The organism is Desulfosporosinus sp. HMP52 (assembly GCF_000765145.1).
GTDB lineage: Bacteria > Bacillota > Desulfitobacteriia > Desulfitobacteriales > Desulfitobacteriaceae > Desulfosporosinus.
This window is the reverse complement of the sequence record NZ_JMGA01000061.1, coordinates 1-47,854: the sequence shown is the minus strand read 5'-3', so window position 1 is coordinate 47,854 and position 47,854 is coordinate 1. Positions and strand designations below refer to the sequence as shown.

Annotated in this window: 40 protein-coding genes, 1 pseudogene and 1 other annotated feature; of the genes and pseudogenes, 3 read left to right on the top strand and 38 right to left on the bottom strand. The window is 43.8% G+C overall.

Translation table 11 applies throughout. The annotated features are described in order from the left end of the window. Positions 1-132 (top strand): annotated as a pseudogene (locus DP73_RS24065) (CoA ester lyase); the annotation flags it as partial. Between the two features lie 666 nt (positions 133-798). Here DP73_RS24065 and DP73_RS19915 read toward each other — a convergent pair. The 4 genes from DP73_RS19915 to DP73_RS19900 all read right to left on the bottom strand — a co-directional run bounded on the left by DP73_RS19915 (position 799) and on the right by DP73_RS19900 (position 5,349). Then, entirely contained in the window at positions 799-1,242 is a 444-nt protein-coding gene (locus tag DP73_RS19915; protein ID WP_034602005.1) for a HutP family protein, read from the bottom strand. A 277-nt stretch (positions 1,243-1,519) separates the two neighbouring features. Next, positions 1,520-3,094 (bottom strand): murein biosynthesis integral membrane protein MurJ, encoded by a 1,575-nt coding sequence (gene murJ, locus DP73_RS19910; RefSeq protein WP_034602004.1) that lies wholly within the window; start codon positions 3,092-3,094, stop codon positions 1,520-1,522. A 739-nt stretch (positions 3,095-3,833) separates the two neighbouring features. Beyond that, a complete protein-coding gene (locus DP73_RS19905; protein ID WP_034602002.1) occupies positions 3,834-4,922 on the bottom strand; it encodes a stage II sporulation protein P in 1,089 nt (362 codons plus the stop codon). Positions 4,923-5,019: 97 nt separating this feature from the next. Next, positions 5,020-5,349 carry a phage holin family protein gene (locus DP73_RS19900; RefSeq protein ID WP_034602001.1) on the bottom strand — a complete coding sequence of 110 codons (330 nt, stop codon included), beginning with the start codon at positions 5,347-5,349 and terminating at the stop codon, positions 5,020-5,022. A 189-nt stretch (positions 5,350-5,538) separates the two neighbouring features. On the opposite strand from DP73_RS19900, the gene rpsT reads away from it, so the two are divergent. Further along, complete coding sequence (gene rpsT / locus DP73_RS19895) at positions 5,539-5,811, top strand: 30S ribosomal protein S20 (RefSeq protein ID WP_014904765.1); 273 nt, start codon at positions 5,539-5,541, stop codon at positions 5,809-5,811. Positions 5,812-6,189: 378 nt separating this feature from the next. Continuing rightward, positions 6,190-6,474 (top strand): chemotaxis protein CheW, encoded by a 285-nt coding sequence (locus DP73_RS22840; RefSeq protein ID WP_242865807.1) that lies wholly within the window; start codon positions 6,190-6,192, stop codon positions 6,472-6,474. A 172-nt stretch (positions 6,475-6,646) separates the two neighbouring features. Here the strand turns inward: DP73_RS22840 and holA are convergent, their stop codons facing one another. The 34 genes from holA to DP73_RS19720 all read right to left on the bottom strand — a co-directional run bounded on the left by holA (position 6,647) and on the right by DP73_RS19720 (position 47,736). Further along, entirely contained in the window at positions 6,647-7,657 is a 1,011-nt protein-coding gene (gene holA, locus DP73_RS19885) for a DNA polymerase III subunit delta (RefSeq protein WP_034602009.1), read from the bottom strand. Between the two features lie 335 nt (positions 7,658-7,992). After that, positions 7,993-10,464: a ComEC/Rec2 family competence protein gene (locus tag DP73_RS19875; protein ID WP_034601999.1), complete on the bottom strand. Its 2,472-nt coding sequence runs from the start codon at positions 10,462-10,464 to the stop codon at positions 7,993-7,995. Then, positions 10,461-11,117: a helix-hairpin-helix domain-containing protein gene (locus DP73_RS19870; protein ID WP_052090902.1), complete on the bottom strand. Its 657-nt coding sequence runs from the start codon at positions 11,115-11,117 to the stop codon at positions 10,461-10,463. Before DP73_RS19870 ends, DP73_RS19875 begins: the two co-directional genes overlap by 4 nt. Positions 11,118-11,305: 188 nt before the next feature. After that, positions 11,306-12,631, bottom strand: coding sequence for a PhoH family protein (locus DP73_RS19865; protein ID WP_034601997.1), 1,326 nt, complete (start codon positions 12,629-12,631; stop codon positions 11,306-11,308). 484 nt (positions 12,632-13,115) lie between these two features. Beyond that, on the bottom strand, positions 13,116-15,239 hold the full coding sequence (locus DP73_RS19860; protein WP_034601996.1) for a cell wall-binding repeat-containing protein: 2,124 nt from the start codon (positions 15,237-15,239) through the stop codon (positions 13,116-13,118). A 374-nt stretch (positions 15,240-15,613) separates the two neighbouring features. Next, positions 15,614-18,118, bottom strand: a complete 2,505-nt coding sequence (gene leuS, locus DP73_RS19855) for a leucine--tRNA ligase (protein ID WP_034601995.1) — start codon at positions 18,116-18,118, stop codon at positions 15,614-15,616. Between the two features lie 119 nt (positions 18,119-18,237). Next, positions 18,238-18,436, bottom strand: a binding site (T-box leader). Positions 18,437-18,451: 15 nt separating this feature from the next. Further along, complete coding sequence (rsfS, locus tag DP73_RS19850; RefSeq protein ID WP_205623419.1) at positions 18,452-18,811, bottom strand: ribosome silencing factor; 360 nt, start codon at positions 18,809-18,811, stop codon at positions 18,452-18,454. Further along, a complete protein-coding gene (gene yqeK / locus DP73_RS19845) occupies positions 18,786-19,382 on the bottom strand; it encodes a bis(5'-nucleosyl)-tetraphosphatase (symmetrical) YqeK (RefSeq protein WP_128751446.1) in 597 nt (198 codons plus the stop codon). Before yqeK ends, rsfS begins: the two co-directional genes overlap by 26 nt. Before the next feature lie 140 nt (positions 19,383-19,522). Next, positions 19,523-19,774, bottom strand: a complete 252-nt coding sequence (locus tag DP73_RS19840) for an RNA-binding protein (RefSeq protein WP_014904776.1) — start codon at positions 19,772-19,774, stop codon at positions 19,523-19,525. A gap of 164 nt (positions 19,775-19,938) precedes the next feature. Next, entirely contained in the window at positions 19,939-20,571 is a 633-nt protein-coding gene (gene nadD / locus DP73_RS19835) for a nicotinate-nucleotide adenylyltransferase (protein WP_034601994.1), read from the bottom strand. A gap of 383 nt (positions 20,572-20,954) precedes the next feature. After that, positions 20,955-22,511 carry an ABC-F family ATP-binding cassette domain-containing protein gene (locus DP73_RS19830; RefSeq protein ID WP_034601993.1) on the bottom strand — a complete coding sequence of 519 codons (1,557 nt, stop codon included), beginning with the start codon at positions 22,509-22,511 and terminating at the stop codon, positions 20,955-20,957. 99 nt (positions 22,512-22,610) lie between these two features. Next, positions 22,611-22,766, bottom strand: coding sequence for a hypothetical protein (locus DP73_RS23615; protein ID WP_165574440.1), 156 nt, complete (start codon positions 22,764-22,766; stop codon positions 22,611-22,613). 138 nt (positions 22,767-22,904) lie between these two features. Beyond that, a complete protein-coding gene (locus DP73_RS19825) occupies positions 22,905-24,851 on the bottom strand; it encodes an ABC-F family ATP-binding cassette domain-containing protein (protein ID WP_034601992.1) in 1,947 nt (648 codons plus the stop codon). A 201-nt stretch (positions 24,852-25,052) separates the two neighbouring features. Next, positions 25,053-26,351, bottom strand: coding sequence for an L-serine ammonia-lyase, iron-sulfur-dependent, subunit alpha (locus tag DP73_RS19820; protein WP_034601991.1), 1,299 nt, complete (start codon positions 26,349-26,351; stop codon positions 25,053-25,055). 234 nt (positions 26,352-26,585) lie between these two features. Continuing rightward, complete coding sequence (locus tag DP73_RS19815; protein ID WP_034601990.1) at positions 26,586-26,765, bottom strand: aspartyl-phosphate phosphatase Spo0E family protein; 180 nt, start codon at positions 26,763-26,765, stop codon at positions 26,586-26,588. Positions 26,766-26,987: 222 nt separating this feature from the next. Beyond that, entirely contained in the window at positions 26,988-28,262 is a 1,275-nt protein-coding gene (gene hutI, locus DP73_RS19810; RefSeq protein ID WP_034601989.1) for an imidazolonepropionase, read from the bottom strand. Positions 28,263-28,385: 123 nt separating this feature from the next. Further along, entirely contained in the window at positions 28,386-29,102 is a 717-nt protein-coding gene (locus DP73_RS19805; RefSeq protein WP_034601987.1) for a vitamin B12 dependent methionine synthase, read from the bottom strand. A gap of 41 nt (positions 29,103-29,143) precedes the next feature. Beyond that, positions 29,144-31,168, bottom strand: a complete 2,025-nt coding sequence (locus tag DP73_RS19800) for a urocanate hydratase (protein WP_034601985.1) — start codon at positions 31,166-31,168, stop codon at positions 29,144-29,146. 252 nt (positions 31,169-31,420) lie between these two features. Beyond that, a complete protein-coding gene (locus DP73_RS19795; RefSeq protein WP_034601983.1) occupies positions 31,421-32,053 on the bottom strand; it encodes a corrinoid protein in 633 nt (210 codons plus the stop codon). A 199-nt stretch (positions 32,054-32,252) separates the two neighbouring features. Then, positions 32,253-33,710, bottom strand: a complete 1,458-nt coding sequence (locus DP73_RS19790) for a trimethylamine methyltransferase family protein (RefSeq protein ID WP_034601981.1) — start codon at positions 33,708-33,710, stop codon at positions 32,253-32,255. Positions 33,711-33,770: 60 nt separating this feature from the next. Beyond that, positions 33,771-35,255: a trimethylamine methyltransferase family protein gene (locus DP73_RS19785; RefSeq protein WP_034601979.1), complete on the bottom strand. Its 1,485-nt coding sequence runs from the start codon at positions 35,253-35,255 to the stop codon at positions 33,771-33,773. Positions 35,256-35,693: 438 nt separating this feature from the next. Next, positions 35,694-36,029 (bottom strand): DUF5412 family protein, encoded by a 336-nt coding sequence (locus tag DP73_RS19780; RefSeq protein WP_282432712.1) that lies wholly within the window; start codon positions 36,027-36,029, stop codon positions 35,694-35,696. Positions 36,030-36,095: 66 nt separating this feature from the next. After that, positions 36,096-37,085, bottom strand: coding sequence for a 4Fe-4S binding protein (locus DP73_RS19775; RefSeq protein WP_034601977.1), 990 nt, complete (start codon positions 37,083-37,085; stop codon positions 36,096-36,098). 391 nt (positions 37,086-37,476) lie between these two features. Then, positions 37,477-38,424, bottom strand: coding sequence for a glycine betaine ABC transporter substrate-binding protein (locus DP73_RS19770; RefSeq protein WP_242865806.1), 948 nt, complete (start codon positions 38,422-38,424; stop codon positions 37,477-37,479). 69 nt (positions 38,425-38,493) lie between these two features. Next, on the bottom strand, positions 38,494-38,640 hold the full coding sequence (locus DP73_RS23610; RefSeq protein WP_165574439.1) for a hypothetical protein: 147 nt from the start codon (positions 38,638-38,640) through the stop codon (positions 38,494-38,496). A 58-nt stretch (positions 38,641-38,698) separates the two neighbouring features. Then, positions 38,699-39,343: an ABC transporter permease gene (locus DP73_RS19765; protein ID WP_034601974.1), complete on the bottom strand. Its 645-nt coding sequence runs from the start codon at positions 39,341-39,343 to the stop codon at positions 38,699-38,701. Beyond that, positions 39,344-40,459 carry a betaine/proline/choline family ABC transporter ATP-binding protein gene (locus DP73_RS19760; protein WP_034601972.1) on the bottom strand — a complete coding sequence of 372 codons (1,116 nt, stop codon included), beginning with the start codon at positions 40,457-40,459 and terminating at the stop codon, positions 39,344-39,346. It lies immediately after the preceding gene. Between the two features lie 61 nt (positions 40,460-40,520). Continuing rightward, positions 40,521-41,177 (bottom strand): ABC transporter permease, encoded by a 657-nt coding sequence (locus tag DP73_RS19755; protein WP_034601970.1) that lies wholly within the window; start codon positions 41,175-41,177, stop codon positions 40,521-40,523. A gap of 471 nt (positions 41,178-41,648) precedes the next feature. After that, positions 41,649-43,061, bottom strand: coding sequence for a sigma-54-dependent Fis family transcriptional regulator (locus DP73_RS19750; protein ID WP_034601968.1), 1,413 nt, complete (start codon positions 43,059-43,061; stop codon positions 41,649-41,651). Between the two features lie 260 nt (positions 43,062-43,321). After that, on the bottom strand, positions 43,322-44,200 hold the full coding sequence (locus DP73_RS19745) for an FAD binding domain-containing protein (RefSeq protein WP_034601966.1): 879 nt from the start codon (positions 44,198-44,200) through the stop codon (positions 43,322-43,324). 411 nt (positions 44,201-44,611) lie between these two features. After that, a complete protein-coding gene (locus DP73_RS19735) occupies positions 44,612-44,821 on the bottom strand; it encodes a hypothetical protein (RefSeq protein ID WP_128751445.1) in 210 nt (69 codons plus the stop codon). A 182-nt stretch (positions 44,822-45,003) separates the two neighbouring features. Further along, on the bottom strand, positions 45,004-45,297 hold the full coding sequence (yhbY, locus tag DP73_RS19730; RefSeq protein WP_034601962.1) for a ribosome assembly RNA-binding protein YhbY: 294 nt from the start codon (positions 45,295-45,297) through the stop codon (positions 45,004-45,006). A 22-nt stretch (positions 45,298-45,319) separates the two neighbouring features. After that, a complete protein-coding gene (locus DP73_RS19725) occupies positions 45,320-46,519 on the bottom strand; it encodes an ABC transporter permease (RefSeq protein ID WP_034601960.1) in 1,200 nt (399 codons plus the stop codon). Continuing rightward, positions 46,516-47,736 carry an efflux RND transporter periplasmic adaptor subunit gene (locus tag DP73_RS19720; RefSeq protein ID WP_034601958.1) on the bottom strand — a complete coding sequence of 407 codons (1,221 nt, stop codon included), beginning with the start codon at positions 47,734-47,736 and terminating at the stop codon, positions 46,516-46,518. The genes DP73_RS19725 and DP73_RS19720 overlap by 4 nt, the downstream gene beginning before the upstream one ends. Positions 47,737-47,854: the final 118 nt, after the last annotated feature.

Here is a 47,854-nt window from a genome sequence, read left to right as displayed (position 1 = left end):
GCTAAAGGGAAAGCTTCCGTTTCTTATAACGGCAAAGTGGTTGAGACCCCAGTATACGTAAATGCTAAAGATATCTTAGCTTCTCTAGTTGAAATTGATGCTAATAACGCTCAGGAGTCAAGTGATTCTTAGCTTCAGATGGAGTTTGCCTAAGAGGAATACTTACTCCAGCTGAAGCTTAGAAGAACTTATCCAGGGACGTAGCAGCCTTTATCTCATCCTCACCGCTAAAGTTGTTCTGTGTCGTTTGCGGTTCAGCGCGTACTTTATAGAAGGCGGGAGTCTTACGGCTGGTAGTCATCGGATAAAAAGACAAAGAGAGCCCTTAATTGCAATAATTAAGGGCTCTCTTAAACACTCTTCCGCTCCAAATCCTCACCTGATTTGGTGCCCGGTTATGAAATTGTACTACAGGTAATTTTATATCCTAGTCTGTTAAAGACTTCACTCAATCACTTAGTTTAACTCTCACTTAATCACTAAAATCTAACTTACAATCTAACTTTGACAAACTTTTCGCTCTCTGGGTACTCACTAATCTCAAAAAATCTACTCTCTAATGATCTCACTAAGCTGTCTAAGCAAATCAAATCTCTTTATTCTTTATTCTCTAAACCCTGAACTCTGTTCTCTAATACTCTACTAATCTCTGCTCTCTATCTACAGCGTGTCGCTCTACCTCAAAAATACTCTGCAACCTCTAGAAGTCAATTACACATTACACTAATCTTCTAGATTTACCACTATTTCATTTAGCTCTTGCCCGTTTATTAAATACAACATATGGACTTTCCTACATTAAAGATGCATAACCCCTAAGCCAACTCTGGCATGTTCCAGCAGAGGGTGTAAGGAAGAGCGGCCATAGATCGCCACCGCAATCCATTCTGTATCTGTGGTTAACCCGATCTTCAGAGCAAAGCTGGCATTACTATTGGTATGAATAAATATGCTGTTGCTGGCTTCTAAGGTGGCATGGATAAGAGCGTGAATTTTACGATCTTCTTTGGGAATAACTCCGGTATTAAACGCTGTAGCCATCACTGAATTGGTAAGCTTTCCCGTATGTTGAAGATTGGCAACAGTTCCTCCGAGTTCCGTTACTCCACAACGCAGATTAAAGGATTCAAATAATGACCGCTTTAGTTTCTCCTCTTCTTCCCTCGTCTGCGTCATAGCTAACAGCAAAGCCGATCGCTCTAAAGAAGGTTTAGATTTTTCTGTAGGTACTGTTGCTTTCAAGTCTCTCCCCCCCTAAAAAACCAAGTTAGAACAATTTCACTGACCCATTAATGCGATTCCCAATACTTTCGGGGAGCCTGACTTAAAACAGAAAAAGCCGTCAGATATTATTAATATCATGACGGCTCCATTGCCGAATCTCTATAAACTATATTCAATATAGTACTTGAAATAGTCCTTATTGTCACTAAGTAAAAAAACCCGTTTCTGTTCTAATACTATCAAATATATCAATTTTTAGTACTATATCAGGCTATTACGCCGTTTTACTAAATAATTATAGTCTATTGCTGCCAATCTTCCGCTGTACAAGCCCCATTACCTGGGTAAACTCACTCATTTTCAAAAGCTTTGCCATGCCTGCAAAAACTAGCATCCCCACTGCCGTTCCAGTAATTAATATCAGCAGAGACCCAAATGTACTGACCCCCGTCAGTGGAGTAAACCATTCACTCCACCCCCAGATCACCATAGCCATAATAAGCGAAGCCACTAATGCTTTCACACTGGTGCCAAAAATTACCCAACCATCCATTTTCCCTAACCTCTTGCGCAGCAGATAAAACAACAACAGCATATTCACAAAGGCAGCAATGGTTGTGGCAAAAGCTAAACCTCCATGGGCCAGGGGACCAATCAATAAATACATGGCTAAAATGTTAACCGCCATAGAAATAATGCCTAGAATAACCGGAGTCCAAGTATCTTGCAGAGCATAAAAAGCCCGCGGCAAAATCTGAATAACCGCCTGTGAAGATATCCCTATGGAAAAATAAAACAGCGGGATGGCCATGGTTAATGTGTCATCTGCAGTGAACTGTCCATGCTGAAACAGAACTCGAATCAACGGAAATCGCAATACAATCATTCCTACAGAAATCGGCAGAGTAATAAAAATAACCATCCGAATTGCATTGGAAAGCGTCATCCGAAAATCATCCCAACGTTTCAGAGCCGCTTGCTCTGTCATCGTCGGAAAGGTGGCCACAGCAATCGCTAAAGCAAAAATCCCTACCGGCAGCTGGAAAAGACGGTAAGAATACCAGACTGAGGTAATGCTACCGGGGAACAACATAGATCCGAAGTTGTTGTTAACCACCACCTGAATTTGGTTTAGAGAATAACTAAGAATAATCGGCACAGCTAAAGCTCCAATCAAGCGAACACCTGAATGGCTCAAATCAATTACAGGATAATAGCGCACCCCAACCCGACGTAAAGCAGGAATCTGAACTGCAAAACTAACTAAAGCCCCAAAAACCACCCCAAAGGCAAATCCCGAAACACTCTCTGGCTTATCCGGATTTGCCAAAATCGTCCCAAAAAAGATGACAGAGGCATTATAGAGCACCGTCCCCAATGCCGACGGCCAAAAAATCTTATAAGAATTTAAAACCCCCATCGTCAAACCACTTAAAGCCATGAATAAGGGCTGTATTAAGAGAATTCGAGTTAATTTAATGGCTAAAGCCATATTCTCCGGCGCAAACCCCGGTACTACCAAATGAATAAATTGAGGCGTAAAAAATAATCCGAGTAGAACAAGTACTCCCAAAGTAAGGAAGATTATATTAATGACCGAGCTAACTACCCGCCACCCCTCGTCCTCATTACCCTTGGCAATATACTCTGAAAAGACAGGAATAAAGGCGGCACTTAAAACTCCGCCCACTAAAAGCCAATATAATAAATCCGGAAGAACAAAAGCCGTATTATAAGCATCCGTAACCCCACTCTGACCAAAAAAACCCGCCATCAAGGATTCCCTTAAAAAGCCTAAAATACGCGAAACCATTTGAGCAGCCATCAAAAACCCAGCTGCCTTCATAACCGTCCTGTTAGTCGATGACATACAAAATTAACCTCTTCTTCCCATCACTACTCGCCATCCGAATTATAGCATTTTTCTTCCTGCTAAAAAAGGTGGGAAGTAAGAATAGTCCCTTATTGCATGCAAGTGAAAAAACATCCTACTTGCCCCTAATCCAGTTAAAGCTGTAAACATTCCCGCTTGATCCACGCCTTTGCATCAAAGATGCAAACAGCCTCCCCAAAACCTCTTTCCATTCCCCGTCGAACACAAAGCCAGGAGGAAGCTTCTTAGCTGAGGGAGCACTTTAGTGGAATCGCGTCAATGAGCGCAGGCGATAAGGCGTGAAGAAACGCAACGGGACTTGTCCATGGATGGACTGATGTCGCGGTGCCCGAAGACACTGTCTTCGCACGTATTAGCCTTCTTGCAGGATGGCAAGGAGCGACACACAGCGACGGCACAGGACGTGCCTAGTGTCGAATGCGCCAAGGACGGCATGGCATTCGACCAGAAAGCCAAGAGGTTTTGCGTTTTAGCCTTATCGACAAAGGAATAGCGATGGATCACGTAAGTCTCCAGTGACGATAGTGTCCAGTGGACACTATCGCCGAAGGCGCATGCTCCATAGAGTACTCACCGCCTGAGGATGACTTACGCCGAAGGCGCAGTACCAGTGACGAATACATTCGCGCCGTAGGATGTCGCGACTACGATAGTGTCCGGTGGACACTATCGCCGAAGGCGCGCACCACAAACGAAAACTTATCGCCGTAGGATGCTAAGACGCTTCCTCCACCCACTGAGCCAAAACCTCAGCAAAAGCCTCAGCCGCCCTATTCGATTCATCTAAAGTATTATATTGATCCCCAAATTCCAGCAACAACCCGCCCTCCGAAAGATGTTGGTTGTACCTGGCATCTGCCGCATAACTAATCTTGGAAACAAAAAGCCCGGGATATTTTTTCTCGGCAATTGCCATTAATTCCTTAGCCAAAGCCTCATTCTTTTGCCAGTGGGGATTTTTCTTTCCGATAACAACCAAAATCTTGCTAGCTTCTTTCCCATCTACTTTGACCGTTGATTTTTTGAAACCCGGTGGTAAGCCATCCCGGTGAATATCGAGTAATACTTTTATTGAAGGATGATCCTTAAGTAATTGAGTTGCTGTTTTTACCGACTCACTATAGGCTTTCATAAAGTCCACCGCATCATGAATGGTTAGATCATGAACGGCACCAACTCCCTTTTTCTCAAGGGCATTTTTTAAGGTTTCTCCAACAGTGACAATATCTCCGTTTTTCCCAGGTAAGCGATCAGGACCGCCATTCCCCCCATAGCTTTCACTATTATGTGTATTATAAATACCGACAACGACTCCGAACTCCCCAGGTTTTACTGGCAATGACGGAGCGGGCAGCTCATTCTGATTAGGAGTCAGGCTTTCTATTGGTTCTAATATCGGACCCTCAAACTCAGGATCACCAGGGTTATAGGCCCATCCCAACCAAACAGGCCCTTGCGGAGGATGAGAAAAAAATCCCAAAAAAAATGTCCGCGGATCTGAAATATTTACACCAGTTAATAAAAACATACTTACCGCCAAACCCTGCTGTCTCGCTAAATTCACTCGGGCACGTTCGGGTTGAGAATACCCCGGAGCACCTTCTAACAGAATAGCCTCAAAGGGAAAGGACTGTTGAGTGAGAAACTGAACAAATTGATAGGAACCCCCGCTCCGGAGGGCATAGGCGAGTCCTAAAACAACTACTAAACTAACAACTCCTAAAAAGAACCCCCGCACCCATTCTTTAAAAGACCAAATCTTAAAGTTTTTTTTCTGACGGTGGTAAAAATCTTCCCGTAGCAAAGGACTTGTCCTCCTTCCTCTTATAGAAGAAGTATGAAGAACAAGTCCAATCTAGAACTAAAAACTTATTTTACTAAATTTAATGCACTTCTATGTTTTAACGAAGCGTTGTAGGAACAAAGCTGTCTACAATTCCAATAACTAACGAAGCAAGTAACGCTCCAATAATTGATACTGAAATATAGTTTGGAACGAGAAACTGGCTGAAGTAAATAACCACAGCGGCTGTAAGGAATCCAATAGAGCCCCGTCCGACGCGAGAAATTCTATCACCGAATAATTTTTCAGCTGCATAGCCAAGTATAGCAATTACTGCAGCAGCAATGAGCGCGCCCGTAAATCCATTTACGCGAAGTCCGGGAACAATCCAACTTACCAACATCAGAACCAAAGCCGATACAATAAACCTTACGATCATTCCTATCATTACAGACCCTCCTTTAATTACTAACACTTTTGTGTCGATCTAATACAAGGTTTAGTTTAAACAAAACAAACGCTTTTTATTTATGATCTATTAATTTCCTGTTTTTCCTTGATAAATTTACAACCTAATGTTAGAATATAGTTTGTGCAACAAAACGAAGAATATCATAACCAAAGGGGGTGACTATAAGTGCCAAACATTAAATCCGCTATCAAAAGAGTTGAGTTGGAAAAAGCTCGCACGATTAAAAATGCTGCTGCAAAATCTACATTACGGACAACCATTCGCCGTTTTGAAGAAGCAATCAGCACGGATTCCGAGACTGCAGCACTCGCTTTGAAAAGGGCTGCTCGTGCTTTGGATAAAGCCTCCTCCAAGGGTTTGATTCATAAAAACTTAGCTGCTCGCAAGAAGTCCCGTCTCACCAGAAGATTCAGCAAGCATTTTGCTCAAGTAGGCTAAACAAGCCCATGACTAAGAGGGTATCGCAAACTATTTTTAGAAGTAGTTTGCGATACCCTCTAGTTTGCTTTCTGCGATTAAAACTTGGGCCGCTAGCCTAACAAACCCTTTCAGCTAAAGCTGAACAGCCGGGCTTCGAGATTCTACCCCACCGAAATAGAATAAAGAAGACCTACTTATTGAAGTTAGAATTTTGGGATTGGTCAACTAAATTATAAATTATACTTAACTGCAAGTTCTTATTGACTTGCAGTTATTTTTTGTCATGTCAATTGTCTGATCCTCACGAGGGAACATAACTGTTTCGGCAATTAACGGAATCTTAAGAGCACGAAAATTCAACATAATTTACGCGGGAACATAAATTACATCTTTAACTTGAGGACTAAATTCGAGATAAATGAAAAGGCTATCTCCGAAGAAAGTAAATTCATCATGTTAAATGCTAACAACTCCACCGTAGGTTGTATTGTCGATGAAGTTACAGACATTGTTAAGCTAAATGACGAGCAAGTTCAGGCGACTCCCGATTTCATATGCGGAAATGGTGATAACTACATTATTGGTATAGGAAAAATAGAAGATAGAATGATTATAATCCTATCTCCCGAAAAATTATTCGCAAAAGAATTAGCTACTCTTCAAGATAGCGTTACAACTTAACAAGTGTAATTATCAAAAAGAAACTCAAGCAAAATGCATTGAGTTTCTTTTTTCTATAAATCACGGGAAAAAGCTTAACCTTATGATCATAAACATATTAGATTTCTCCTGCCGTAGTGAATAAAGGCGAGCAAATGTCGACCTTTACCCGTTTTGCGAGAGAAGACTGTATTCAAGCTAATTCTCCCTCACAAAACCTAATGATCATCATTTCCAACAACAACCCCGGATCACCGCCTCCAGTTTTCAGGGCTACATCCGTATTCAAACACTCAGCCAAACTTTGGGACAATTGCTTGGTCGATAGTTTTAAAGATTGCTGCCATATTTTTTGAGCTTCATAGGGTTTAATCCCTAACATAGCAGGAACCTCGTTGACATTCCCTCCTCGCTTACGAAGTGCGTCACAGCCAAGGAGAAGCCTAACCTGTCTAACCATTAAGGTCAAAACTTTTAAAGGATGCTCTTCCCGCAACACATCCCGCAAGGTCTTAATCGCCTTTTCAGAGGATCGCGCCGCTATTGCATCCAAAAGACTGAAAATGCTCGCTTCAATCGTTCGAGTTGAAATAGCTTGCACATCTTCCATCGATATTTTGGTACGATCTCCCACGAAAACTACCAGTTTATCTAACTCTTGGCTTAAAACTCCAGTGTGATGCCCTACCCATTCGATAAATCCCGATAAGACTTGAGTATCCATTGCTTTGCCCCGAACTTTTAACTCAGACTGAACCCAGGCCATCCATTCCTGAGGACGTTTTGGTGCACAGAACTCCAAAACGTCACCAACACGATCTAAAGCTTTATAAAATTTTCTTCCTCTATGAACACTTTCGGCAATAAAAAGCAGACAGGTCGAAGGATTAGGATCTGAAAAATACTCCATAAACGGCTCTAAATCTGCCGTTTGCCCATCTTGAAAGTAGGTTGCCTCTTCAACCACAACTAACCGCCTGGCAAAGAAAGACATTGTATTGGCACGCTCAACAATTTCCGCCGGAGACAATACTTTAGGGTCTAAGACCTCAATTCCGCCACCGGAAGGATCCATCGTTAAATAGAACGACTTAAGGACTTGAAACCCTTCCTGAATTAAAAACCGATCCTCACCATACCAAAGATAAATTGACGGAACCCGTCCCGTCTTTATGCTTTCCTTAATTTGTTCTATCTCACGCAATTCATCCACCTCTACTCCTATTATAATTGGTACGTATCCAAGAGTCCAAGGCAGAATCTTCTTCCGCTATAATTGTGCTTAAGAATTTATATACGGCAAGATTTCGGATAGTACATTAGAAAACTTGGCTAGCGCCCGAAGACACTGGCTTCGCACGTATTAAATCTTCTTGCAGTATATAACGCAAGTTTATACTTTCTGACTGTATAAAAAAAGTCCTCCACGGTAGTGGAGGAGCAAAAGAAAGAGGAGGAGAAAAGAGATGTTCCTTACTATTGTTACCCTGTATTACCTTTTTATACATTAAATACTAAATTATGAATAATTTATTTAGGTTACCTCCCCAGATATCGGCCAGGCAGGATTTCAACTCCCTGCTCCCCTATCAATACCCGAATTGTCCCATGCTCATCTGTTCGAAAGACCGGAACATGACGCTCCTCCCAATATTTCAATACGTCTTTTGCAGGATGTCCAAAAGTATTTTTGCCAACAGAAATCAATACCGCCTCCGGATCCATACTTTCTAACCAGGGAGTATATAAAGAGAAACGACTCCCATGATGGGGCACTTTAAAAATATCTGTTTCCAAGTTTGTGCCTGACTCAAAAATGTCCTGCATTTCCTCTTCTTCCATATCGGCTGTTAGCATAAAGCTTTGCTCTAGGTAATTAAGCTTAAGCACCAAAGAGTTATTATTGGGATCCGAATTAGTTCCCTCCAGAAGTCGATAGGGGCCTAAAACATCCAACCATGCTCCTGATCCTAAATTAATTTGATCCCCGGCTTGCAGCACACGCAGCTTCTCTGACTGTCGGGTTAGTCCCAGGGGAAGACCTTCTTGCCATTCTTTATTTTCGAGACGCTCACCCACAGCTGGCACCCCAACCCAACCTGTTGGAATATTAGCAAGCACTGCACGTGCTCCGCCAATATGATCTGCATCTTCGTGAGTTATTAAGAGGGCATCCAAAGATCCTATCCCTCTACGCAGTAAATAGGGAAGAACTATACGTTCACCGGCATCGAAGGTTTCACTTCGAGGTCCGGCATCTAGTAAAATCGCATGACCCTCCGGACTAAGAATTAACAAAGCATCTCCTTGCCCGACATCAATCATAGCCACTTCCAACTCTTGTTGGGCATTCCAAGGACTCCACAACAACAATAAGATCAACAGAATTCCGCCCCAATTAACCATCCACCGTTTTACATGCAGAGGACTAAAGGAGAGATTCGCCAGCCTCCGTTGCACCTCTAGGCAAAATTCCCAAGGACACCTCTCCACCAGCTTATCTGCAAGAGATCTCAACCCTCTTCTGTGGTAAACCCATCTGGCCTGTAGAGTAAAAAGCGCACGCTCTTTTCCCCACAACAGGATTCCAATCCCACCATACCAAGTAATCCAAAAAAGAGGGCCCGGGTTCAAAACCCAAACATCAGCATAAGGTAATTCTGCCAGCTTTTCTAAAATTGTATTCGTACCCTTTAACAACCATAAACCAGCTTGAAATAAAGGAGCAGACAACTCTTCAGAAAAAGAGAGGATTACACCAATCAGCCCAAGTTCCAATATGCTGCCTAAGATAAACAGGATAAAGACATTTACAATAAACCCAATTAAGGATAAGCGATGAAAGGCTGCAATTAAAAGCGGAAACGTTGCTACTTGCGCCGCTAATGTACCGGCCAAAGCAAGTCTGAACAAAGCAGGCATCTTTGCCAAAAACTTAACCTCCAGAATACGTGGTGTTAACACCACAATTCCCCAAGCTGCAGTAAAGGATAGTTGAAAACCTAGATCCTGAATAATTAAGGGATTATTTATAAATAGACCGACAGCAGCAAAAAACAACCATCTTAGGGTAGCTACTTTTCCTCGACCCAAGCGACCAAGGATCAGAGCTATCCCTAAAATAGTTGCCCTAACAATCGGAGCGTTTCCTCCACAAAGGGCGGCATACAGCAAAAGTGCCAAAACCGTTCCAACAATCCTAAATCTCTTGGGTAAGAACCAAAACAACAGCCAAGAAAACCCCAAGACAAAAGCCACATTGGAGCCTGAGGCAGCAAAAACATGAAGCACACCCGTTACCTTATACCGTTCTATGATATCATCGGGTATTTGGCTGGAATCTCCAAACAGAATTCCTTCCAAAACCCCCGTCTCTGCTGATTCCCAGGCTAAGAGCCGATCCCGAACCTGCTGACGAATCTGCCAAGTCATACTCGGCATCCCCGCAGTAAGAAGTGTCGTATCCCCCTGAGCATACATCCTTCCGCTCAGGCCTCTGACCCCATAATAAAGGCGCTGATCAAACCCCCCAGGTGTCCCTAGCGACTTGGGTCTTTCCAGATGGCCCTTAAAACTAACCATATCCCCAGACCGAATCCTTCTCCACTCGCCGGGAACCTGCCCTGCGTCGTCTAAATAAACAGCTAACTGATAAGTCTCCCCCTTTACCTCCCCTTCCTCAACTCTAATCACTCCAACAGCCTTATCTTTATAAACATTCCAATCTTTTATAAATCCGACAATCTCCACCCGATCTAAAATAAGCGGCTCCGGCAAAGTTCGCTCAGCCAAGGCCCCATAGACAAAACCCAGTATAAGACTCACTGCCAGTAGAGGTATCTCAGGACGAAACAATCGTCCAAAAAAATCACGAGGACGCCACAATATAAAGCGTCCCCCGATCAGAATAATAATCCCCAAAATCCAAAATCGCCCTTGAACCGGAACATAAGCTCCACAAATCCCTCCCATCAAGAGAGTGACGGCACGAATAATCCAAGGATCCCTCATGGCCCAACCGTCACTTGAGCAGCCATCTTCTCAAAGGTTTTGGGACCGATACCAGAAACATTCTGCAAGTCTTCAGCCCTGGCAAAGAGTCCATTCTCAGTCCGATATTGAATAATTCGTTCCGCTAAAGCCGGCCCGATACCGGACAGCTTATCCAACTCCGCCGCTCCGGCAGTGTTAATATTAATTTTGCCGTCTACCGCCATAGAAGTCCCAGTAGCTTGAGCTTGAGCTGGAGCTGGAGCGGCGGCCCCAGCGGCGTTAGCCGCGGCAGTCGCGGCAGCGGATGGAGAGCCAACACCTCCCGTCCCACTTGAATTCCCAGTTGCCGGATCAAGTGGAGCAACCACAGCCTTAAAGGGAACCGTAACCTTCTGCCCATCCTTAAGCTTTTCAGCCGGATTCATGTTCTCTAAATTTGCTTCCGGCAACAGTTGAACCTGCTTAAGAGCATCATCTAATCTGGCGTCAGGTGCTAAATGAACAAGGCCCGGGCTTTCAACTGCCCCCGCCACATAAACCACAATCTCACGACTGGAATCCGACTTTTGAACATAGGCGTAAGTACCATGAGGAAGAAAGAGCTTCCAAATCGCTATAATAACCAAGGCAACCAGCACAAACCACCATACATAGCGAAGCTTCCGTTCCATTAGACCCTTCCCCCTTGACACAATTAATCAAATCCCATTAGTTTGCTTCAATTCCTCTTTATTCCTTCTTTTTCCTGCCGCGAAAACTCATTAATCCTGTCGAACCCTAGCGTGTTGGGGGGACGGTCCTTTTAACACACACAATGTGTGTTAAAAGGACCGTCCCCCCAACACGCTTCAAGCAACCGCTATAACAACCCCGCCGCCCGAGTCGCTAGCTCACTCCGCTCCCCCCGAATCAAGCGAACTTGCCCATAAAAAGATTGTCCCGCTAGCCGAGAGGCTAGATGAGCCAATCCATTACTTTCTTTGTCCAAATAAGGATGATCAATTTGATCAGGATCACCACAGAGAACAATCTTCGTTCCCTCACCCGCACGAGTTATAATCGTCTTTACCTCATGGGCAGAAAGATTTTGAGCTTCATCAATCACGATAAATTGATTAGGAATACTCCGCCCTCGAATATAAGTGAGAACCTCAATTTCTAACTGCCTCTTCTTAATGAGCAGATCAATGGCACTCTCAATCACGGCTTCGCCGCCCTTTTCCCGCTCCTTTTCCCGTCTAGCCCGCAGTAAGAATTCAAGATTATCATAAATCGGTTGCATATAGGGCCGCACCTTCTGATCCTTTTCCCCTGGAAGAAACCCAATATCTTTACCAAAGGGAACAATTGGGCGGGCACAAAGCATTCTAATATAGGTTTCAGAATGAATCGTTTGCTCCAGACCGCTTGCTAAAGCCAGCAAAGTTTTACCGGTACCCGCCGGCCCCATTAAGTTAACCAATCTAATCTCAGGATTGTTCAGCATTTCTAAAGCCCAGGATTGTTCTAAATTTCTTGGTCTCACATCCCAGGGAGCAAAACCTTTCCCCATGTGATAGACCAGCCTTTCTCCATCCGGAGTAGATACCAGTGGCAGAACACTGTCGTCACTCAGAACCGCCTTCACGCAGCGGTTTGGAGATAACGGCGTCTTTAATGGAATGAACTTATTCTGATAAAGACCTGCAACCTCCTTATCATCAAGGGGCAAGCTTAAAATCTCCTCCGTAAGAGCCGGCAATACTACTTTGTCATTATGATAATCATCCGTTAAAATCCCTAAGGCATCAGCCTTAACCCTCATGGCAATATCTTTAGTAACCAATATCACCGGGCGTGCTTCTTCGCGGGTTATACTTAGCGACACTGCTAAGATCCGGTTATCCGCCAATCCCAAATCAGAGTTTAGGGGTAAAATATCATTGGAATAATGATTCAACTCAATTCGCACCTTACATCCGTTAGGTAAGAGCACACCTTGAGAAAGTTGACCCTTGGCTCTCAAACTGTCTAAAAAACGGATAGCTTCTCGAGCAGCCCGACCGATATTTTCCAAGATTCGTTTCTTGCTTTCTATTTCCTCCAGAACTACATAGGGAATAATCACTTCATTGTCTTGAAATCGGACGATTGCGTTAGGGTCATGCAGTAACACACTTGAATCGAGTACATATACTTTTTGCAACCTATACACCCCTTTTTGCATCCTCAACTAGCATCTCTCTGTTATTATATTCCAGTAGTTTCGAAATTCCTTACCTCCTCATTAGGAATCCAAGTCTCTCTACTACTATATTCCCAACCTTGCCAAGCATTCGCAATATTCATCAAGTACTCCGATTCCAAGTGAACTCGTTGAGCTAAAAGCTGACCATCGGGGCTTAAATAGGGATTTTCCCCGCCGAAGTAAAATATGAAACACTCACTTATAGAGCTCCAATTTGATAAATTCTAACATTGATTTGATAAAATTCTAACATTGATTTGTAAAGTTCAACTTATCCACCATGTTAACCAAGTGTTAAATATATTTAACCCCCCCTCACTTCCCAGAGATTTTTTCTGCAATAACAAAATAAGCGGCCTCCTCCACTTCAACAGTGAAAAGAGACCGCTTACTAATTTAAACACTATAAGTTTTTAAGAATTTTTAGAACTAAAACAAAATCTTACATCCCGTTAAGAACCCTTTCGGCTTGCTTGATTAAACTATCAGGGACAACCACGGATCCCCCTAAAGCTCGAACCGTAGGATGGATTCCTGCCGCAGATAGTTTCTTAAGGTAGGCTTCAGCTGCGGTTGGGAGGGTTCCCAGTTTGGGGTCAATAAGCAGAATAGGATCACCGGTCTTGGCAGCTAGGGCACTTCCGGCAACTGCATCTACATAATCAAATCCGTTTGCCAAATAAACTGTCTTTGGATTCATCGCAAACTCGTTAACCACGACACCCGTTGTATCAAAGCGGTCATTTCCCGCCAGTCGTTTAATAACAGCAGTGGGCACCAAATCTCTTATTTGGGCTTCTACCTCCGAAGAGATAATAGCAGCTCCCCCTACAATATACACTGTAGCAGGCTTATTACCAGCCAAAAATTCTTTAGTTTTAGCTGACAGAGTGCTATAAGAAGTCAGAAGTGCCGGGTACTGGTTAGACCCTACAAAGCTGGCAGAGCTCAGTGCATCAGGAAAACTTTCGCCTGATACTACAACCACAGGTGTTCCCGCTTGAACATTGGCTTTATTCACTACCGCCATACCTGTTTCATAGCGGTCATATCCACTTATTCGTTCAATGTTTCCATGTCCACCCTTAATAAGTTCTGTTTCGATGGATGAACCGATTGCCGCCGTACCACCGATAATAAGTATTTTAGTAGCTGAGTTTGAATGTTTATTAATGTAGTCAAAGGCTTCAGATGATTCCTCAACGTTAGCGCCTACCAATAAAATTGGAGCCTCAAACTTTTTGGATAAGAGACTGGCCGATAAGGCATCTGTGAAATTATGACCTGAGACTAAAATTACGCTGCTGCATTCCCCGCTGTTATACTCTTCAGCAATTATGCGGGCGGTTTTGAAGCCATCCTGACCCGCCAGGCGTGTTTCTTTAGGGATGAAGGATGTAATCAAATCCATATAGTCAAAGGAGTTATTTCCATTGACTTCCGGAATTTGAATTTCAACCGGTTTATTAATGCCTGAAGTAAGGGTATTAAAGGTCATCTTCAAACTCAAATTACCCTTTACCTCTTCAGAGGAGCTTTCTTGAGAACTTAAAGTATTCATTAATCCGTTGATCCCACCTAGATCAACTTTCAGATCAATGACTCCACTCTTCTTAACCACATACCCGTCGGCAATAGCGTATTGCAACTCAATCCCTTGATCACCTAAAATGGGAACCTTTTTCAATTCATCCATGACCTTATTAAATTGAGTTAGGAATTCTGGTTTATTGGCATCAAATTCCTCGAAGGCCTGATTGAACTCACGAATAGTTTCTTCGCCTTCGGGAAGTTGACTAAGTCCCAAAACAGATCCCATAAAATCCTTAACAAAAAGCATAGCCTCTTTGTCTTGTGTAAAATTATTAACAGTATAGCGGATAAACTCCTTTAATTGAGCGTCATTTAGCTTAACCTCATAAAGCTTTGCCGATATACGTCCATCCTTTGTCTCCACAGTTTGGCTTCCCTTAGCAACGACATTCACATCCGGATTAAAACGTTTAGAATAACTCGTTAGAAATTCTACTTGCTCGGATTGAAAATTCTTGGTAAACTCCGCAAGCTGGGTTAGATTCATAGTTGGTTGAGCAGCACCCATGTTATAGGGGTTAAGCACCATATATTCCTTCGTTGCAAATTGAGGAGGCAAGGAGGCAGTGGCCATTTGGGGGAGTTTAACTATCTCCAGGACTTTGGGCTGAGCGCCTGTCAGATCAGAATCTATCCAGACAGGTACAGTTATGTTCATCCCTTGTAAACTTAGGCCCATAGTAGCTTGAGACTTTGCCACAGTTTTCTCTTCATTAGTGATTGTTTTAACATCCACATCCAGCTTGGCATTATTCATAAATGCAGCAGCCGTATTAATTTGTTGTTGGACAGACGGATCAAAATCTGAGCCACTTAAATTAAAGGTCATGGTTGTCTGCTGCTGCAATGAGGTAACATTTTGCATTTTCATGGCAGCGTCAAAAAGAACCTGCTGATTCTGGCTGCACCCCGTTACAATAAGCAGCAGCGTTAGTAATGTTCCTACCCATGTGAATTTTTTCATTAACCTCATTTTCTTCCTCCTTCTCCAGAATCAATCATATACCTATAATACTTTCTACAAAAAAGTATGAATCCCTTCTCAGAAACAGAATTAATTAGGCACCAAACCCCTCTGGGCTTGTACCAAGAATCTTAGGCGCGTAAGATTCTTGGTACAAGCTCGAATCCGAGATTAACCATTTTGGTTTCCGCTGTAGCTGCATATTTTTCATTTTTTCAACTTCATGCACACGTTTTTTGACGACAAAGGCTGTTTTCTCATGCACAGTGTTAGAGCTTTCCCTCATCCAGGCAAAGCAGATTATTTTTAAGATATAAGCAACGCAATGGCGGAAAGTTAAAAGGACAAGTTCACCCCAAGTAAACTTGCCCTTTAAAAACAGTCTATTTTACAACAATATTAACCAGCTTGCCGGGAACCGTAATCACTTTAACAATGGTTTTTCCATCCGTCCATTCGGTAACCTTGGGCTGAGCAAGGACTAGCTTTTCCAATTCAGCAGCTGAAATATCAGCAGCTACTTGAATCCGCTCCCGCACCTTACCATTCACCTGAAGAATAACAGTCACTTCATCTTGAACCAAGGCTGCTTCATCTACTTCAGGCCAGGCTTGCAAATGAATGCTCTCTGTATGACCCAGCTCCCTCCATAACTCCTCCGTGATATGAGGAGCAATTGGAGCTAACAGAATAAGAATTCTCTCTAAGGCCTCTCGACCAACTTCAGGATTGGCCGTCGGCTGTTCCTTGTAAATATACAAAGCATTAACCCATTCCATAATAGTGCTAATTGCCGTATTAAAATTATACCGCTTCCCAATGTCAGTGGTTACCCTCTGAATAGCCAAATGAGTTTGGCGGCGCATTTCTTTGCCGGCGGCATCTAAATCAGCCCATTGGCCCGCTGAATTAGAGGATTCGGATACCTCACCGGAAGTTTTCCTTAAAAGAGGTTCGTATTGAGCAACCAGTCGCCAAATTCGATTCAGGAATCGATAACAACCTTCAACCCCTTGGTCACTCCACTCCAGATCTCTTTCAGGCGGTGCAGCGAACAGGATAAATAGTCGAGCAGTGTCTGCCCCATATTTCCCGATAATCGCCCCCGGGCTAACCACATTTCCCTTTGACTTAGACATTTTAGAGCCATTCATACAGACCATACCTTGGGTCAACAAGTTTTGGAAAGGCTCGTCCGCTTGCAAATAACCAAAATCCCTTAGGCCTTTTGTAAAGAACCGGGCGTAGAGAAGATGCAGAATCGCATGTTCTACCCCGCCCACATATTGATCCACATTCATCCACTGATTAACGGCATTTTTAGAGAATACTTCCTCATCATTACGGGGATCAGTATAGCGCAGGAAATACCAGGAGGAACAGGCGAAGGTATCCATCGTATCCGTTTCACGCCGAGCAGCACCGCCACACTTAGGGCAAGTAGTCTCGATAAAGGAAGAAGAGGTAGCCAAGGGATTTTCTCCTGATTTAAAGACCACGTCCGGCGGCAGCATGACGGGCAGCTGTTCATCAGGAACCGGTACAATTCCACAGGAATCACAATAAATCATCGGAATCGGGGCACCCCAGTAACGTTGCCGGGAGATCAGCCAATCCCGCAGTCGGAAATTAACCTTCCGCTGACCAATACCCTGACGTTCTGCCTCATCGGCGATCTTTTCCAAAGCCTCTTCGCTGCCCAGGCCATCGAAGGCATCGGAATTCACCATAACCCCTTCCCCTGAATAAACAGCTTTAGGAGCCTGATCCTTCTCTTCATGTGAACTTCCCGGTGCCGAAATAACCGTTTTGATTTCCAGGTTATACTTGGTGGCAAATTCGAAGTCCCTTTCATCATGGGCCGGCACGCCCATGACTGCACCGGTTCCATATTCAAGGAGTACATAATTAGCTATCCAAATTGGAACTTTTTTACCGCTTAGAGGATTTAAGCAATAGGCTCCGGTAAATAGTCCTTCCTTTTCCGCATCTGTTGAGGTTCGGGCAATCTCATTGAGACCCTTCATTTTCTCAATAAAGGCCACAGTATCAGGTTCATACTCTGTCCCCTTCACCAACTCCAGAACCAGTGGATGTTCAGGGGCTAAGACCACATAGCTTACCCCATAGATAGTATCAATCCTGGTGGTATATACGGAGATCTTTTCCGATCCCTCTTCTAAGGAAAACTTTAGTTCTACACCTTCAGAACGACCAATCCAGTTTCGCTGCATAGTTTTAACCTTTTCCGGCCAACCGGGCAACTTATCAAGATCTTGAAGCAAAACCTCAGCATAATCCGTAATTTTGAAAAACCACTGTTCCAGACTCTTTTTAGTGACCAGGCTGTCACACCGCTCACATCCTCCATCCACAACCTGCTCATTAGCAAGCACTGTGGCACAGGAAGGACACCAGTTAACATCGGCCTTCTTCTTATAGACCAAGCCATGCTTGTAGAACTCTAAAAACAACCACTGAGTCCATTTATAATAGCCCGGATGGCAAGTGGCTACTTCCCGATCCCAATCGTAGGAAATCCCCATTTCTTGAAGCTGGCGCCGCATATTAGCTATGTTCTTCCAGGTCCAATCCGCAGGAGGAGTCTGGTTCTTAATGGCAGCATTTTCTGCCGGCAAACCAAAGGCATCCCAGCCGATGGGATGAAGAACATTATGTCCCGTCATTCTTTTATAGCGAGCAATTACATCTGCGATAGAATAATTGCGTACATGCCCCATGTGTAAATCTCCCGAAGGATAAGGAAACATAGCCAAAGCATAGTATTTTGGCTTTGTAGAATTTTCCTCAGTTCGATAGGCTTTGCTTTCCACCCATTCTTTCTGCCACTTCGATTCAATCTCAGGAAACGAATACCTCTCTTGCATAAAACTTTCCCCCTTAGAAAAATAAGTTCCCATATATTCTCTCTTAATTATGTACTATTAAAACAACGACTCTAAAAATCAACCAAGTCTTCATGTAAACGGTAAAAATCTCCCGTCCCTCAAGGGACGAGAGATCTACTCCCGTGGTACCACCCAATTTTAAATAGTCCTCGAAAGATTATAACGGCTCACACCGGTGTTCATTGCAACCTGAACACAGCTCCAGGGCGAGTTCCCATAGTCACCAACAACGGCTTGCACCTTCCACCGCTTCTCTAAAGAGGATCCTAAAGTACTACTCCCTATCCCAGCAATTCTTTGTATCATTTTAACTTAATGCTCCATCGGAGTTCCGGACAAAACTTCTGCATCTTTCCAGAGACGCTCAAGCTTATAAAATTCCCTTTGATCCGGAGTCATAACGTGAATCACTAAATCCCCGCCACAATCCATTAGCACCCAATTAGCCATAGGCAATCCCTCCAGATGGATAACCGGAATTCCTATCTCCGGCAGCTTCTCATCCAAATGGTCAGTGATTGCTTTAACCTGAGTCGTCGTATTCCCAGTCACAATCAGGCAATAATCGGTAACCATTGAAATTCCCTTAAGGTTTAAAAGGGTAATATCTCCACCTTTTTTATCTTCAACGATACCGACTACCTTATTAAGCATTGTTTGATCCAGTTCCAATATTTTGCCTCCTTCGTAAATCTTCAAATGTTAGTTGGGTTAAGGGATGAATGGGGCGTTTGCCCTCTCTCAAATATATTAACGTGTGCTCAACACAGGCCAACGTACCCTTTTCTAAATCATCATACAAGGATTGGCGCAAAAAGTCCACTTTTGGGAAATCTCGGTCAGGTTCTGTCAAATCTGCGCTGTAAATAAGCATTTCCAGCTTACCCATTCCCGGCCTGCCTAAGGTATGATTGGCAACAGCAGCCAGGATTTCCGGATCATCAAGGCCATAATGGTGCTCTAGCCAATAAGCAGCCACGGGTCCATGCAAAACATACGGGCTCTGCTCATCTTCCGGATAGTGCAAAAGGTTCCAGCGCCGGGCATACCTTAACTGATTGTTCAAAGAAACTTCTTTTGCTAAATCATGCACTAACCCTGCACAACGAGCCTTAAGCGGATCTAAGCCATGATGCTGGGCCAGTCTTTCAGCCCAATCTGCTACCCCTAAGGTGTGCTTTAAGCGTTCCTCCGAAAGAACACGGGCCGCTAGATCTCTCAGTACTTCAACCTGCAATTTCACGTACTCCCGCTCCCCTTTTATCTCTCACATTCTCTTTAATAATCTATTTTATCAAGGAAATGGCTGGGATGCAAAACAAAAAAATCGAGAGACCCCCTACAAAGCATGTGAGAAGGTCTCTCTTTACAGTCCTAGGGGTATTACATTTGTTTTGGTTTGGCTTCGTTAACCGTTAATGGCCTGCCGCCAAAATCTTTGCCATTTAACTCTTCCGCCATACGTGCCGCGTCCATATCCTCGACTTCGATAAATCCAAAGCCTCTGGATCGGCCGGTTTCACGATCTGTAATGATTCGGCTGCTTTCAACTTGGCCATACTCACTGAAGAATTGTCCGAGTTCTTCAGCAGTAGTATTCCACGGAAGATTTCCGACATATAATGTTGTTGCCATGATAACTGTCACCTCTTGTCAAGTATTAATCACTTAAGCACTGATCGTTTTTAGTATGATCAAATCTGGACAGAGTATGCGAATTAATCCCAAGGATTAATTACTAAAATAAAACAGTTTTTAATAAAGGTTCTCAAAACATCTATGACATCTGAATCCTAAAATTAGGTTTCAAGATAAAGACCTTGCTTTTCAAGATAAAGTCGTACAGGTTCAGGTAAAAGGTAACGGATAGGTTCTCCGCGCCGAACCCTGGCCCGGATATCTGTAGAAGAAATTGCTAAGGCCGGAACTTCCAAATAATGAATCTTTCCCTGAGATTCCGGATGCTCATGTTGAACTTTAAGTAAGAAGTCTTTGGCATCGAATCCCGGACGAGCAGCACCAATAAATTCAATCATAGAAAGAATTTCCTCGGACTCTCGCCAGGAAAAAATCTCCAAAAGGGCATCTGAGCCAGTGATAAAATAAAGCTCGTGCTCTGGATAAGTACGGCGCAGAACCCGCAAAGTTTCAACCGTGTAAGACGGACCCTCTCTCTCGATTTCCAGAGAAGAAACCCCAAAGGCCAAATTATCTTCCGTGGCTAACTTCACCATCTCATAGCGTAACTTGGCATCTGAGACGTCTCTTCGATCTTTATGGGGAGGTTTGCCCGTAGGTATAAACAATACTTCGTCCAACTTAAACTCAGCCCGGGCCATCTCAGCGGCAACCAGATGTCCATAATGAATAGGATCAAAGGTTCCGCCCATAATGCCCAACCTATTTAGTTTTTTGTTTACATCACTATCCATTACTTCTTCTCCAATTGAATTTTCATTATTACAATCAAATATTATAAAACCAATTGATTATCCGTTTAGTATACCAAGATTAACTTGTAAACAATTACTGGACTTGCTCATTTTTTTAAGAAGATATATAATTAATAGCAAAGAACTTGCATAAAATAAAGCTAGGATGTTACAGCATCCTAGCTGCACAATTACCGCAGAATGAGCGGCAATAGGGTCACGAAAAAGTAGCTTCCGTGTAAGGGTGGGCTACTTTTTCTTTGCTTCTTTTAGTTGCGGGAGATTTTGGCCGCCCACCCTGCCCTATAGAATTGTGCAACTAATTATATCATTGGGCAATCTAATTTACTATTACTTCATGAGTCATATCATGTGAAACAAGCTTAGACGATTTTAGTCGTCCACTCCTCAAGATTCCACACATCAGTTACCCAATCTTCGTAGAATTCCGGTTCATGGGATACAACAATTACCGTCCCTTTAAACTCCATAATAGCTCTTTTCAGCTCAGCCTTGGCATCCACATCTAAATGATTGGTAGGCTCATCAAGCACCAGCCAATTGATATCTTTGAGCATTAATTTACATAACCGAACTTTAGCGTTCTCGCCCCCGCTTAAGACCATCATCTTACTGGAGATGTGTTCACTGGTCAAACCACATCTGGCTAAGGCTCCCCGAACTTCAGAATTTGTAAGCCCCGGGTATTCCCCCCATACTTCCTCCAGGGCAGTCTTAGTATTCTTGCGGCTGGATTCTTGTTCGAAATAACCGGGATAGAGATAGTCTCCCAACTCAACTTCACCAGACACGGGCGAAATATGCCCCAGCAAGGTTTTAAGCAAGGTTGATTTTCCCAAGCCATTGACCCCGCGAATGGCAATCTTCTGACCCCGCTCTAATGCTAAATCCAAAGGACGAGTTAAGGGCTCATCATAGCCCAGCACGATTCCCTTGGCTTCAAAGATCAGCTTTCCGGGAGATCGAGCTTCCTTAAACCTGAATTTGGGCTGGATCTTTTCTCTGGGACGTTCGATTAAATCCATTTTCTCCAGTTGCTTTTGCCGACTCTTTGCCCGTCCGGTGGTTGAAATTCGGGCTTTGTTGCGGGCAATAAAATCCTCCAGGCGATCCACTTCTTTTTGCTGTTTATCATAAGCCTTAATCTCTTGAATCTTTTTCGTTTCTAAGAGGGCCATAAACTGCTCATAGTTTCCCGTATAGCGGGTCAAACTGGCATTTTCAACATGATAAATAACATTAATAACACTGTTTAAGAATGGCACATCATGAGAAACCAGGATAAAGGCATTTTCATACTGAATGAGATAACGCTTCAGCCACTCAATGTGTTCCACATCCAAAAAGTTAGTGGGCTCGTCTAGAATCAAGATAGTGGGATTTTGCAGCAAGAGTTTTGTCAGTAATACCTTAGTTCTCTGCCCGCCACTCAAATCCGCAACATCTTTCTCCAGACCAATTTCTCCCAGACCTAAACCATTGGCAATTTCCTCGATTTTTGTGTCGATCATATAAAATCCGTTGTGCTCTAGAATACTCTGGATTTCTCCGACTTCTTCTAAGAGCTTATCCATCTCGCTTTCGGAGACATTGCCCATCCGGTCATAAATCTCCAACGTCTCTGCCTCTAAATCATACATTCCCTGAAAGGCTTCCTTGAGAACATCTCGAATAGTCTTTCCTTTAGTTAAAACCGTATGCTGATCCAAGTATCCTACCGTAACCCGATTTGACCATTCAACTTTCCCTTTATCAGGCATCAGCTTGCCTGTAATAATATCCAGAAAAGTCGATTTGCCTTCCCCGTTGGCACCCACTAAGCCAACATGCTCCCCCTTTAATAAGCGAAAGCTAACCTCTTCAAAGATTTTGCGTCCGCCAAACCCATGGCTGACACTTTCCACATTTAAAACACTCATCTTACCTTAACTTCTCTCCCTTTTTTTGTCTTGTCTGTTAACTATTTTAATTAAGCAATAACTCCAACAACATCATTTCCGGTAAAGTTCTAAGATTGCCTACTTATCGAACATCCCACCGACTTTGCGCCGTTTGATGCCCTTGCGCTTCTCGCCGATTTTCTGGGTTGCTTTAGTTGGGCCACCTTGTTGAGAACTCTTTAGCTTTTTTTCCTCAACTAATCTCTTCATCTTATCTAAAAGATTGTCATCCATTTTTTTATCCTCCAATTATCATTCCAAACTACGAGTATAATCTGATGACTCTTAACAACGCAGGTTAAACTTATTATTCGATACCCAGATTCCCACTTCTTATACCTGAACAAGATCACCATCTCTTAGGTCTCGATGTTATCCCTTGCTCTCGGCAATTCGCTCCGCTAGCTCCGTTAAATAGGTCCAGCGTTCCAGCAAATTATCGAGCTTTTGTTCAAGGGTTTGCTGAAGTGCGGCTAACTCCGTTAGCTTTCCAAAATCACTGCCTGCTTCATTCATTTCTTGACTATTTTTCTTTAAGAGTTCTTCAACAACAGCTATCTGCTCATCAATTTGAGCATACTCCTGTTGTTCTTTATAGGTCATTTTCAGTGGACGATCCTTTTTACGCTCAGGCTTTTCTTCAAGCGCCTTAGAGTCTATTCCCCGAAAGGTTTTGGCCAAGGATGCCAATTTAACTGCCTGTTCAGCTTCTTGCTCAGTTTTATAGACCTGCTCCCGATAGTCGGAATAGTTTCCTACAAAGGATTGAATTTCCCCTGCCCCTTTAAAGAGGAAAATCTTATCCGTAACCCGATCCAGAAAATAACGATCATGGGAAACGGCAATAACTGCTCCGGGAAAATCCTCTAAATAGTTTTCTAAAATCGTCAGAGTCTGGATATCTAAATCATTTGTGGGCTCATCCAATAAGAGCACATTTGGGGCTCCCATCAAAATCCGCAAAAGATATAACCTGCGTTTCTCTCCCCCGGAAAGCTTCCCGATTTGAGTCCACTGAGCAGCCGGTGGAAACAAAAACCGCTCTAACATTTGGGAAGCGGATATAGAACCACCATCCGCAGTGGGGATCACTTCTGCAATTGACTTAATCTCATCAATGACACGCCTATTGGGATCCAATTCCGTGTTTTCTTGGGAAAAATAACCTATATTAACCGTGGAACCCAGTTCTATACTCCCGCTATCCGGCATTAAATTCCCGGTAATCAGATTCAATAAAGTTGATTTACCACTGCCATTAGGCCCGATGATCCCAATCCGGTCATCTCGCAAAAGAACATAATTAAAATCTTTAATTAATAACCCTCGCTCAGGAAACCCTTTGCGAACTTCCCGGCATTCGAGAATTTTCTTGCCCAGACGGGAGGACCCGGTGGGCATTTCAATCCGCTCGATAGAATCTAGGGGCTTATCCTCTTGAAGCTTTTCAAAACGCTCAATTCTGGCTTTCTGTTTTGTGGTGCGGGCTTTAGCACCTCTGCGCATCCAAGCAAGTTCATTGCGATAGAGATTTTGGCGTTTCCGCTCTGTGGCTTCAGCCTGCTCTTCCCGTTCTGCTTTTAATTCCAGGAAGCGACTGTAATTACCGGGATAAGGATAGAGGCTTCCTCTGTCTAATTCAAAGATTCGGCCAACTACCCGGTCCAGAAAATAGCGATCGTGAGTAATCATCACTAAAGCACCCTTGCGTTTATTCAGGTATTGCTCCAGCCAATCCACTGTATCATTATCAATGTGATTCGTTGGCTCATCAAGCAGCAGAATATCCGTAGGATTTATCAGAGCACTGGCTAAAGCCACTCTTTTTCGCTGCCCGCCTGAAAGGGTTCCTACTATTGTATCAAACTTAGATATTCCCAGTTTATTCAAGATGGTCTTAGCCTCATTTTCCAGCTGCCAAGCATCCAGTTCATCCATCTGCTGACCTAAGCCAATTAACCTTTGCTGAAGCATGGAGTCTTCTGGCTTCTCCGCCAGCTTTTCCAAGACCAATTCATACTCCCGCAAAAGCTTCATAACAGGGGAATTCCCTTTGAAAACCTGTTGTAAAACGGTTGCAGTTTCTTCAAAGTCAGGATTCTGAGGCAGATATTCTAAGCGGATACTATTACCCTTCGTAACCTGGCCCTGTTCCGGCCATTCCAAACCGGCTAATATTTTAAGCAATGTAGACTTACCCGTCCCATTAACTCCAATAATTCCGATCTTTTCACCTTCGTCAATACCAAAAGAAATATCCTTAAAAAGAATCTTTTCCCCATAGCCTTTTGATAAATTCTCAGCAGTTAAGACATTCATAACGATCCTCTTCTCCTTAGCAAAAGCTGTAGAACGCCTTATTATATCACAGTCCAGGCCACAATGCCCAGAGAGTCTGGTTTGGCTGGGGCAAGAATGTAGATCTCCGCTTCTTATAAGAGTTTAAAAATAGAAGTCCCCTAACTTCATTTACCTGCGAAGTTAGGGGACTTCTTTGCCTGACCCCAGCGACCCAAACGACTAACCAACCTTCTTTTGCACCATGATATCCAGAATAACTCTATCCACCGCCGTGCTCCCTTGATTGGCCAGACGCCCTAAGTTTTCAAGGGTTTGTTCAGCACTTTCCTCAATAATCCCATTCGTTGACTGGATGGTTTTACCCTGGACGGCCATGATTGCCGATTGAACTGCGGCACTGGTACAGGTTGACAACTTCATAGCACACCCGGCCTTAGCCCCATCACAGAACATTCCGGTGGTATTCCCCTGCATATTCTGAATAGCCGACATTACTTCAGCTTTTCCACCTCCCAGCAGATAAGCAATACCACAGCTGGCCCCGGTGGCAGAGGCTGTAGCTCCACATAAGGCGGATAACCGTCCGATCTTTGTCTTAATATAGATTGCAATAAGATTACTTAAGGTTACTGCTCGAATGATCTGCTCCCTTGAAGCCTGAGATTTTTCTCCTACCGCCACTACCGGTAAAGTCGCCGAGATTCCTTGATTGCCGCTTCCCGAGTTGCTCATAACCGGCATAGTACACCCTGACATCCTGGCATCTGAGGCACCTGCTGTAAGAGCCATAGCGTTAGTTATCAAATCATCGGAAAGCATTCCTTGGCTAATACCTTCTTTGATAGTTTTTCCTACTTCTAAGCCATAGGCCTTTGATAACCCCTCTAAGCCCACACTGGTATTCAGCTCAATTGTCTTATTAATTATTGAAAGGTCGCTGACCTTAACTCCCTTGACAAATTCCCATATACTATCAATTGTCATGAAGGAGTCTGCGCTATTACCGGTCTCCTCAGTCCCATCTGAACCACTTTCATTTTCTAAAGCATCTACTAATACTTTCCCATCTACCTCAATAAAAACAACTTTAGTATGTTCATCAGCGACTACCACTTTTGCAGTGGATTGAGGGGTATTAACAATGACTTCAATGTACAACTTTTTAGCGGTCTCTGCTACTTCAACTTTGACCTTTTTCTGATCAATCATTCTTTTCGCATTATCCACATCCTGAGAGGTTAAGCCGCTCAGCACTTCTAATCCTTTAGTAAAATCCCCCGCCAGCACACCTAACGCAGCTGCTAAATCAACTCCACTTCCTTGAGCACCCGGAATACTCACAGCCATGGCGTTTTTGAGGACATTAGTGCTAGCCAAAACTCTTAATGAGGTTATCAGTTCTCCTTTTACGTGCTTCTTGGCTAAAGCAGCTGCAAAGGCAATAGCCATGGGTTCGGTACATCCCAGCGTTACAACAAGCTCTTTCTCTAACCGTTCTAAAAACTTCTTATAGCTCATTTTAATTATTTCCCCCTGGTTCAAATAATCTGGTTAAAAAGAGGTAGGTATCCCTATTATTTTCTTTAATTATTGATTGATTATAACCTATTTTAGTTCTTATGGCTTCACTAAACAACTCACATCTTAAAGGGCAAAAAAGGCCGCTCTCGGTTATCCTATAGATGGAGCCGAGAACAGCCTGATCAGTATGTACAAAATTGAGCAGATTGATTGACACATTGAAGATATAACTTAAGATGTTTTGTATTGCGAGTTTGCCCTTAATCTATCTCTCAAATAAAATTCATTAATTAAAAGATCTAATTTGCAGCTTATACTGACTACCCTCTGGTCAGTAAGCTTTTTGTCTGAGGCAACTTCGTGCATTTGTAATCTTAATTCTTCAATTTGTTTATCAATCAAATCATTCACTTGCCAATCCTCATTTCAACAAATAATGGAATCCTGGAACATTCTAATATATTTTACTGTCAACATCAACAATATATAAGATAATGTTTTGTCGGAATATGGTAAATACTTGTAAATGATCAAAAAATCTCCTTCAAAATTGTTTCCGCGTTACTAAAGGGACTAATTTGACAATTTTAATAGGAATTTTCTTCCATTTATATCACAATTATTAACGAAATTTCAGTTAATGTGGTTGCCTAGGCCCCAGACAGCCTTTCCCTTTTTAATAACAGTTTCCACCGGGTTATTTCCGAAATGATAGGGCAAATAGTTGAGATTGGGAATATCAAGAATAAGCACATCCCCTTGTTTTCCAACCTCTAAGCTGCCTACCTGCTTTGCTCTGCCTATTGCATGAGCGGCATTGATTGTAGCTCCGGCTAAGGCTTCTTCCGGAGTAAGCCTAAGGTAAAGGCAGGCAATGGTTAAAACAAGAGGCATGGATTCCGTCGGAGATGATCCGGGATTCGAATCTGTTGCCAGGGCTACTGGAACACGGGCACGAATCATATCTCTGGCTCTGGCATAGGAGTTCTTAGCAAGATTAAAGGAAGTTGCCGGCAGCAACACAGCAATTACCCCCTGTCTGGCCAGGGCTTCAATTCCCTTATCTGAAGCTTGCAGCAAATGATCTGCACTGACAACTCCCAGTCTGGCAGCTAACTCCGCACCCCCCGCAGAGGCTAATTCATCCGCATGCATTTTTAACTTTAGATTTAGTTGTTGGGCTTTCAGTAAAATCCGCTCGCTGGATTCGAGACTAAACACACCCGGTTCACAAAAAACATCGCAGAATTCCGCCAGATTTTCAGCAGCAATAACCGGCAGCATTTCATCCACAATATAACTTGTAAACTCCGGTTCACTATACCCGGTTGGTACTGCATGGGCTCCCATGAAAGTTGGTACCAAATCAATAACCTGACTTTCGTCTAATTCCCGAATAAGACGTAAAGCTCTCAACTCATCCTCGACCATCAACCCATATCCGCTCTTAACTTCGGCAGTTGTTGTTCCCAAGCTAAGCATGGTCTGAAGCCGCCGCCTGGTTTGAGCCTTTATCTCTTCATCTGAAGCCTGCTTGGTTGAGCGAACGGTTGAAAGAATTCCTCCACCCTGTTTAAGAATCTCTAAATAGGGAACCCCTTTCAACTTCAGCGAAAGTTCATTCTCCCGGGAACCTGCATAAAGAACGTGGGTATGTGGATCGACAAATCCCGGAGTTACAACCTTACCCTTTGCACTTATTTCCTGGGTGTCAGGCCCTGACCATCCAGCAGCTCGAATTTCTGCCGTTGTCCCAACAGCGACAATCATTCCCTCTCGGATAGCAACAGCGCCATCTTCTACTATACCAACCTCAGACATCTCTTCCCCACAGGCAGGATTGTCAGAAAACCCCTTCATTGTCACCATCATTTGAGCAGAATGGATCAACAGATCCGCATAATGCATAGGATCATCTCCCTTAAAGTCATTTGGGAAGCACTAGAAGCTTTAATCAGATTCTCGCGCTTCCCTGTTCTTTTAATAAGAAACTGCAATAACGCCAGGCACCTTTTTGTCTATCCCTAACCTTTAGTTTTCCCTTCTTTCCTTGGACTTACCAAACTTCAAACGACTGTGAGCACAGTTTTGTTGTTCCACACACATCTCACAAGTTATCGCACAAGACAGGTTTGGCTTCTTAAGCTTTTCTCCAACCGGGATAACAAGGGTATGAGATTTTACCGGAGACATTAACAAGGTTTCACTTAAGGTTATGCCCAGTTCCCCTCCATCTAAAAGGGTAAATAAGATTTTCTGAGCCTCTAAGGGAATCTGATAACCACCGGGGCACAGGTTATGACCGGTCTGTAACCCTCGATCTGAGACTTCCTTAACCACCATACCTCTTAACAATTCCAAGGCTTCATCCAGAGCTACGGTTCCACAGCCGTCTAAAACCATACCCTCAAGCATCTCTCCCTGTTCAAATAAACGGGCAGATTCTTCTTCCAGGCGATAGCCAATAGTTTGAACCGCCAATAACACCTGATCAGCGCCCTCAAAAAACGAAGTAGCAGCTTTAATGGCGTACTTATTGGCCATCAAAATTTCCTCCGGTCCGGAAACCTCCACAGGTACATAAGCATAGATACACCGGGCATCAACCAGACCCAAGGCTTTAAGCCGCATCTCCTCAATGGTCGGCTTAAAATTCTGACTTCGCTTCGAATCGGCATCCGGCATACCAATCCGCCGATAAATTTCCGAACTATCCAATTGCAAATTATCCCACTTAATAAATTCCATCTCTAATCCTCCCAATCGTGCTGCGTAGCTCGCATGAGATTCTAATCTATAAAACCATCCACTAACCGATCAATCAACTCATCCTTGGGAATAAACGGCATAGTAATATGTCCCTTTCCTTTATACCGCTCATTGAACTCGATGCCGGTTTCAATTGAATTCTGATTTCGCGCCCAAGCTCGTCTCGCCACTCCACCGACCACATCCCATAACAGGGCGGATTTTATGACGTTATCCACGCGTTCACTTCCGTCAAGCACTAAACCAAACCCGCCATTGATAGCCTTACCAATGCCTACGCCCCCTCCATTATGAAGTGAGACCATACTCATCCCCCGGGCAGCATCCCCGGCAAAACTCTGCACCGCCATATCCGCCATAACGTTACTTCCATCTTTAATATTCGCTGTCTCTCTAAATGGAGAATCCGTCCCACTCACATCATGGTGATCTCTGCCAAGCATCACCGGCCCAATCTCACCTTGGCGAATCATCTCATTGAATTTAAGCGCAATTCTAATCCGACCTTCCGCATCCTGGTAGAGAATTCGAGCTTGTGTCCCCACAACCAGCTTGTTCTTCTCCGCATCCTTAATCCAAATATAGTTGTCCCGATCTTGTCCCCTGCGATTTGGATCAATGCAAGCCATGGCCGCTTCATCCGTCTTTCGCAAATCTTCCTTTTTCCCACTTAAACACACCCATCTGAAAGGCCCATACCCATAATCAAACAGCTCCGGCCCCATAATATCCTCTACATACGAGGGGAAAATAAAGCCATCCTTCTCATCCACACCATTTTTAGAAATCTCAGTAGCTCCGGCATCATAAACTGCCTTCATAAAGGAATTACCATAATCAAAGAAATAGGTACCTCGGGCAACTAAGGTTTTAATCAATTCAAACTGACGCACTAAGCTCTGATCGACAAGCTTTTTAAACTCTGCCCGATTGGTAGCCAGTAATTTCGTCCGCTCCTCAAAGCTGATCCCTTGGGGGCAATACCCACCCTCATAAGCCACATGACAAGAGGTCTGATCACTGAGCAAATCCACCTTAATCTGGTGTTCAACAGCATACTCTAATAAATCCACCACATTGCCCTGATAAGCAATGGACATAGGTTCTTTCTTCTCCACATACTCTGCGGCGATTCTAAAGACTTCCTCTAAATCTGCAGACACTCTGCTGACCCATCCCTGCTCATGACGAGTCTTAATTCTCGATTCATCCACCTCGGCAATAATCCCCACACCACGGGCAATCTCTACGGATTTTCCTTGAGCCCCGCTCATTCCCCCCAGACCGGAGGTGAGGAACAAACATCCTCTGAGATCTCCATCATGGGGAATCCCTAACTTCATCCGTCCGGCATTAAGCAGCGTATTAAAGGTTCCATGAACAATCCCCTGAGGCCCGATATACATCCAGCCACCCGCCGTCATTTGGCCATAATTAGCGACGCCCATTTGTTCCGCAATTTCCCAGTCCTTCTGATTGTCGAACATCCCTACCATCAGCGCGTTGGTAATAATCACTCTCGGTGCCTCCGGTCGAGAAGGAAATAATCCCACGGGGTGTCCGGATTCCATGACCAGAGTTTGCTGATCCGTCATGACCTCGAGATATTTTTTAATCAAAAGATATTGCAGCCAGTTTTGGCAGACACTTCCTGTCTCGCCATAAGTAACCAGCTCATAAGGGTAAAGGGCAACCTCAAAATCCAAGTTATTATCAATCATAACTTGGAATGCTTTGCCCTCAATACAGTTTCCTTTGTACTCACCAATCGGCTTTCCCGAGAGTTTTCCGGCGGGACGGTAGCGATAAGCATAGACTCTGCCCCTTGTTCGCAGTTCCTCTAAAAACTCAGGTGCCAACTCTTCATGCAATTCTTCCGGAACATAACGCAAGGCATTTTTGAGAGCGATTTTTGTCTGACTTGGAGTTAAGCTAAAACCTCGATCCGGAGCCCTTCTTATTCCCTCCACAAATTCCTGCTTTGCCGGTAATTCAGGATCTAATTTGATAGTCATGGCTTGGGAGATGTCATAGTTACTAATCATCCAGATCACTCCTCACTAAATTTTAGACACTTGGTCTAACAATATTAGGTTACCAAACTGAAAAGTCTACATGGCTCATATTTCAGAAATAGGTACAGTTGTCCCTGAGGACCGCTGTACCTTATCTCAATAACTATTATGTCTACTCTACCTGAAAAAAGCTCTAAAACATTCCTAAGAATAATAGACCCTTAAGACAGGCGGCTTCAATCCACAGGAGTGAATTCATTGCATGGAGAACTCGAACCTATTCTAAGCAATCAAATTGCGGCACAGTTCAGTAGCTGTCCCGGCATCTGAAGCATAGCCGTCGGCACCGATCTCGTCTGCGAAACTTTGGGAAATAGGGGCTCCACCAATAATAACCTTTACCTGATCCCGAAGTCCCTCTTCCTTTAGGGCCTCAATGGTATCTTTCATAGATAACATGGTGGTGGTTAAAAGTGCGGATAAACCAATCACTTGAGGCGAGTGCTCCTTAACAGCATTTACAAAAGCATCAGGATCTATGTCTACACCTAAATCAACAACATCAAACCCGGCACTTTCTAACATCATGACCACCAGTTTTTTACCGATATCATGGAGATCACCTTTTACCGTGCCAATCAGGACTTTGCCGGCGGAAGGCATATCACTATCAGCAATCAAAGGCTTTAAAAGCTCAATCCCCGTACTCATAGCCTTAGCGGACATCATTACCTCTGGGACAAACATATCCCCGGCTTTGAAACGAACTCCAACCACATCCATACCAGCCATTAATCCCTGATTGATAATCTCAATAGGGTCAGCTCCACTATCAATCAATTTTTGGGTAAAATCCTTCGCACCGTTATAATTCCCGTTAATCACCAGTTCAGCCAAACTGCTAAAATCACTCATGCTGCGACTCCTCCTTAAATTATGAAAAATTATTACGTCTAAGTCATTATAGCCTTTAATCCATTATTTTTCCTGTTAATTTAGCCTAAAAGTAAATTTTTCTTGAAACTTCAATCAATAATAATCCCTGTTCTATTACACCTGAAACTTGCCTAGCCTAAGATCCACCACCTAAAGATGTGGGGGCCTCAGAGCTAAATTAAAACTTCCCGCCAAATTTCTCTTGAGCTTTGTGCAAGATTTCTTCGATTTGAGCTTTTACCTCTTCAGAGACAGGCTTAGGCTGATGAGTTTCTAAGATAAGTTTAATTCGATCTCTGGCACGATCAATCATTGTCTTGCTGCCATCGGCTGTCCAATTTTCATAATTATTAAAATCAGAAAGATCCGGAAACCAATTATCCCTAAAATGCTTGGCAGTATGGTCATCCCCCAAGAAGTTCCCTCCCGGGCCTACCCGCTTGATAGCTTCTACACCTAAAGACTCTTTATCCGTATCGATCCCCTTCAGTAAACGCCGCGTCCTACCGATTACTTCATTAGAAATAACCAGCAGTTCTAAGGAACCGGTAATTCCAAATTCCATGTAGAAAACATCATGCATAATATTGCACCCTTGAAGGGCTCCCATCAAGGTAAACATTGTCGACTCTGCAATAGCCTGTTCATCGCAGACCTTGGAATTGCTGCATCCGGCATAACCCCAAGATGGAAGTTGATAGTAATGAGCCAGATCTACAGCTCCTCCTTGAAAGAGCACAGCTTCCGGAGTCCCGTAAACCGCCTGCATAGAGCGCATATCCAACGGAGAATTTCCATACCCGTAAACAAAGGGCGCTCCCGGAGCTTTTAACTGGTGAATTACTAAACCGCTCAACGCTTCCGCATTAGCCTGGACTAATGCCCCGGCAACCGTAGTCGGCACGGAAGCCCCAGCTACCCCCCCGCAGGCAAAATTCGAAGGAACTCCATTTTCTGCAGCAATCAATAACTTTTCAATAGACTCCTTAGGATGTTGAAGGGGCGAAGTTGGTTCAGTATAAATCATAAACAAAGGCTTGTGCCGCAATTGCTCTTTTCCACCCACAGCGCAGGCGGCCATTTCAATAATATCTTGCAGAGTTGCTCCATCTTCAGCAATAACCACTTGGGGTTTCTCAGTGTTTTGAACCATAATGGCATATTGCTCCCGATTAATCATCCGGGGGTCAGCATCGGACAGCAGGCCCATGGACATGACAAAATCTATATTTGGCAATTTATCGCAAATTCGAATGGCATTAGCCACATCTGCCTTTGTCCAGCTTCTCCGCTCAAAGGTGAAGGGATCCAGATAGTTCAGGGTATCTGACCCTGTACCGAAGTAGACATTCGACCCTTCTAAATGCAGAGCAGCTTCTCCCTTACGGTTATATAAGGTCACCCGGGAAGGGGCCGTCTGCAGTGCTTTCTTCACAAGGGAGCTGGGAAAATAAACCCTGTTCCCCTTTTCCACATGCGCTCCGGCCTGCCTAAGTAATTCCACAGCCTCTTCATGGTGAATCACCATACCAGTATCTTCGAGAATCTGGCAACTTGCCAGATGAATCTCCTCTGCTTGTTTTTCAGTAAGTGTCCTGAAGAACAGTCCGTTCCCATGTGAGCTTCCAACTCCCATACCCGTGTAACCCCTTTCATTTTGCCTTAAAATGAGTTCCCCTCTTTACCCTTTTAAAGGTTAAGCGTCTTTATTTTTTCGTCTTGTCGATGCTTTCTTTTGATCAGTTTCCGCAATGATTTCATTTAACCCTTGCTGAATAGTGTCATCTAAGAGTTCCGAATTATGTGTTGCCACAATATGCTTAGCTAATTCCTCAGCCCGAGCTTCCATTGATTTAGAACCCTGCTCTTCCCAGACCTCCCAGAAAGAAGTGTTAAACTGCTTGGATGTCCAAATTTCTTCACGGAAATTCTTATAAGTATGTTCATGGCTGACATAATTTCCACCCGGGCCCACTTCATCAATCACATCAACCGCCATGGTTTCTTCATCAATACGAGTGCCTCTCCCCATATAGCGAGCATTATCAATATAATCATTGCACATGGTGAGGAAAGTTAAGGAACCGGTTTTGCCGCCTTCTAAATAGCCCACATCATGGACTAAATTAGCACCCATTAATTGAGCCATTAAAATCCCATTTCCAGCTTCCATCCCTGCTTGAGCATCCGGGATAGGAGCATTAACACAACCTGCCTCCGTAAAGTTCGGAATTCCATAAAACTGGGATAATTGAGTCATGATAGCGTAATTCATCATTGCTTCCGGGGATCCGTATAAAGTCGCCGTGGTCCTCATATCCATAGGAGTAGCTCCGCCCCCAATAATAATCGGAGCTCCTTTTTGTTTTAATTGGGCCATGACCACTCCCGCAAGAGCCTCGGCATTCATTAAAACAATAGTACCTGCTTTCGTAACCGGGGTGGTAGCACCCGATAAGATTCCCGGAGTATAAACTACCGGCACACCATACTCGAAGCAAGCGAACATCTTGCCAACTCCATCATTGGTATGGGTTAAGGGGGAAATCGGCTCAGAGTAAAGAATCATAAAGGGGTTTTTGCGAAGTTCCTCTCTCCCGCCGGCTACTAAGGCCGCCATTTCTAATTGGGCGCGCATATTAATCTCATCATGAGCAGTGACAATCATCGGCTTTATCGTATTAGTAACCATAGCCTCTAATTGATGGAGATCGCTAACCTTTGAACTGGTATCCGAAGCGATAGCATAACTCATTACGAAATCATAATTAGGTAAGTAATCCATAACTCTGCAGGCAAGTTCCACATCCCGCTTGGTTGAGCGTCTCCGCTTGCCGGTTTCTAAATCTACTGTAAAGGGCAGGTCTGAACCGGTTCCAAAATATGTGCGATTCTTTTCCAAAGGCATAACTCGCTGGCCTTTGCGATTGGCAACGACAATTTTGCGCGGTGCTAAACGCAGGCATTCCTCTACTAACCAACTGGGAATCCGAACCCGATGATCATTGACAATACAGCCTGCATCTTTTAATAACTGCAAGGCTTCCGGATGGTCTACAACAACTCCGGTTCGTTCGAGTACTTCCAAGGTTGCAAAATGGATTTCCTCAATCTGACCCTCACTTACCCAACGTAGAAATGGGGTTGTTTGTTCTATACTATTGGAACGAATTTTTCTCATTTAGGTTACCCGGTTAATAAAACTTGGACAAAACCTAACCTTATCCTTTCGTAATTCTTGATGCATGCTTTAACGAATCTTTCCAAGTTTTGAGCACAATTGTCAATCTTAGTGTATCTCCGGAGTTATCTCCAACTCACTAACAAAATAGTTGCAAGATTTATGCCATCCCTCACAGACGAGTGGATTTCTCTTTTTAATCAAAAACTTACATTAATATATCAGTATCCTAAAGGGTTTTCTTCATCCAGCAAAATTATGGGTACTGCCAATCTATATATCGGTAAAATCAAAGCGCTAAAATATTTGGCACTAAAAGGTTCTTCTCACTCCGCCTTAGCCCAGCCCTTAGGGAACCGCATAACTTCTTTGCTGTGCCAATTATTATTGCTGTTGATTTCTCTTACAAATTTTCTAATGCTCAAAAAGATTACTTCTTCAGCGTTTCTTCTTGTTATGCCTGTAATCATATTTCTCATTGGGCATATGAAGTTCAACATTATTAATGATCACAGTGCTATCATCTTGCCAACGTATCGAAGCAGCACTCTCTTTATATTGAAAGTAAATAATTTCAGATGGTTTACTCGCCTTGTTAAAGGATAACTCTGCAATTACAGAATACGAAGTAGTGGCCCCGGCATCAGAAGTGTAGGCCTTAACGGCATAGGTTTTATTCGGAGAGGTTTCTTCTGCAATCAGAGTCCCCTTGGGAAGACGATCCAAGTCATAAGACAACCGATATACACCATAACCCAATACACTTGTAAACAGAAATAGAAATCAAATCAAAAGAATTTTGCGATTCATTTCTAACTCCTCCTTAAGTGGTTGATCTGATTAACCAATCGCAATTATCTGGGTCATGGCAATAGCCTTAGTAGGGCAAGTCTCTTTACAAATCCCGCATCCCCAACACTTGTTTAGGTTAAGCTCAACCTTTCTCCGACTTTTCCCCTTCACTACTGTTTTTGCCTCACCACTATAAAAAGCCCCAAAATTACAGCGCTTAGCACAAGCCCCACAATGCGAACACTTAGTCTCATCACGCTGAACCATGAATTGACTGATAGGAAAAACGCCCTTCGTTCCTTTTTCCTGAGCTAAACGCAAGGGATAACAACAGCAGGAACAACAATTGCACATATAAGTCGGCCCCATTGTCCGCCAATCACTGTTTACTTGATGCATTAACCCCTTTTTATGAGCTGACCACACCAACTCTTTGGCCTCTTCTTTGGAGAGGGAACGACCAAAGGTTCGGTCAGTTATGGAATCATCAAAGCTCAAACAAGTTTCTGTAGGCTTAACACAGTGGTTGGCTAACTTGCGGCAATTACAGGGAACTAAACGAATATCCTTCACGGATTCCAAAACTTGATCCAAGTCTTCAATCATCAGGAAGGTCTCCGGGGCCCTATCCACAGCTTCCCCCTCAAGAAGGGAACCCAGATAAGCATCCATCCGCTCACGATAAACTCGATAACACCATTTGTCTAAAGTTCGTCTCAAATCCTTATCGATTAAAGGATAGTTTTCATCAAACTTACAGATATAATCCAAGAGTTCATAGAAATCCGCCCCGTAATAAATGTAATCTCCATCCACCTCTTCCCTATGAACAAGGTGTTTATTATAACAGGCGTCTAATAAGTCCTGTACATCTTCAAAATTACTATTCATCCTTAAAACTATTTTGGAGACAGAACACTTTTCACCATTCAGCCGAGCCACCAGAATCATCTCCCGTTCAGAGAGAAAAAGGGACAAATGCGGAACTACAAATTCCGGCACAGCAAAGAGTCTAACAAACTTATCAATCTCAGACATCAAAAAATCCGCCCTTCACGTTGTCAAAATAGCTTTATAAAGCCACTTTACGCCCCGGAAATACACTCGGGCATAAAGTGGCAATTAATTAATCTCTACCAGGCCTTTCGGTGCAGCACCCAAGTAAGGTAACCTTACTCTTGCTCACTCTTACTCTTACTCCAACTTAAAATCAGAGGAAGTGACTTAGCATAGTGAGCACTTTAGTGGAATCGCGTCAATGAGCGCAGTCGCTAAGGCGTGAAGAAACTCAACGGTTTACTTGCAGAAAGCCCAGAGGTTTTGAGTTTTAGCCTTAGCGGCAAGCGAATAGCGAATGGAACGTGTGCGAACGGGCTAAGACACTTCCTCTCCCCAGACAGAACTTACCTTAACTTCGCTCCAAACCGCTTTACTTCAACAACCCTTTACTCTTTAAGAACGTGGAAGAAACTTCTTCAATAGACTTCTTCTCAACATCAGCTTGCATGTTTAATTCAGTAATTGTCTTAGTGTCCAGCAAAGCGCTTAATTTCTTGAGATCGGCAGCCAAAGTTGGGTACTTATCAACAATCTCTTGACGTACAACAGGGGCAGCATTGTAAACAGGGAAGGCACTTTTATCATCTTCCAGCATTACAAGCTTATCTGTAATAATTCTAGGCTCGGTGGTAAAGGCCAGAGCTAAATCACCCTTTTGAGCTTTAAGAGTATCATAATTTAAGCCCATAGCAACGTTAACGAAATCCCCTTTAGGCATTTTAAAATCATAAACTTTTTCAAAAGAACGCAGACCATCCGCTCTTCCTTCCCACTCCGGGAAACCAACAAATTTCAAGCTTTCACCCTTTTTCACTTGGGCAACATAGTCAGAAACAGTTTTAAGCTTATATTTTTCGGCAATCTCCGGACGGACCACGATTCCATAAGTATCGTTGAGAGGTGCATATTCCAGCCAAGCAATGCCGTTCTTAGCATCCCATTCTTTAATCAATTTATAGCTTTCAGCAGCATCAAACACAGGCTCATGTTCCATTAAATTCATAACCCCGGTACCGGTGTATTCCCAATAAAGGTCGATTTGGCCTGAGGTTAAAGCAGGCCTGATTACAGCCAATTCACCTAAACCCATTTTGTTTTCAACAGGGTAGCCCAATCCTTCCAGATACTGAAGACTCATGGTTCCTAAAAGTGCCGCTTCAGTAAAAGTCTTAGATGAAATCTTAATAGTCGGCCCCTCTTTTTTTGTGTTTTCCGGAGCGGATCCCGTGGCAGGCGCTTTAGCACCACAGCCAAATACCCCTCCTAAAGCCAATGTAAGGGACAAAACTGCAACGAGAAATAAAGATCGTTTCTTCATATACATACCCCTTCCTTTAATAGATTGTTCTAATTATACATCTTTTCACAATATTACCATAGATTTTTTTTAGCCCTTAACCCCTCCTTCTTTATGCCCTTTTAGGGAACCGTCCTTAATTCCTTCAAGCGCCATTGCCTGAAGACCTAAACAACCCCCAAAAGCTCCAATATCATTTCCAACTCCCGTCAAACTAGCCCATAAAATTCTGCTCAAAGACGGAGAGGAACTGCCTTAATCTCTGTTCATCCGATCTAATTCTTTCTGACTTGTACTACTCGACTCTCATCCCGGGAGGTGTGATTCGATACTCCAGATAATTAATCATCCTATCTAAAAAGATAGCCATCAAAGCCCCCAGCCCCGCTCCAACCAGTAAGTATTCCGGTCGGAAGAGAGAAAGGCCGCCCATAATAAGATTACCCAGCCCTCCCGCACCGATCAGAGAAGCTAAGGTACCAATACTAACCACATACACAGTCGCCGTCCGGATCCCGCTTAAAATAATCGGTATAGCTAACGGCAGCTCTACTTCCCACAGAATTCTTCGCTGAGACATTCCCATCCCGCTGGCGGCTTCCTTCACATCTGAGCTGACCCCTAACAGACCGGCAATGGTGTTCCTAACAATGGGCAAAAGACTCTGAAATAAAAGGGCCACGATAGCAGGTTTCATGCCCAAACCTAGAATTGGCAAGGCCAAAGCAATAACCGCAATCCCGGGAACAGCTTGTAATAGGTTAAGTATATTAAGGGTAACCAGTCCAAACTTCTTATATTTCGGACGGCTAAGAAAGACTCCAAGGGGTACGGAAATCAGGATTGCAAGGGTTATGGTGATAACAACAATCATGGAATGCTCTAACAGAGCCTCCGGAGCCTTCTCAAAAAGAGCAAACCTGAAATTCTCCCAGCGCATTTACTCACCCTCTTTCCTGTACACATGCTTCCGAATTCCTTGGAAAGAGAGCACTCCACAGAGTTCCTCACCCTTTAGAACTCCCAGATAATCCGCATCATATTCCAGCAGCAGGGAGAGTGCATCCGGGAAGGGAGTGGTGGTTTGAACAAAGGCGTTTGACCTGCGCTGGGCTCGTTTCCGCAATCCTTCAATATCCATCCCAAACTCTTCCACATCCCCAGCCGAGATTTGACCACAAGCTTTGCCGGCTTCATTGACGAGGAAAGCCACCTCTGCTCCCGCATCCTTCATTTTCCGAGCGACATTTTGCAATTCGTCGTCCCTGACCAAACATTTAATCGGCTTCATAGCATCTTCAGCCAGATACAAATTCAACTTTTTGACAACCCGATCCCGCCCAATGAAGTCCTCAACAAACTCATTAATGGGATTAGTCAAGATCTCTTCCGGAGTTCCAAACTGTACTAACTGCCCCGCATTGAAAATAGCGATCCTATCCCCCATTTTAATGGCTTCATTAATATCATGGGTTACAAAAACAATCGTCTTCTTAATCTCTTTCTGGAGTCGCAGCAACTCATCCTGTAAATGGGTTCGAGCAATGGGATCAACTGCTCCGAAAGGTTCATCCATAAGCATAATGGGCGGATCGACAGCCATCGCCCTGGCAACCCCTACTCTCTGCATTTGCCCGCCACTAAGTTGAGATGGATACTTGCCCCTGGTCTTTTCCAAGTCAAGCCCCATCATAACAATCAGTTCATCGACCCGTTTGTTGATTTTCTCCTTCGGCCATTTATAGAGTCGCGGTACAATAGCGATATTTTCAGCAATTGTCCGATGAGGCAAAAGCCCTATTTGTTGAATAACATAGCCGATACCCATCCGCAGTTGATCCGGATTCGTACTGGTAACATCCTGTCCATCAATTTTCACAATCCCGGAAGTCGGTTCAATCATCCGGTTAATCATGCGCAAAATCGTACTCTTGCCACAACCGGAGGGGCCAACCAAAACACAAATTTCTCCTTTCGGAATTGACAAATATAGTTTATCTACAGCTGGCATTGCTTGACCCGGGTACTGCTTCGTAATCTGCTCTAGTTGAATCATCAGAATCCTCCTCTGTAAAACTCTACCCCGTCCTCAATTAGACCTACCATCCTGATGAGGGTTAGCGACTCACGCGTAATCCTTTGGGAACAATCCTTTTCTCAATCACTCCAAGAATAGTATCTAAACCAATGGCAATTATTGAAATAATCAGGGCACCGGTGACCATCATCGGTGTATTTGAACGAACAAGGCCTTCCTGAATAAATCGCCCTAAATTCCGCTCCCCGATATAGGTGGCTATTGCAGCAATACCGGTAGTCATGACCACAGTTATCCGGAAACCGGCAAAGATAATCGGCATACCTAAAGGTACAAGAATTTCTACGAGAATTCGCTTGGTACTCATTCCCATTCCTCTGGCCGCTTCAATCACATTGCGATCAACATTTTTCACCCCATCATATACACTGCGAATCAGAGGCATCATTGCATAGAGAACTAAGGCCAGCAAAGCAGACTTTCTGCCGAGGCCAAACATTGGGATTGTGACCAAAATCGCAAACATCGATAAACTGGGAATACAAAATATCGTATTAGCTAACGCCAAAACTCGCGCTGCCCACTTATCACTTTTGGTTAACAAGAGACCGACCGGCACCCAGATCAGCAAAGAAATCCCCACAGCCAGCAACACCAAGGTAAAATGATTTTCGGAGTATTCCATAATTGTCTTAGTATTCTTCACCAGAAAACTTACAAAATCCGTTAAGGTCATTCGCCATCACCTCACTTTCATTCATTGAAAATACAGGGAAATTAAGACATTCACTAAGATCCTTTAGGAATCTCTAGACTAAAATAATCTTTAAGTATCATCCTAAAAAAACAGCTCCAAAAAGTTATGTATTAAGAAATTAGAATTCGGTATGTAATCTAACTAATCTCTAATGCAAGAATCGTTCCTGATTTCTGATAATTAAATGTATACTTCCCTTTTTTCACCGGGGAGACTTCAAAATTCTACTGCGGTCGGGCCTTCTTTATCCATTCTGAAGTTTCGAAACTCAGCTTTAGTTTGAACCAGTTAACTCTGCTTTAAAGTAATAGTCGCTGTATTATCCGTGAGTAACCAAAGGCCACGTCACGCCTTAAAAGCAAGGCCCCGGCGCATAGATTATTTGCGAAAACATCCGTCCTATTGCCGCCGAGAGCCCTTTAAGGTCAAGTGCCAACATTCCTTGCCCGCCTAAAAATTTTGCACATTGAGTTTTCTAATCCGGTATTGAAGATTTTGACGGGCAATTCCTATAGACTCCGCAGCCCTGGTAATATTTCCGTCATGGCTTTTCAAGGCTTCTCTAATCACTTGCTTTTCTACTTCCCGCAGGACATGGGCCAAAGTATTAGATCCTTTTTTGTAGTATTCAGGGAAGATTCCATCTTGACTGACAAATTTTGCTCTCAGATAGTGGGGCAAGTGATCAACGGTTATAACCTTTCGGCCATCTAACATGTTCATGGCGCTTTCAATAATATGTTCTAATTCTCGAACATTCCCAGGCCACAGATAACGAAGAAAAATATCCTTTAATCCTGCATCAATTTGAACTTCACCAAAGCCGTATATCTTTCGATAGCGATTGAGAAAGGAATGAATCAGAGCCTCTACGTCTTCTTTTCTATCTTTTAAGGGCGGGATAAAGAGGGTCATCACGGCTAAACGGTAGAAAAGATCTTTACGTAAACTGCCATTGTTCACTGATTCCCAAGGATCCACATTCGTAGAACTAATCACCCGACAGCGAACCGGAATTTCCATAGTCCCACCGACTCGTCTGACCATTCTTTCTTGCACAACCCGTAGAATCTTGGCTTGTAAATTAATACTCATACAATTCAGTTCATCCAGAAACAATGTGCCATTTCCCGCTTGCTGAAATAATCCTTTTGATTCTACTGCACCGGTAAAAGCCCCTTTGGTTGTACCAAAAAGAATACTCTCTAAAAGGGTTTCTGGAATTGCCGCACAATTGATTGCTACAAAAGGCTCATGCTTGCGAGGACTGTGATTGTGAATCGCTTGTACCAATAGCTCTTTGCCGGTTCCCGTCTCACCAAACACTAGAATAAATCCATCAGCCAGCGCAGCCTTCTTAGCCGAGGCAATCAGATCCTTCATCACAGAACTGGCGTAAACAATAGAATCAAAGGTATAGCGAGTTCCATTAATACCCCGGGGCTCTTGCCCCTCAAGCCCAATCTGGTCATGCAATTGCATTGTCCTAGTTAAGAGTTCTTTAAACTTACTGATATCCTTACACACGGAATAGACCGCTATAACTTGATCATCTTCCATCACAGGAAAGGTACTGGCCACAATAGTGACCTCTTTGCCCTTATTCGTAAAATAGGTCTTATGCTTCTCAAAAATCGGTTCCTTAGTCAAAACCACACTTAAGTGTTCACTGCTTTCCACAGTAACTGCATCATAGACTTCATTCAAATATCTTCCGACAACTTGCTCGGACAACAACTCTTCTAACTTTGCCATCTCAGAATTGTAGAAGATAATCTTGCCATCAGGGTCGGTTACAATAACCCCTTCGTCAATTGAATTAAAGAGCTGCCTAAAAACTCGATTCATTACACCACCAGGCATACTCCTACCCCCTAATTATTATCAACCCTTCTTGTCGTTAATTCTCCAACCAGCGACAATATCCTCTTTTCTCTAAGCCATTATTCTGTATTCAAGAGCTGTCGGAGAAGGGCTTAAGAGGCGGTTAAGAGGTGAGAGTCTTCTCGCCTCACGATGATCAAGTGATTCTTAGCGTCAGATGGAGTTTGCCTAAGAGGAATACTTACTCCAGCTGAAGCTTAGAAGAACTTATCCAGGGACGTAGCAGCCGTTATCTCATCTTACGGCTGGTAGTCAATGGATAAATCCGCAAGGAGATCGTAAGCTAAGCCCCTAATGGCCTGGCGTTTATATTCCTGAGAAGCGCGGCCGGGAATTGCTTGATCCACGACACCTGTTAAGAAGTTAGCAATCTCTTCTGCATTAAGGGAATCCACCCTCCGGCCTCGTAAATCACTCTCCAACTCTGCTAAACGAAAGGGGGTAGGCCCTAAAGCCCCCACAGACCACCTTGAATTGAGAATTCTTTGCTCCTCAACATCATATTCCAGCAAAGCAGCCATATTTAAACGGGCTATAGAAACAGCTGTACGACTTCCGATTTTCCCAAAGGCACTCTTAACTCCAGTCCTGCCCTGGGTTTGAACAATCGGAAAATCAATCTCCAGAATCAGCTCCTTCTCTTGAAGACCCTGAACCCCTCCTGACTGCAACTGAGCAAAAGGAATTCTCCGCGAACCCTTGGGCCCGGCGATACTAATCCAAGCCTCCAAAGCCAGTAAGGCCGGCAAACTATCCGCTGCCGCTGCGGCATTAGCAATATTCCCCCCGATAGTGGCCCGGTTCCGAATTTGAGCAGACCCCACCTGGGAAGCTGCCTGACTTAGACATCTCGCCGCACTCCTAACCAGATCACTCTCACTGATTTGAGCAAAGGTTGTCCCGCTGCCAATCTTAATCCTGCCCTCAACTTCCTTAATGAAATTGAGTTCTGAAATTAAAGAAAGATCCATTATCCAAGCAGGTTTAAGCTGACCGGTCTGAAGCTTAATCACCAGATCAGTGCCGCCATTTATAAAAACAACGTTCTCATTAATTCCTGAAATCTTCTCAAGACTTTCGGCAACTGTTGTCGGACAAACAACCTCACATCTCGTCATCTAAAAACTCCTCTCCAGAAAAACGCCAAGAGACGGTTCTTTGCTTTATTTCCTCGGATATACCGCTGGATGTCTTGAATTTATTCGATGGATGTATAATTATCCCCTCTTTTTCTATTGGAAAGTTTTAAAGGACAGCATGGCGGCTCCGCTGAAAAACCTTCCCTGGTAGACATGGGGTCGGTTCTTCTGTCGGACTCTGAGGCGGAGCGCTTTTAGCTGTCTTTGGCTCGTGTAATCGACAGGACTAACCATTACATGAAAAACGCCAGCAAACTCCCCTTGATTAGAGGAGATGCTGGCGTGGTTTTTTTGCCTTGCCAAGTTATCCTTATTGAATTCATTATATATCTTTTCCCAGAAGAGATCCATACATCCTAAGATTTAAGGGGGAGCACACCAACCATTAGGCTATTTTGCTTTGATATCGACAATTTTTTTCTCAGCGTCTTGTGGACTGATCGTACCACTCATTAAATTTTCTTTAAGTTGTTTTAGTTGTATAAGCTTCTCAGAGTTAACTTTACTTCTATTTGAATCATGAGTAATTGCACCTGTATATTGAATTATATCACCTTCATATAAATCTTTAAAAATAGCATGGTAAGTATCAGGATCCATCGCATCAGTTACTTTCAGCATATTGGATTAATTTAAAAAGGCTGCCCTTAAGGCAGCCCCCAATTTTAACCAATCCTATAAATACACCTTAATTCATACATTCCAAGCCATAAGAACCAGGCGATTGCGATTACGTTTGCCATTACTATTACCCTAAAGCCTCAGCCCCAGCCAAGTCTGCCTTACTTAGGCAGCTCAATCATCGGCTTATCCTTGGAAGGTCTATACAATAAAAAATTGCGCCCAATGACTTGCACCAACTCCGACCCGGTCTGTTCAGCAAGTACTGCAGCAACAGATTTGGGCTCCTCCGCGCAATTTTGCAGCACTCGTCCCTTGATTAACTCCCGAGACTCAATAGTCTCGTTAGTTTGGGTAACAACTGCTTCCGTAATTCCGCTCTTTCCAACCTGAAGAATAGGCACCATTTCATTGCCCATAGCTCTTAAAAAACGCTTTTGCTTTCCTTTTAACATTTAAAAACCTTCCCCCTATTTGTTACTCATATCTTAAGGCCGCCATCGGCTCTAGTTTAGCTGCTTTGAAGGCCGGATAAAATCCAAAAAACAATCCCACTCCAATGGAGAAAGACACCGCAAAGATAATCGCCCAGCCGGACAGTAGCGGCGGCCAGTTTAAAAGGTAGGAAGCAATCAAGGCACTCCCAACCCCCAAGGCAATACCCATGATCCCCCCGATTAGAGATAAAACAATGGCTTCTAACAAAAATTGCAGTAAAATATCTTTTTCTTTAGCTCCTACCGCTTTGCGCAATCCGATTTCTCGGGTACGCTCAGTCACAGAAACTAACATAATGTTCATAATCCCAATCCCTCCGACCAAGAGGGATATGCCGGCAACCAAACCAATAAAACTCGTTAAAATCCGCATAATTGTATTAGCTGACTGAACCAGCTGCTGCATATTAAAGGCCTCATACTGATTGGTTGTTCCATGGCGGACATTCAAGATTCGCTTAGCACTTTCAATGGTACTGGTCAAATCCGCTTCCCGGTAAGTGGAGCCTTCCAGTTGGTCAACTCGCTGAGACTGAAAGACCTCGGACCAAGTCCCCCAAGGAATGTAGGCATAGGCATTCTGAGGGCCAACATTAAACTGGGCAAAGGAAGAGGTATCCTTAGCCAGAACTCCAATCACTCGACAAGGAACATTATGGACAATAACCTGTTGCCCTAAAGGATTTCCCGCACCAAACAAATTCTCAGCTAAGGTCTGATCAATCACCACAACCCGCCGGTCAACAGAAAACTCTTCTTCTGAGAAAAAACGCCCTCGAGCAATGTCTCGGTTGCGCAAATCCGCAAACTCAGGAGTAGTCCCTACAACCATGGCGGAAGAACGCTTTTGATTCACTTCTAAAGCCGCATATTCAATACTTGCCGGCAGCAATACCTTAACTTGGGGCAGAGCCCGTCTCAAGCTTTCTCCATCCTGGAGAGTTAAGGTGCTCCCCGCATTCTGTCCGCTGTTACCCACGGATTTACCGTATAGCACAAAGAGGTTAACTCCGCTTTTCTCCATTTCCTGCATAATAGCGGCCTTCCCTCCCATACCTATGGTAACAACAGCAATCACAGCGGCAATCCCAATAATAATCCCCAGCATGGTCAGTCCCGATCTCAGCTTATTGGTTCGCAAACTAAAAAGAGCTCCCCGCAGTCCTTCTAAAAGGCTCATACCCGTTCACTTCCCACTTCAGGGCTAACCTGGATTCCTTCCGCCAAATCATTGGAAGGATTTAAGACCACCTGGTCTCCATCCTTTAAGCCGGAGGTAACCTCCTGGTGAGTGTCATTCCCTATCCCTATTTTAACTTCAGCTTTTTCCAGACGTCCGGCTTGAATTCGGTAAACATAATTCTTGTTTCCTTCTTGAAAAAGGGCTTCTTGAGGAACGGCCAAAACCCCTTCCTTAGTTGCCACCACAATTTCAATACTAACAGTAAAGCCGGGCTTCAGTTCGATCGGCGCATTTTCCAAGCGAATTTTCACACCCACCGTGGGAGATGAGTTGCCCTGAACACTTAAGGCCGAGACAGCGGTGGGGGCAATCTCCACAATTGTTCCTTGAACAGAGGAATCCTTCAACATTTTACTGGAGACCTTCACTGTCCCGCCAACCTGAACCTTTCCTGCGTCAACTTCGTTCAATTGAGCTTCGACATTCAACTGTTTCAGATCAGCTACCACAACTAAGGGAAGCTGTACTGAAGAGATATTCCCCTCTTGAGCATTCACCTCAATGACTGTGCCGGCCATACTTGCTTTAAAAATCAGCTGACCTTGCTGCACCCGAGCAACCTTCAACATTTCTTCAGCCTGCTTTAACGCCGCTTTACTTTGGGCTAAGGCTCCCTCAGCCTGCCTGATAATAGCAGGACTCACAATATTCTGCTGAGAGCTGCTGCTTTGTTGACCTCCGAATTGAGGCAGAATAGAGCTTAAGCCACCTGCCTGGCCAGAATCGCTCCCAGAATCACTGCCTGAAGAAGCAGCCCCACTCCCACTGGTTTGCGCCTTCTTTAACTCTTCTAAATTAGCCTGAGCAGAATTAACAACAGTTTGAGCCGCTTCCACATTCACCTGGGCCTGAGCTACCTGCGCATCCGCCAGGGTAGGGTCTAAGGCTACGAGAGTCTGACCAGCCTGAACAGTCTCCCCCACCTTCACCGCAACTTTGGCAACTCGCCCGGGAGCCAATACACGCACCTCTTGGCTTGACACCGGAACCACACTCCCCGTCGCAAAGACGTTTTCCTGCATTGAGATCGGAGTAACCACCCCAACTCTAACCTTCAGCGGGCCCTGAGACTTCCCCCAAAACCACCATCCACCAAAAGCTAACGCAAGAACTAAAAGCATTGCCCCTATTATCCACCACAGACGTTTCGTCACATTGTCCCCCCCAAACCCGCGAAAAATTTAGCTCAAACTACCGTAAAATCATTCTTAAAGAATAAAAGACCCGAAAGACAGGGCGGCTTCGATCCACAGGAGTGAACCTCATCGCATG

Bases quoted from the DNA above. Each gene is read 5' to 3' on its own strand.
- murJ (WP_034602004.1), bottom strand. From the start codon at position 3,094: ATGTCATCGACTAACAGGACGGTTATGAAGGCAGCTGGGTTTTTGATG.
- DP73_RS19900 (WP_034602001.1), bottom strand. From the start codon at position 5,349: ATGATAGGAATGATCGTAAGGTTTATTGTATCGGCTTTGGTTCTGATG.
- DP73_RS19875 (WP_034601999.1), bottom strand. From the start codon at position 10,464: ATGAGGGATCCTTGGATTATTCGTGCCGTCACTCTCTTGATGGGAGGG.
- DP73_RS19870 (WP_052090902.1), bottom strand. From the start codon at position 11,117: ATGGAACGGAAGCTTCGCTATGTATGGTGGTTTGTGCTGGTTGCCTTG.
- DP73_RS19860 (WP_034601996.1), bottom strand. From the start codon at position 15,239: ATGAGGTTAATGAAAAAATTCACATGGGTAGGAACATTACTAACGCTG.
- leuS (WP_034601995.1), bottom strand. From the start codon at position 18,118: ATGCAAGAGAGGTATTCGTTTCCTGAGATTGAATCGAAGTGGCAGAAA.
- DP73_RS19840 (WP_014904776.1), bottom strand. From the start codon at position 19,774: ATGGCAACAACATTATATGTCGGAAATCTTCCGTGGAATACTACTGCT.
- nadD (WP_034601994.1), bottom strand. From the start codon at position 20,571: ATGGATAGTGATGTAAACAAAAAACTAAATAGGTTGGGCATTATGGGC.
- DP73_RS19830 (WP_034601993.1), bottom strand. From the start codon at position 22,511: ATGAGTGTTTTAAATGTGGAAAGTGTCAGCCATGGGTTTGGCGGACGC.
- DP73_RS23615 (WP_165574440.1), bottom strand. From the start codon at position 22,766: ATGGATGACAATCTTTTAGATAAGATGAAGAGATTAGTTGAGGAAAAA.
- DP73_RS19825 (WP_034601992.1), bottom strand. From the start codon at position 24,851: ATGAATGTCTTAACTGCTGAGAATTTATCAAAAGGCTATGGGGAAAAG.
- DP73_RS19820 (WP_034601991.1), bottom strand. From the start codon at position 26,351: ATGAGCTATAAGAAGTTTTTAGAACGGTTAGAGAAAGAGCTTGTTGTA.
- hutI (WP_034601989.1), bottom strand. From the start codon at position 28,262: ATGCATTATGCGGATCTGTTGATCCATTCTGCTCAAATGATGGTGACA.
- DP73_RS19805 (WP_034601987.1), bottom strand. From the start codon at position 29,102: ATGGAATTTATTAAGTGGGATAATTTGCAATTGGATAGTTCGGAAATT.
- DP73_RS19800 (WP_034601985.1), bottom strand. From the start codon at position 31,168: ATGATTAGTAACTATGACATCTCCCAAGCCATGACTATCAAATTAGAT.
- DP73_RS19795 (WP_034601983.1), bottom strand. From the start codon at position 32,053: ATGAGTGATTTTAGCAGTTTGGCTGAACTGGTGATTAACGGGAATTAT.
- DP73_RS19790 (WP_034601981.1), bottom strand. From the start codon at position 33,710: ATGGGAGTTGGAAGCTCACATGGGAACGGACTGTTCTTCAGGACACTT.
- DP73_RS19785 (WP_034601979.1), bottom strand. From the start codon at position 35,255: ATGAGAAAAATTCGTTCCAATAGTATAGAACAAACAACCCCATTTCTA.
- DP73_RS19775 (WP_034601977.1), bottom strand. From the start codon at position 37,085: ATGTCTGAGATTGATAAGTTTGTTAGACTCTTTGCTGTGCCGGAATTT.
- DP73_RS19770 (WP_242865806.1), bottom strand. From the start codon at position 38,424: ATGAAGAAACGATCTTTATTTCTCGTTGCAGTTTTGTCCCTTACATTG.
- DP73_RS19765 (WP_034601974.1), bottom strand. From the start codon at position 39,343: ATGCGCTGGGAGAATTTCAGGTTTGCTCTTTTTGAGAAGGCTCCGGAG.
- DP73_RS19760 (WP_034601972.1), bottom strand. From the start codon at position 40,459: ATGATTCAACTAGAGCAGATTACGAAGCAGTACCCGGGTCAAGCAATG.
- DP73_RS19755 (WP_034601970.1), bottom strand. From the start codon at position 41,177: ATGACCTTAACGGATTTTGTAAGTTTTCTGGTGAAGAATACTAAGACA.
- DP73_RS19750 (WP_034601968.1), bottom strand. From the start codon at position 43,061: ATGCCTGGTGGTGTAATGAATCGAGTTTTTAGGCAGCTCTTTAATTCA.
- DP73_RS19745 (WP_034601966.1), bottom strand. From the start codon at position 44,200: ATGACGAGATGTGAGGTTGTTTGTCCGACAACAGTTGCCGAAAGTCTT.
- DP73_RS19735 (WP_128751445.1), bottom strand. From the start codon at position 44,821: ATGGATCCTGATACTTACCATGCTATTTTTAAAGATTTATATGAAGGT.
- yhbY (WP_034601962.1), bottom strand. From the start codon at position 45,297: ATGTTAAAAGGAAAGCAAAAGCGTTTTTTAAGAGCTATGGGCAATGAA.
- DP73_RS19725 (WP_034601960.1), bottom strand. From the start codon at position 46,519: ATGAGCCTTTTAGAAGGACTGCGGGGAGCTCTTTTTAGTTTGCGAACC.